The sequence below is a fragment of the Sphaerisporangium sp. B11E5 genome (assembly GCF_039871875.1).
GTDB lineage: Bacteria > Actinomycetota > Actinomycetes > Streptosporangiales > Streptosporangiaceae > Sphaerisporangium.
Genome location: NZ_JBDPMD010000025.1, coordinates 55,491 through 113,161, shown reverse-complemented (window position 1 = coordinate 113,161; position 57,671 = coordinate 55,491). Strand labels below are relative to the sequence as shown.

47 protein-coding genes (2 of these 47 cut by a window edge) are annotated in these 57,671 nt (G+C 72.5%); 31 read left to right on the top strand and 16 right to left on the bottom strand.

From position 1 onward, the window contains the following. Window positions 1-425: part of an RICIN domain-containing protein coding region (locus ABGB17_RS22435; protein ID WP_347632596.1), annotated on the top strand (this coding region is incomplete at its 5' end). The annotated region extends 30 nt beyond the left edge of the window; the window shows 425 of its 455 annotated nt. Window positions 426-477: 52 nt separating this feature from the next. On the opposite strand, the gene ABGB17_RS22430 is transcribed toward ABGB17_RS22435, so the two are convergent. Then, the gene (locus tag ABGB17_RS22430; protein WP_347632594.1) at window positions 478-1,446 is read right to left on the bottom strand and encodes an endonuclease/exonuclease/phosphatase family protein; all 969 of its coding nucleotides are present in this window, start codon (window positions 1,444-1,446) and stop codon (window positions 478-480) included. 327 nt (window positions 1,447-1,773) lie between these two features. On the opposite strand from ABGB17_RS22430, the gene ABGB17_RS22425 reads away from it, so the two are divergent. Beyond that, complete coding sequence (locus ABGB17_RS22425; RefSeq protein WP_347632592.1) at window positions 1,774-2,913, top strand: TIM barrel protein; 1,140 nt, start codon at window positions 1,774-1,776, stop codon at window positions 2,911-2,913. 96 nt (window positions 2,914-3,009) lie between these two features. Next, window positions 3,010-6,321, top strand: a complete 3,312-nt coding sequence (locus ABGB17_RS22420; protein WP_347632590.1) for a PQQ-dependent sugar dehydrogenase — start codon at window positions 3,010-3,012, stop codon at window positions 6,319-6,321. 49 nt (window positions 6,322-6,370) lie between these two features. Here ABGB17_RS22420 and ABGB17_RS22415 read toward each other — a convergent pair whose 3' ends face one another. Together ABGB17_RS22415 and ABGB17_RS22410 are read right to left on the bottom strand one after the other, a co-directional pair. Further along, complete coding sequence (locus ABGB17_RS22415) at window positions 6,371-7,939, bottom strand: choice-of-anchor I family protein (protein ID WP_347632588.1); 1,569 nt, start codon at window positions 7,937-7,939, stop codon at window positions 6,371-6,373. Between the two features lie 90 nt (window positions 7,940-8,029). After that, a complete protein-coding gene (locus tag ABGB17_RS22410; protein WP_347632586.1) occupies window positions 8,030-10,852 on the bottom strand; it encodes a BTAD domain-containing putative transcriptional regulator in 2,823 nt (940 codons plus the stop codon). 71 nt (window positions 10,853-10,923) lie between these two features. Here ABGB17_RS22410 and ABGB17_RS22405 point away from each other — a divergent pair, with 71 nt between their 5' ends. Continuing rightward, a complete protein-coding gene (locus ABGB17_RS22405) occupies window positions 10,924-11,631 on the top strand; it encodes a DUF4386 domain-containing protein (protein ID WP_347632584.1) in 708 nt (235 codons plus the stop codon). Window positions 11,632-11,637: 6 nt separating this feature from the next. On the opposite strand, the gene ABGB17_RS22400 is transcribed toward ABGB17_RS22405, so the two are convergent. Continuing rightward, a complete protein-coding gene (locus ABGB17_RS22400) occupies window positions 11,638-12,729 on the bottom strand; it encodes a protein-glutamine glutaminase family protein (RefSeq protein ID WP_347632582.1) in 1,092 nt (363 codons plus the stop codon). Window positions 12,730-13,178: 449 nt separating this feature from the next. Between ABGB17_RS22400 and ABGB17_RS22395 the strand changes: the two genes are divergently transcribed. Together ABGB17_RS22395 and ABGB17_RS22390 are read left to right on the top strand one after the other, a co-directional pair. After that, window positions 13,179-13,673: a hypothetical protein gene (locus ABGB17_RS22395; protein WP_347632580.1), complete on the top strand. Its 495-nt coding sequence runs from the start codon at window positions 13,179-13,181 to the stop codon at window positions 13,671-13,673. Between the two features lie 162 nt (window positions 13,674-13,835). Further along, entirely contained in the window at window positions 13,836-15,287 is a 1,452-nt protein-coding gene (locus tag ABGB17_RS22390; protein WP_347632578.1) for a PepSY domain-containing protein, read from the top strand. 2 nt (window positions 15,288-15,289) lie between these two features. On the opposite strand, the gene ABGB17_RS22385 is transcribed toward ABGB17_RS22390, so the two are convergent. The 5 genes from ABGB17_RS22385 to ABGB17_RS22365 all read right to left on the bottom strand — a co-directional run bounded on the left by ABGB17_RS22385 (window position 15,290) and on the right by ABGB17_RS22365 (window position 19,551). Continuing rightward, on the bottom strand, window positions 15,290-15,649 hold the full coding sequence (locus ABGB17_RS22385; protein ID WP_347632576.1) for a GntR family transcriptional regulator: 360 nt from the start codon (window positions 15,647-15,649) through the stop codon (window positions 15,290-15,292). Further along, on the bottom strand, window positions 15,643-16,623 hold the full coding sequence (locus ABGB17_RS22380; protein ID WP_347632574.1) for a hypothetical protein: 981 nt from the start codon (window positions 16,621-16,623) through the stop codon (window positions 15,643-15,645). The genes ABGB17_RS22385 and ABGB17_RS22380 overlap by 7 nt, the downstream gene beginning before the upstream one ends. Before the next feature lie 77 nt (window positions 16,624-16,700). Beyond that, entirely contained in the window at window positions 16,701-17,450 is a 750-nt protein-coding gene (locus ABGB17_RS22375; RefSeq protein ID WP_347632572.1) for a hypothetical protein, read from the bottom strand. A gap of 62 nt (window positions 17,451-17,512) precedes the next feature. Beyond that, the gene (locus ABGB17_RS22370) at window positions 17,513-18,250 is read right to left on the bottom strand and encodes an ATP-binding cassette domain-containing protein (RefSeq protein WP_347632570.1); all 738 of its coding nucleotides are present in this window, start codon (window positions 18,248-18,250) and stop codon (window positions 17,513-17,515) included. A 146-nt stretch (window positions 18,251-18,396) separates the two neighbouring features. Then, window positions 18,397-19,551 carry an RtcB family protein gene (locus ABGB17_RS22365; RefSeq protein WP_347632568.1) on the bottom strand — a complete coding sequence of 385 codons (1,155 nt, stop codon included), beginning with the start codon at window positions 19,549-19,551 and terminating at the stop codon, window positions 18,397-18,399. Between the two features lie 111 nt (window positions 19,552-19,662). Here ABGB17_RS22365 and ABGB17_RS22360 point away from each other — a divergent pair, with 111 nt between their 5' ends. Both ABGB17_RS22360 and ABGB17_RS22355 read left to right on the top strand, forming a co-directional pair. Next, window positions 19,663-20,904 (top strand): histidine kinase, encoded by a 1,242-nt coding sequence (locus tag ABGB17_RS22360; protein ID WP_347632566.1) that lies wholly within the window; start codon window positions 19,663-19,665, stop codon window positions 20,902-20,904. A gap of 5 nt (window positions 20,905-20,909) precedes the next feature. Next, window positions 20,910-21,560, top strand: coding sequence for a response regulator transcription factor (locus ABGB17_RS22355; protein WP_347632564.1), 651 nt, complete (start codon window positions 20,910-20,912; stop codon window positions 21,558-21,560). Here the strand turns inward: ABGB17_RS22355 and ABGB17_RS22350 are convergent. Continuing rightward, the gene (locus tag ABGB17_RS22350; protein WP_347632562.1) at window positions 21,550-23,859 is read right to left on the bottom strand and encodes an ATP-binding domain-containing protein; all 2,310 of its coding nucleotides are present in this window, start codon (window positions 23,857-23,859) and stop codon (window positions 21,550-21,552) included. The genes ABGB17_RS22355 and ABGB17_RS22350 overlap by 11 nt on opposite strands. 201 nt (window positions 23,860-24,060) lie before the next feature. Continuing rightward, the gene (locus tag ABGB17_RS22345) at window positions 24,061-24,447 is read right to left on the bottom strand and encodes an STAS domain-containing protein (RefSeq protein WP_347632560.1); all 387 of its coding nucleotides are present in this window, start codon (window positions 24,445-24,447) and stop codon (window positions 24,061-24,063) included. 141 nt (window positions 24,448-24,588) lie between these two features. Between ABGB17_RS22345 and ABGB17_RS22340 the strand changes: the two genes are divergently transcribed. The 9 genes from ABGB17_RS22340 to ABGB17_RS22300 all read left to right on the top strand — a co-directional run bounded on the left by ABGB17_RS22340 (window position 24,589) and on the right by ABGB17_RS22300 (window position 32,504). After that, the gene (locus tag ABGB17_RS22340) at window positions 24,589-26,391 is read left to right on the top strand and encodes a glycosyltransferase family 2 protein (protein WP_347632558.1); all 1,803 of its coding nucleotides are present in this window, start codon (window positions 24,589-24,591) and stop codon (window positions 26,389-26,391) included. A 136-nt stretch (window positions 26,392-26,527) separates the two neighbouring features. Beyond that, on the top strand, window positions 26,528-27,559 hold the full coding sequence (locus tag ABGB17_RS22335) for an energy-coupling factor ABC transporter permease (protein WP_347632556.1): 1,032 nt from the start codon (window positions 26,528-26,530) through the stop codon (window positions 27,557-27,559). Further along, on the top strand, window positions 27,559-28,323 hold the full coding sequence (gene cbiQ, locus ABGB17_RS22330; protein WP_347632554.1) for a cobalt ECF transporter T component CbiQ: 765 nt from the start codon (window positions 27,559-27,561) through the stop codon (window positions 28,321-28,323). Before ABGB17_RS22335 ends, cbiQ begins: the two co-directional genes overlap by 1 nt. After that, complete coding sequence (locus ABGB17_RS22325; protein WP_347632552.1) at window positions 28,320-29,078, top strand: ABC transporter ATP-binding protein; 759 nt, start codon at window positions 28,320-28,322, stop codon at window positions 29,076-29,078. Before cbiQ ends, ABGB17_RS22325 begins: the two co-directional genes overlap by 4 nt. Window positions 29,079-29,192: 114 nt before the next feature. Further along, entirely contained in the window at window positions 29,193-29,534 is a 342-nt protein-coding gene (locus ABGB17_RS22320) for an STAS domain-containing protein (protein ID WP_347632550.1), read from the top strand. A 48-nt stretch (window positions 29,535-29,582) separates the two neighbouring features. Beyond that, the gene (locus ABGB17_RS22315; protein ID WP_347632548.1) at window positions 29,583-30,356 is read left to right on the top strand and encodes an SDR family oxidoreductase; all 774 of its coding nucleotides are present in this window, start codon (window positions 29,583-29,585) and stop codon (window positions 30,354-30,356) included. Window positions 30,357-30,389: 33 nt separating this feature from the next. Further along, a complete protein-coding gene (locus ABGB17_RS22310) occupies window positions 30,390-31,154 on the top strand; it encodes a crotonase/enoyl-CoA hydratase family protein (protein ID WP_347632546.1) in 765 nt (254 codons plus the stop codon). 178 nt (window positions 31,155-31,332) lie between these two features. Next, a complete protein-coding gene (locus ABGB17_RS22305) occupies window positions 31,333-31,974 on the top strand; it encodes a rhomboid family intramembrane serine protease (RefSeq protein WP_347632544.1) in 642 nt (213 codons plus the stop codon). A 113-nt stretch (window positions 31,975-32,087) separates the two neighbouring features. Further along, window positions 32,088-32,504 (top strand): BlaI/MecI/CopY family transcriptional regulator, encoded by a 417-nt coding sequence (locus ABGB17_RS22300; protein ID WP_347632542.1) that lies wholly within the window; start codon window positions 32,088-32,090, stop codon window positions 32,502-32,504. A gap of 42 nt (window positions 32,505-32,546) precedes the next feature. On the opposite strand, the gene serC is transcribed toward ABGB17_RS22300, so the two are convergent. Beyond that, entirely contained in the window at window positions 32,547-33,692 is a 1,146-nt protein-coding gene (gene serC / locus ABGB17_RS22295) for a phosphoserine transaminase (RefSeq protein ID WP_347632540.1), read from the bottom strand. A gap of 181 nt (window positions 33,693-33,873) precedes the next feature. Beyond that, window positions 33,874-34,980, bottom strand: a complete 1,107-nt coding sequence (locus ABGB17_RS22290) for a citrate synthase 2 (protein ID WP_347632538.1) — start codon at window positions 34,978-34,980, stop codon at window positions 33,874-33,876. Between the two features lie 168 nt (window positions 34,981-35,148). Between ABGB17_RS22290 and pdxH the strand changes: the two genes are divergently transcribed. The 5 genes from pdxH to ABGB17_RS22265 all read left to right on the top strand — a co-directional run bounded on the left by pdxH (window position 35,149) and on the right by ABGB17_RS22265 (window position 41,355). Beyond that, window positions 35,149-35,802: a pyridoxamine 5'-phosphate oxidase gene (gene pdxH, locus ABGB17_RS22285; protein WP_347632536.1), complete on the top strand. Its 654-nt coding sequence runs from the start codon at window positions 35,149-35,151 to the stop codon at window positions 35,800-35,802. Between the two features lie 105 nt (window positions 35,803-35,907). Continuing rightward, entirely contained in the window at window positions 35,908-37,161 is a 1,254-nt protein-coding gene (locus tag ABGB17_RS22280) for an MFS transporter (protein WP_347632534.1), read from the top strand. 238 nt (window positions 37,162-37,399) lie between these two features. After that, window positions 37,400-38,104, top strand: a complete 705-nt coding sequence (locus ABGB17_RS22275) for a metal-dependent transcriptional regulator (protein ID WP_347632532.1) — start codon at window positions 37,400-37,402, stop codon at window positions 38,102-38,104. 159 nt (window positions 38,105-38,263) lie between these two features. Next, window positions 38,264-40,489 carry a SpoIIE family protein phosphatase gene (locus ABGB17_RS22270; RefSeq protein WP_347632530.1) on the top strand — a complete coding sequence of 742 codons (2,226 nt, stop codon included), beginning with the start codon at window positions 38,264-38,266 and terminating at the stop codon, window positions 40,487-40,489. 89 nt (window positions 40,490-40,578) lie between these two features. After that, window positions 40,579-41,355 (top strand): alpha/beta fold hydrolase, encoded by a 777-nt coding sequence (locus ABGB17_RS22265; RefSeq protein ID WP_347632528.1) that lies wholly within the window; start codon window positions 40,579-40,581, stop codon window positions 41,353-41,355. 34 nt (window positions 41,356-41,389) lie between these two features. On the opposite strand, the gene ABGB17_RS22260 is transcribed toward ABGB17_RS22265, so the two are convergent. Next, complete coding sequence (locus tag ABGB17_RS22260; RefSeq protein WP_347632526.1) at window positions 41,390-41,554, bottom strand: hypothetical protein; 165 nt, start codon at window positions 41,552-41,554, stop codon at window positions 41,390-41,392. A gap of 177 nt (window positions 41,555-41,731) precedes the next feature. Between ABGB17_RS22260 and ABGB17_RS22255 the strand changes: the two genes are divergently transcribed. From ABGB17_RS22255 to ABGB17_RS22240, 4 genes are read left to right on the top strand one after another with little or no spacing between them, the layout of a single operon-like run. Further along, window positions 41,732-42,664, top strand: coding sequence for an ABC transporter ATP-binding protein (locus tag ABGB17_RS22255; RefSeq protein WP_347632524.1), 933 nt, complete (start codon window positions 41,732-41,734; stop codon window positions 42,662-42,664). After that, a complete protein-coding gene (locus ABGB17_RS22250) occupies window positions 42,661-43,356 on the top strand; it encodes an ABC transporter ATP-binding protein (RefSeq protein ID WP_347632522.1) in 696 nt (231 codons plus the stop codon). Before ABGB17_RS22255 ends, ABGB17_RS22250 begins: the two co-directional genes overlap by 4 nt. A 49-nt stretch (window positions 43,357-43,405) precedes the next feature. Then, complete coding sequence (locus tag ABGB17_RS22245) at window positions 43,406-46,609, top strand: FtsX-like permease family protein (protein WP_347632520.1); 3,204 nt, start codon at window positions 43,406-43,408, stop codon at window positions 46,607-46,609. Then, complete coding sequence (locus ABGB17_RS22240; RefSeq protein WP_347632518.1) at window positions 46,606-49,359, top strand: ABC transporter permease; 2,754 nt, start codon at window positions 46,606-46,608, stop codon at window positions 49,357-49,359. The genes ABGB17_RS22245 and ABGB17_RS22240 overlap by 4 nt, the downstream gene beginning before the upstream one ends. Window positions 49,360-49,374: 15 nt before the next feature. Here ABGB17_RS22240 and ABGB17_RS22235 read toward each other — a convergent pair whose 3' ends face one another. Next, window positions 49,375-50,520: an acyl-CoA dehydrogenase family protein gene (locus ABGB17_RS22235; protein ID WP_347632516.1), complete on the bottom strand. Its 1,146-nt coding sequence runs from the start codon at window positions 50,518-50,520 to the stop codon at window positions 49,375-49,377. Window positions 50,521-50,735: 215 nt separating this feature from the next. On the opposite strand from ABGB17_RS22235, the gene ABGB17_RS22230 reads away from it, so the two are divergent. The 5 genes from ABGB17_RS22230 (at window position 50,736) to ABGB17_RS22210 (ending at window position 56,272) form a co-directional block, all read left to right on the top strand. Next, on the top strand, window positions 50,736-52,058 hold the full coding sequence (locus ABGB17_RS22230) for a hypothetical protein (protein ID WP_347632514.1): 1,323 nt from the start codon (window positions 50,736-50,738) through the stop codon (window positions 52,056-52,058). 45 nt (window positions 52,059-52,103) lie between these two features. Beyond that, the gene (locus ABGB17_RS22225) at window positions 52,104-52,952 is read left to right on the top strand and encodes a class F sortase (RefSeq protein WP_347632512.1); all 849 of its coding nucleotides are present in this window, start codon (window positions 52,104-52,106) and stop codon (window positions 52,950-52,952) included. A gap of 675 nt (window positions 52,953-53,627) precedes the next feature. Beyond that, window positions 53,628-54,098 (top strand): hypothetical protein, encoded by a 471-nt coding sequence (locus tag ABGB17_RS22220; RefSeq protein ID WP_347632510.1) that lies wholly within the window; start codon window positions 53,628-53,630, stop codon window positions 54,096-54,098. A 19-nt stretch (window positions 54,099-54,117) separates the two neighbouring features. After that, window positions 54,118-55,017, top strand: coding sequence for a class F sortase (locus ABGB17_RS22215; RefSeq protein ID WP_347632600.1), 900 nt, complete (start codon window positions 54,118-54,120; stop codon window positions 55,015-55,017). Between the two features lie 109 nt (window positions 55,018-55,126). Further along, window positions 55,127-56,272 (top strand): acetyl-CoA C-acetyltransferase, encoded by a 1,146-nt coding sequence (locus tag ABGB17_RS22210; protein WP_347632508.1) that lies wholly within the window; start codon window positions 55,127-55,129, stop codon window positions 56,270-56,272. Between the two features lie 1,364 nt (window positions 56,273-57,636). Here the strand turns inward: ABGB17_RS22210 and ABGB17_RS22205 are convergent. Next, on the bottom strand, window positions 57,637-57,671 hold the 3' portion of the coding sequence (locus ABGB17_RS22205) for a HAMP domain-containing sensor histidine kinase (RefSeq protein ID WP_347632506.1). It continues 1,309 nt past the right edge of the window; only the last 35 of its 1,344 coding nucleotides appear in the window; its start codon lies off the right edge, out of view; the stop codon is at window positions 57,637-57,639.

Genomic DNA, 57,671 nt, shown 5'->3' with positions numbered 1-57,671 from the left:
CCCCCACAGTGACTCCCACCGTCACGCCGACCGTCACCCCGACGACGGGCACCACGTTCCGGCTGCGTAACGAGGGCGCCGGACGGTGTGTGGATTCGCCGAACAGCGCGACGGCCAACGGCACCCAGCTCCAGATCTACGACTGCCACACCAACGCCAACCAGAGCTTCACCCACGACGGCTCCGGCCGTCTGGTGACGATGAACAAGTGCCTGGACGTGCCGACCGGCGGAGGGTCGGGCACCCGCATCCAGCTCTACGACTGCCACAGCAACGCGAACCAGCGTTGGACGTTCAACTCCAACGGCACCGTGACCAGTGCCGCCAACAACCTGTGCCTGAGCGTCACCGGCACGGGCAACTCCTCCGGCGTGACCGTCGCCAGTTGCAACGGCCAGGCCACCCAGAGGTGGACCAGGGCGTAGCGCGCACCTCACCGCCCGGCCCAGGCGCCCGCCTGGGCCGGGCGGCTTCGTGTCAGGGCAGCACCAGGTGGGCGAAGACGGTGCGGTGGTCGGTCATGGGGACGTGGTGGGTGCTGTAGCCGCGGATCGCGACGCGCGGGTCGGCCAGCACGTGGTCGAGGGTCACCCCGGGGACGGGTTTCCACCCCTTGGCGGGCCAGGTCGGTGACAAGCCCTGCCCGGTGACGTCGGCGGCGTCCCGGTACCCCGTGGCGAGCAGGCGCCGCAGCGCGCCGTGGTCCAGCGTGGCGTTGAAGTCGCCCGCGAGGACGCGCACCATCCCCCGAGGGGCGGCGGAGGGGAGGGCACGCAGGCCCTGGGCCCAGCACGGGACCTTGTAGCCGTAGCGGGGCGCGCACGGATGCACCGACGCGACGTACACCTCCGGGCCGCCGGGTACCTTCACGACGGCCTCGGCCTGGCGGAAGTTCCCGTACTCGATGACGGAACCGGCGCCGAGCGGGAACCGCGCGTAGATGCCCGACCCCCACGGCCCGTTCGCGGGCTTGCCCGCCCGGTGGGGGAGGAGGCCCTCCAGCCCGGCCCGCTTCAGGCCCTCCACCGCGGCGGGCGTGAGTTCCTGGATCGTCAGCACGTCCGGCTTGAGCCGCCGCACGAGGCCCACGACGTCGCGCGCCGGGGCCGCGCCCACGGCCATGTTGGTGGCCATGACGCGGAACTCCCGTCCGGCGGCCGGCGGGTTGCCCTCGGCCAGCGCCCGGGGCAACACGCAGGCGCCCAGCGCCGCCGTCACGAGCACGCTCGCCGCGAGGGCCGGCCACCGGCGCAGCAGCAGGGCGGCCAGGGGCGCGGCGGCCGAGGCGGCGGCGACCAAAGGGGTGAAGGCGACGAGCTGGATCCAGTACAGGCCGAGGTCCCACCCCGTGAGCCGGAGCAGGGTCCACGCCGCGAACGGCCCGAGGAGCAGCCACACCAGGACGGTCACCCAGCGTCGCCGCCCGGGGGCCGGCTTGTCGATCACGAGAGGGATTGTCCCAGGAGTTGGGCGTTTTGGGGGGATTCGCAGGTCAGAGGGATCTTCGCATCCGGCACTTTGTTTACTAAAGTCCGCGATTCCGCATCAACCGTCAAAAGTTCTTCCAAAAACATCAAAAGCCGCGTAACTTCCTCGAAAGGATCCCCGCACAGCGCCGCTGGGGCGGAGTGAGCCGTGCCCGGCTCATGCCCCGCGGCGCCGGTACCACGGCGGTCCAGACGTCGGCGGGACCGAGAAAGGAGTGGACCAGAGGCGACAAGCCCTCGGGGGATCAGCACCTTCACCACCCACGCAAGCCGGGAGCACACGCCAATGAGTGCACACGAACAAGACATCGAGATCGCCGGTGCGCTGCGCCGCGGGCTGGGCCTGAACCGGCGCCAGTTCCTCGCCGCCACCACGGGCATCACCGCCGCGGCGGCCGTCGCCGCGACCGGGGCCACCACGCGGGCCGCCCACGCGGCCACCGGCCCGAACGGCGTCCTCATCCCGCCGCCGAGGCGCGGCATCATCCTCTACACCGTCCGGGACGCCATCTCCCGCGACCCGGGCACCACCACCCTGGCCTCCGGCTTCCGGAAGGTCTTCGAGGAGCTCGGCCGCATCGGCTACAGCCAGGTCGAGTTCGCCGGGTACCGCCAGCACGCCAACGCCGAAGGCGGCGCGAACCTGGAGACCGTCGAGGGTGCCCGGCTGCTGCGGAGCTGGCTCGACGACAACGGCCTGCGGGCGCAGGGCAACCACGGCTTCATCCCGGGCTCGTGGCCGTTCACCCAGGCCGACCTGGACCGCTTCAAGCAGCACCTGGAGATGGCCAACATCCTCGGCATGGACCACATGGGCACCGGCAACGACCCCACCGGCAGCGCGTACAAGGCCGACTGGGACGTGGCCGCCGAGAAGTGGAACGCCCTCGGCGTGATCGCCCAGGAGGCCGGCATCAAGCTGTACACCCACAACCACGACGTGGCGTACAGCTTCCTGCTGGACAGCGGCCCGCTGGACGCCCAGGGCCGCCCCACCCGTTCCTCCGGCGTCCGGCGGCTGGAGTACTTTCTCACGATCAGCGACCCCAAGGTCGTCTACCTGGAGATGGACATCTTCTGGGCGCACGTCGCCCAGTTCAAGCACCGCACCTACACCGCCCCCGACGGCACCGTGCAGACCGACGTGTTCGACCCGCTGGCGGTGGTGCGGCCGAACACCAAGCGCTTCCCGCTGTTCCACGCCAAGGACGGCCGGTCCAACCCCGCGACCGGCAACGGCTACGACATGGTGCCGTTCGGCACCGGCGACATCGATTACGCGGAGTTCTTCCGCGGCGTCGGCGCCAAGGGCTACCACAACCCGATGTACGAGCAGGACAACGCGCCCGGCGGCACCGCCAACCCGGCGCAGTCGCTGCAGTACGCCGACGTGAGCTACGCCAACATGGCCGCCCTGCGCGGCTGAGAAGCCCCTGCTTTCGGCGGACCGCCACGTGTTTCGTTCGCAGCGCCACACGTGGCGGCCCGTCTCCTGCCTGAGCCCCCCGAAGAAGAGGCGCAGTTGTCAAAGCTTATCCGCACCATGCTCGGCGGCGTGCTGGCCGCCACCGCGCTCGTGGTGGTGGCGCCCGCAGGGCCCGCCGCCGCCCATCCCGGGCACGACCCGGCCACAGAGTGGACGAACTACGAGAAGGTCACGCTGAGCAAGTCGGTCGGTGAGCCGATCGACCTCGCGGTGCTGCCGGACCGGCGTGTGCTGCACACGGCGCGGACCGGCGACATCCGGCTGACCGACCCGGCCACCGGCATCACCAAGGTCGTCAACACCGTCCCGGTGTACAACAACTCCGAGGACGGCCTGCAGACCATCGCCATCGACCCCGGGTTCGCCGAGAACAAGTGGGTCTACGTCTACTACGCGCCGAAGACGATGACGGCGCCGTACCCGCCGTCCACGCCCACCGGCTCGGCGCCGAACTCGCTGCCGGCGGGCGCCGACGCGTCGTACTGGGACCAGTGGAAGGGCTACAACCAGCTCTCCCGGTTCAAGTGGACCGGCGACAAGCTGGATCTCTCCACCGAGCAGGTCATCATCAAGGTCGAGACCCAGCGCGGGCAGTGCTGCCACGTCGCCGGCGACCTCGACTGGGACGCCGACGGCAACCTGTACCTGGCGACCGGCGACAACACCCCGGCCAGCGCGCCCGGGGCCAACGGCATGGCGCCCAACAACGACGCCCCCGGCATGAACCCGGGCCTGGACACCCGCCGCGGCTCGGGCAACACCAACGACCTGCGCGGCAAGATCCTGCGGATCAAGGTGGCGGACGACGGCTCCTACACCGTCCCCGAGGGCAACCTCTTCCCCGAGGGCACCGCGAAGACCCGCCCGGAGATCTTCGTGATGGGCGTGCGCAACCCGTTCCGCATGGACGTGGACCCGGACTCCGGCACGGTCTCGTGGGCGGACTACGGCCCGGACGCCGGCGCGCCCGACGCCGCGCGCGGCCCGATGGGGTACGTCGAGTGGAACGTCACGCCGATCGACCGGCCGATGAACAGCGGCTGGCCGTACTGCACCGGGAACAACTTCAACTACAACGACTGGGACTTCGCCGCCGTCAAGCCGCGTGAGTGGTTCGACTGCGCGGCCGGGGCCGCCAACACCTCGCGGTGGAACACCGGCCTCGCGCAGGTGCCGCCCGCGACGCCGGCGGACCTGTACTACGGCGACAACAACACCCAGCAGCCCGCCGAGTGGGCCGGTCTGACCGATTTCGACCCGCAGACCGGCCAGGGCCCGATGGGCGGCCCGGTCTACCAGTACGACGCGGCGAACCCCTCGCCCACCAAGTTCCCCGAGTACTGGGACGGCAAGTTCTTCTTCGCCGAGTTCTCCCAGGACTACCTGGCCGCGTTCACCGTGACCGGGGACGACGGGCCGGTGAGCAAGATCGAGCACTTCCTGCCCAACAGCGCCCTGCGCCAGATGGCCATGCCGATCACCGACAGTCCGATGGACATCGAGTTCGGCCCGGACGGGTCGCTGTACGTGCTCGACTACGGCAACGGTTTCTTCCGGGAGAACCGCGAGGCGGGCCTGTACCGCGTCGACTACACGCCCGGCAACAAGTCCCCGCAGGCGAAGATCGGCGCGGACCGCACCTCCAGCAGCACGGCGCCGCTCACGGTGGCGTTCAGCGGCGCGGCGTCCACCGACACCGAGCCGGGCGAGCTGCGTCACGAGTGGGACTTCGACGGTGACGGCACCTTCGACGCCACCGGGGTGACCGCCACCCACACCTACGACGAGCTCGGGCAGTACGTCGCCCGGCTGCGGGTCACCGACGCGCAGGGCAAGTTCGGGCTGGCCACCGTCGAGGTCACCGTCGGCAACACCGCGCCGAAGGTCACCATCGCCACGCCCGGCAACGGCGGCTTCATCGACTGGGGCAACGCCGTGCCGTTCAAGGTGGAGGTCACCGACGAGGAGGACGGCAACACCCCGGTGTGCGGCAGGGTGCAGTGGACGTTCGGCCTCGGCCACGACACCCACGCGCACCCGCTGAGCCTCGGCACCGGCTGCACCGGCGCCTGGCCGACACCCGCGGACGCCCCCGAGCACGGGGTGACCGAGAACATCTACGGCGTCGTCGTGGTGAGCTACCGCGACAACGGGGCCAACGGCATCCCCGGGGCGTCCGGCGACACGACGCTGATCCTCAACTCCAAGGTGATGCAGGCCGAGCACGCCGACGTCCTCGACGGGGTGACCCGCACGCAGGACGACACGGCGTCCGCGCTCGCCAAGATCACCTCGTTCGACGCCGGCGACTCCATCGCCTACGACCCGGTGAACCTCGCCGGCATCACGGCGGTGAAGACGCAGGCCACCGGCGAGGGCACCCTGTCGCTGCGCTGGAACTCGGCGACCGCCGAGCCCTTCGCGACCGTCGCGGTACCCGCGGGGGCGGGCTGGCAGACGGTGACGACGCCGCTGGCGAACGCGCCCACCGGCAGCGGCCGGCTGTTCGTCACCTCGACCGGCGGGGTGGACGCCGACGCCTTCACCTTCGTGGGTGACGGCGTGGCGGACAAGACGCCGCCCACGGTGACGGCGGCGCTCAACCCGGCGCAGCCCACCGGCGAGAACGGCTGGTACACCGGCAACGTGTCGCTGACGGTCACCGCGACCGACAACGGCACCGTGTCGAGCCGGCAGTACTCGGTGAACGGCGGCACGACCTGGTCGAACGCCAACAACGCGGTCACGTTGAGCGCCGAGGGCACCACCGAGGTGCTCTACCGGGCCACCGACAACGGCGGGAACGTCTCCGAGTTCGGCAGGCTGACCGTGCGCATCGACAAGACCGCGCCCGCCGTCACGGCGAGCGGGGTGGAGGGCCGCCCGTACGGCGACTCCGCGTCGATCACCCCGGTGTTCTCGGCGGCCGACGCGGCCTCCGAGCCGGCGGCCGTCACCGCGGCGATCGGCGACCGGCAGGTCACCTCCGGGACGGCGGTGCCGCTGTGGACGCTGCCGCTCGGCGAGCACACGCTGACCGTCACGGCCCGCGACAAGGCAGGCAACAGCGCGAAGCAGACCGTCACCTTCCAGGTGACGACCTCCTTCGCCGACGTCCGTGCCCTGCTCGCGGCCTTCACGGCGGCAGGCAAGGTGAGGAGCGGTTCGCTGGCCGACCAGCTCGCCGAGGCCGAGAAGCACGCGGCCGGCGGCGAGAACGCCAAGGCCGTCAAGAGTCTGGAGAAGTTCGTGACGTTCGCGAAGGACGGGAAGAAGGTCACCGACCCGGCCGTCCGCGACGTCCTCGTCCGCGACGCCCAGGCGCTGGTCGCCGGCTTGCGCGGCTGACCGGCCCGGTGCGAGGGGAGGGCCCGCGCCCTCCCCTCGCACCCGGTGCTCAGCGCACTTCGTAGATGGCGGTGGTGCCGCTGACCTCGTTGCCGACGATCAGCAGGGGACGGTGGGTGGGGCTGTCCCCGGCGGGCACGAAGAAGACGCCCTCGGGGCCGACGTCGCCCGCGGTGCCGTCCTCCACGGAACCGGCGAAGTCGCGGGTGCCGAGGTAGCCGGCGAGGACGGGACGGCGGGGGTCGGAGACGTCGTAGGCCGCGACGCCGCTGACGCGCTCCAGGCCGACGAACGCGTACGTCCTGCCGCGGACCTCGCCGACGGTGACGCCCTCGGGCTCGGGGCCCTTGTTGTCGCTGCGGCTGTCGAAGGAGCCGTTCTCCTCGTTGTCGGCGTTGAACTGCTCGGGCAGCTCGGCGGCGATCAGCTTCTCGAGGCCGTCACCGGAGTCCCAGACCAGGGCGCCGCTCGTGGAGCGGATGGAGATGGAGCGGCCGCCGAAGACATGCAGCTCGGTGTAGGCGCCGCCGGCGTCCTTCGGGGAGTCGGCGGCCACGGTCAGGCGGCCGAGCTCGGTGTCCTTCTTCAGGTCGGCGGCGTCGGGGAAGGCCGTCGTGGAGAGGGTGAGGCTCTTGACCCGGGCCTCGTCGGTGTAGCAGTCCGAGGAGCGGCTGTCGCCTTCGTTGGCGGTCACCAGGTAGGTCTGGCCCCGCGAGCGGAAGTGGGCGATGCCGTCGGGCATGTACATGCCCTTCACCCCGGCGTGCGGGCGGACGTCGATCTTGCCGTCCTTGTCGGAGGCGTCCAGGCCCACCTTGGCGTGGTCCTTCAGGCCGAGGGGGACGATCCGGCGGACCGTGGCACGGTCCAGGTCCACGACGGCGACGGCGTTGTTCTCCTGGAGGGTCACCCAGGCGGTCCGGCCGGACGTGGTGATGTACTCCGGCTCCAGGTCGCGGGCCACGGTGGCGCCCGGGCCGGAGATCCGCACGCCGGCCGCACGCAGGCGGTCGGCGAGGGGGTTGAAGGCCCTGAAGTCCACGGTGCGGACCTTGCCCCAGGCCAGATCGATGACGCTGACGGTGCCCTCGGGGTCGTCCACCGCGCCCTCGCAGTACGACTCCGGCTCGCCCTCGTTGGCGACGACCAGGCGGCGGCCGTCCTCGGTGAAGGTCAGCATGTCGGGCAGCGACCCGACGGTGTACTCCTTGAGCTTCTTGCCGGTGCGGGTGTCGAAGAGGCTCACCTTGCCAGGGGCGGTCTTGGTCTCCGCCTGCTGTGCCACCGCCACCAGCTTCTTGTGGACGGCGACGCTGTTGGCCCCCGGAGCCGCGAGGGACGTCACGCGCTTGGGGGCGCGGGGGTCGCGCAGGTCGAGGACGTCCACGGTGCCCGCCTGGGCGTTCACCACGAAGGCCCGCTTGGTGGCGGGGTCGAAGGACGTGATCTCGGAGGCGCCCGTGCCGACGGACCCGGTGGAGAAACGCCCGAGGAAGCTCAGCGTGATGCCCTTGTGCTCGGCGCTGCGCGCCTGCGCGGCCGGGACGGTCGCAAGCCCGAGGGAGAGTGCGGCGGCCGCGGTGGCCGCCGTGACGCGGGAGAGGTTGGTGACGTGCATGTTCACGGATCCTGGCGAGGTCCAGTGAACTGTTGATCGCCGCGGGATGGCTCCTCGGTGAACACAGCGCCGCCTCGCCGGCCGCGTCACCTACGGCAGGTCGCGGACGACGGAGCGCATGTATTCGAGGGCCTGGCGGTGGTCGAGGGGCGGGGTCTCGGTGGCAGGCAGGTCGATGGTGCGGAGCGCCTCGGGAAGCTGGGTGGGCCAGACGGGGGAGTCGAGCATGCCGGTGCTTCGGATGTAGCGCAGGATGTGGGTGGCTTCGGGGAGGTGGCCGGTGGTGGCGGTCATGGTGACGAACTCGATCGAGGCGACACAGGTGCCGTACATGTTGTCGGTGCCGAGCAGTTCCTCTATATGGGTGCGCAGGATGGCGAAGGCGCTCACGTGGTCGCCGCGGCGGAAGGCGGTGCGGGCCTCGATGGGGCGGCTGGGGGTGAAGGTGCCCGGGGGGAGCTCGATCAGGGACGCCTCGTGGAACAGGTGGCCGGCGCGGAGGTGGTCGCCCTGGAAGGAGGCGCAGTAGCCCAGCATCATCGTCGCCCAGTTCAGCAGGGTCGGGGGGCCGTGGGGGCTGAGGCGGTCGATCAGGGCGGTGAGCAGCGCGCCGCCTTCCGCGAGGTTTCCCCGGAACACCTCGGCGGCCGCGGCGTCCAGGTCGACGCGGTCGGCCAGGTCGTGCTCGCCGTGCCGCCGCAGGTGGGCGGCGGCCTGGGGCGCCCATTTCACCAGCGCGGGGTGGTCGTCGGAGAGTGCCGCTCTGGCGTGGTGCAGCACGGGGTGGCCGGGCTCGCCGTGGCGGGCGGTCAGGCGGTCGTACGCGGCGGGGTCCCGGGTCAGTTTGTACCGCTGGGCGGCCCAGGTGAGGGCTGGTACGCGCAGGTCCTCGTCGTGCGGGGCGAGGGCGAGGATCTGTTCGGCCCAGTGGCCGATCTCGGTGCGGCCGCGCAGCGCGATCTCGCCGGCGACGGGGGCCACCAGCGCGTGGGCGAGGTGGGCGTCGTTCGCGGCGAGTGCGCGGTGGACGGCGGTGCGGAGGTTGGGCCACAGCTCGTCCAGGCGGACGACGCCTTCGGGTTCGGACGGGCCGGCGAGGAGGTGACGGATCCGGGCGGCCTCGGACAGGCACCAGCGGGTGTGACGTCCGGTGGTGACACCGGCTCGGCCGGACGCGGTCAGGGCCTCGGCGGCGAAATGGCGCATGGTTTCCAGGAGACGGAAGCGGCGGCCCAGGGGGCCGGTCTCGGCGACCACCATCGACCGGCGCACGAGGCCGTCCAGGGTGAGATCGGCGCCGGGGGCCACCGCGCGTACCGCCGGGAGGTCGAAGGGGCCCGTGAAGACGGACAGGTGCTGGAAGAGCAGGCGCTCGGCGGGGACGAGCAGGTCGTAGGACCACTGGATGGTGGCGCGGAGCGTGCGGTGGCGGGCGGCGGCGGTGCGGGGGCCGTCGGCGAGTACGCGGAGGTGGTCGTCGTTCAGCAGGTCGGCCACGGTGCGGGTGGCGGTGCGGGTGGCGGCCAGTTCGATGGCCAGGGGGATGCCGTCCAGGCGGCGGCAGATCTCCTCGATTTCCGGGCGGGTGGCCTCGTCGGCGAACGCGGGGGAGAACGCGGACGCGCGGTCGGTGAACAGGTCCGCGCCCGCGCCGGACGGGTCGAGGGGGCCGACGGTGAGCAGCCGCTCCAGGCCGTGCGCGAGGCCGAGGCCCTCGCGGGACGTGGTGAGCAGCCGTACGTCGGGGCAGCCCTCGGCGACGGCCTGAGCGAGCGCGGCGGCGCCGTCGATGACGTGCTCGCAGTTGTCCAGGACGAGCAGCACGCGGCGGGAGCGCAGGGCCGTGACGACGGAGACTGTGCCCTCGGCGCCCTCCGTGACGCCCAGGGTGCCCGCGACGGCGCGGGCCACGTCGCCGGGGTGGGCGATCTGCGCCAGGTCCACCAGCCAGGCGCCGTCCGCGGGGGCCGCGCGCCGGGCCACCGCGACGGCCAGCCGGGTCTTGCCGATCCCGCCGGGCCCCACCAGGGTCACGACCGGATGCCCGTCCAGTGCCCGCACGACGGCCCCCACGTCGCCGTCCCGTCCGAACAACCGCCCGGGCCGCGAGGGGAGGTTGCCGGCGTCCCGCCGCGGACGGCCGCCCGGGGACGGCGCGGTCCCGGACCGCACCGCGGGCCCGCCGTCCGGGAGCGGTGACGTTCCGGGACGGACGGCGAGGCTCTGCCCGAGGACGGACGCCTCCAGTTCCCGCAGGCGTGGTCCCGGCTCGACCCCGAGGTGCTCGACGAGGGTGCGGCGGGCCGTGCGGTACGCCGCGAGGGCGTCGGCCTGGCGGCCGGTGCGGTACAGCGCGGTCATCAGCAGGGCCCAGAAGCCCTCACGGTAGGGGTGGCGCGACGTCAGTTCCGTCAGGGGGCCGACGGCCGCCGCCGGGGCGGTCGCGACGCGGTGCTCCAGGTCGGCCTCCACCAGGGACGACCACCGTTCGACCATGCCGTCCACGGCCGCGGCCAGGCCGGGTGCCGTGAGGCCGGCGAGCGGGTGGCCGGTCCACTCCGCGAGGGCCGCCCCGGCGTCCCCGGCGTCGGCCAGGCGCTGGAAGCGCACGGCGTCCACCGCGTCGCCGTCCACGTCCAGCCGGTACGCGTCCCCGGTCCGTGTGATCGACCCGGGCCCGAGGGCCCTGCGCAGGCGGGTCACGTACGACTGCAGCGTGCGGCCGGCCGTACGGGGCGGGGCCTCGCCCCAGAGCGACTCCACCAGCCGCCACACCGGGACCGCCGACCCGGGGGACAGGGCGAGCGCGGCGAGCAGCGCCTGGCACTTGGCAGGGCCGACGTCCAGCGGCTCCCCGTCCCGCGTGACGGCGCCGACCCCGCCGAGCAGGTGGACCCGGACCCCGGCTCTCACCGCAACGGCCCTCCTCGCGGGCTCGACGACGGCTCAACCGGCGCTCAACACGTGTCCGGCACGGTCGAGGAATGACGACACCACTCCACGACCATGGAAGCACACACGCGACGGACGGCGGGAGCCCCGCGGCCCGGACCGCTCAGGCCCGCGCGGCCGGAGTCCTGTACCTGGTCATCATCGTGCTCGGCCTCTTCACCGAGGTCGCCGTCCGTGCCGGTCTCGTCGTCCCGGGAGACCCGGGGGCGACCGCCGCCGCCCTCCTGGCCTCCCCGTGGCTGGTGCGCGCCGGGTTCGCCGCGAACCTGACGTACCTGCTGTGCGAGGTCGCGATGACGGTCCTGTTGTACCTCCTCCTCAAGCCCGTGAGCGCGGCCCTGTCCCTCGTCGCCGCGGCCTTCCGCCTCACCAGCCTCGCGGTGTACGCCGTCAGCCTGCTCGCGATGTTCTCCGCCCTGCTGATCCTGGAACGGAACCTCGGCGCGGAGCCCGACGTGCTCGCGGCGACACACCTCGACCTGTCGGCCTACGGCTTCACCCTCGGCTTGATCTTCTTCGGCGTGAACTGCCTGGCCATGGCCCGCCTGCTGGTCAGGTCGCCCCGCGCCCCGAAGCCCATGGGCGTGCTGCTCGGAGTCGCCGGGCTCGGCTACCTGACCAGCGGCGGCCTGTACTTCCTGCTCCCCGGGTACCACGGCTCCCTGACCGTGCCCCTCGTCGCCCCCGCTCTGGTGGCGGAGGTGTGGTTGTGCGTGTGGCTGTTGCGAGGACGGGTGTGACGGGGGTCAGGAGGCGAGGAGTTTCTCCAGGACGGCGAAGTCGTGCTCGACGCCGCTGCCGACGAAGGTGCCGCGCCAGTCCTGGAAGAATTTCGGGAAGCGGGTGCGGATGTAGAGGCGCAACTGGGGGGTCAGCGCCAGGATCATGCCGCGCACCGCGGCGAATTCCGTGGGGTACGCCGGGTAGGGGACGGCCTTGTTCCGGGTCGTCTCGTTGGTGGTCCAGGTGTCGAAGCAGACGCGGAAGAACTGGTCGAGGGCGGCGACCACGTCGTGCGCGGGGACCAGGGCCGCCGTCCTGGCCAGCTCCTGGGGGACGTCGGCCGGCACGGCGACCACCGTGGTGTCCGGGTCGGCGGCGGACGGCGGGGCGTACACGGTGCGGCCGGCCCGGACGACCAGCGTGCGGTCGGTGGGGTAGGCGTGGCTCGCGCGCAGCTCCTTGCGCAGGTCCTCGTAGGCGACCTCCTGCGCCGACGGGCGGGTGCTCATGCGGCCGACCCAGTCCGCGACGGTCACCGGGGTGTCGGCCACCGACGGGTCCATGACCACGGCCTCCGGCTTCGTGGTGGCCGAGGGCTCGTACAGGATCGGGGCGACGTGGTACCACCACTGCACCTGGAGGCGGTCGCCGTAACCGGGCTGATCGCCGCCGTGCGAGGTGTTCAGACGCAGGCCGTTGTCGCCCGCGGCGATGGCGAAGATCTTGTCGGCCTTGTAGCCGGAGTCGGCGAGCATCCTGGCCATGATCTCGGCGCGGGCGAAGCAGCCGTCGGCCGGGTAGCGGTACGGGATCGGCAGGGGCTGGCCCCCCTGCGGGGTGAAGCGGGCGGCGCGCAGGGCGGCGAAGAGCTCGTCCCGTTCCTCCATGGTGCTGAGCACGCCGTCCGTGGTGGAGACGATGCCGCCGTCCTGGACCCAGCCCACGGTCCCGGCGGCCGCGCCCTCCAGCACGCGCACCTGGCGCCAGCCGGGCGCACGGGAGAGGAGGAACACCCGGGCCACGGTGTCGAGCGTCGCGAGCGCGGCTCCGGTGGGGTTGGCGGCGGGATACACCCGCACCGGTGCGGTCGGCTTCCCGTTGATCTCTAAGGCCATGGGCACTTCCCTGGGAGAAGGCGGACTGCGGCCACGACGGCACCACCCCCGGCGGCCCTGCCCCCGAGACCGCGTGTTCGGACGGACACGGAAAGTGTCACAGGTCCCCGAGGGGCATTCAATGCCGCCGCGTGGCCCATGCCGGACATCAACGGATTTCTGGGAGCCGGGAGGCGGCCCACCGGGGCTGAACATTTCACCGGCGTCCCGGCGGGTGGCGCCGAACCGTCCGGGGCCGGGCGCCGTATCTCCGCTCGTGAGGGGACCGTCCCGGGGGCGGTCCCCACCGGGTGTCCCGGTTCTCGCGGAAAGAAAGGTGCCGTGAGGGAATTGCGCCGGGCAGGGGTTATGCCAGCATTGGGGCTGTGAGGATGACCGTCAGCCATCCGGCGATCCGCATTTCGCGGGCCATCGTATTCGCCGTGGTGTGCGTGGCGGTTTCCCTGTGCATGCACGTTCTCGCCGGCGGGGCGTTCGTACGGCCGGAGGTCGTCGTCGCGGCGGCCGTGTTCACCGGGGGCGTGGGATTCGCGCTCACCGGGCGGCAGCGGGGTATCGGCGCGCTGCTGCCGGCGTGTTTCGCGGCGCAGTACGGCATGCACCACCTTTTCGGCGCCGGGGCCGCGCCCACGCCGGGCTTCGGCGGGCACCACTCGGGTGGCCTGGTGCCCGTGCTCGGCATGCTGCTGGCCCACGGGCTGGTCGCCGTGGTGTCGGCCTGGTGGCTCGAACGCGGCGAGTCGGTGCTGGCCACGCTGCTGCGGGTGCTCGGGCACACGCTGCTCGACCTGCGGCGCCTCCTGGGTTTCGCGCTCCTGAGCGAGCCCGTGGCCGGCCGCCGGTGCCCCTCCCGCCCCACACCTCGGGCGGCCACAGGCAAGGAACGTCTGCTCGCATCGGTGTTGTCCGGCAGGGGACCGCCGACGCCTTCGCCGCTGACCTGATCGGGCGTATTCCTTAATTCACGTCCCTCTCTCCGTCATGCGATTGATTCAACCGCCGCCGCGCGGTGATTCCGCCATGCCGTTTTTCGCGGCGTGACGCCTTTCCCTGCCGATTCTCACGCGTGTTCGTTCGCGCGTGTCTCCGAAACGGAGAGCCCTTTCATGACTTCCGTCGACGTACGCCCGGAGAGCGGGCCCGTCACTCCCGCCCCCAGAGGCGCTTCCCGGCGTTATCGCGCCGTGTGGCGCTGGCACTTCTACGCGGGGCTGTTCGTCGCCCCCGTCCTGGTGGTGCTCGCCGTCACCGGATCCGTCTACCTGTTCAAGGAGCCGTTCGAGGAGTGGCGCTACCGGGACGTCCGCACGCTCGCCGCGCCGGTCGCCGCCGCACGGCCGCTGTCGGAACAGGTCGCCGCGGCCCAGAAGACCCGTCCGGGGGCGGCCGTCATGTCGGTGATCCCGCCCGCCGCCCCTGAGCGGTCCACCCGGGTGATCCTCGCGGGTGCCGACTCCGGGCCGTTCGCCCAGGGCATCTCGGTCTACGTCCACCCCGGCACCCTGCGGGTGCTCGGCGAGATCGACGACTCGGCGACCTTCATGCGCGTCGTCCGCACCGTGCACGGCGAGTTGCTCGCCGGCACCGCGGGGGACCGCATCGTGGAGACGGCGGCGTGCTGGGCCCTGATCCTTGCCTCCACCGGCACGTACCTGTGGTGGCGCGGCCCGGCCCGCAGACGCGCCACCCGCCCCGGACGCTCCCGGCTGCGGCGCGTGCACGCCCTCACCGGGATCGGCGCCGGTACGGTGATCGTGTTCCTGATCGTCTCCGGCCTGCCCTGGTCCGGCGTCTGGGGCGACGCCTTCCAGCGCCTCCAGAACGCCACCGGCTCCACCACCCCGAGCGCCGACGCCTACCCGCACACCTCCGCCGTCCCCCCGCTGTCCGGCGACTTGTCCGCCAACCCGGACGCCAAGGTCCCGTGGTCCGCCGAACGCCTCCCGGTCCCCTCCTCCGGCGACCCCGGCGACGGCCACGGCGCCCACACCCCGTCCGCCGGGGTGCTGCACCCCGGCGCCATCCCCGTCGAGCAGGCCCTGGCGTCCGCCCGCCCGGTGCTGCGCGACTGCATGCCCGCCGACTGCGACGTGAAGGTCCTCCTCCCGAAGGACCGTGAGGGCGTCTACACCGTCGTCGCCGACCCCCGCACCGACCCGGCCGCCTCCCGCACCGTCCACGTGGACCAGTACAGCGGCAAGGTCCTCGTCTCCTTCGGCTGGCAGCAATACGGCGTGCTGGCCAAGGCCGTGGAACAAGGCATAGCCCTGCACGAAGGCCGCCGCTACGGCCCCGCCAACATCGCCGTCATGCTCGCCGCCTGCCTCGCCCTGCTCACCTTGGTCGTCACCGGCACATGGATGTGGTGGAAACGCCGCCCCCAAGGCCGCGTCGGCGCCCCCACCCGCACCACCGACCGCCGCACCACCTGGGGCGTCATCGCCATCATGGCCGTACTCGGCGTGCTGTTCCCGCTGGCCGGCCTCACCATGATCGCGGTCCTGCTGCTGGACTGGCTGGTGATCCGCCGCGTCCCCGCCCTGCGCCGCGTCTTCTAGCCTCACGGAGAGGTGAACGCGGCGCGGACGGCCGCCAGGGCCTCCTCGGGGGACACACCCAGATGCCGGGCGGTCCTGGCGTAGTCCTCGGCGGCGCTCGCCAGGCTGGTGCGGGTGGCGTCGGCGGTCTGGCTGATGACGGCGGTGCGCCCCCGGCGCAGTTCCACCAGGCCCTCGTCGCGGAGCTGCTGGTAACCGCGCAGGACCGTGTGCAGGTTGACGCCGAGCGCCGCGGCCACGGTGCGGGCCGACGGCAGGTGGTCCCCGGGGACGGCGGCCCCCCGGGCGACCGCCGCCCGCACCGAGGCGGCCACCTGGTCGGCCAGCGGCACCGCCGACGACGGGTCGATCGTGATCAGCACCCGCCGGTCCCCTGACGTTCGCGCCCGAGGATGCCGTTGACGAGCGCGGCACCGGCGGCGGCGTCCCGCGTGGAGTACACGAGCATCCGCCCGTCGGTGAGGTAGAGGACCAGCACGGGCCCCGGCCCGGCGACGTGACCGAACCCCCAGGACTTGCCGTACAAACCGGGGTTGGCGCCGGCGGGCCGCACATCGGCGAACCAGATGGCGCGGAACGGCACCAGGGCCCGCCGCAGGCCGCCGACCAGCGGCAGGGTGAGTTCCACGCCCTTGCCGTCCACCCGCAGCAGTGTACGGGCAGCCAAGATCGCGGATATTCCTATGACGCCGAACAGCACGACGCCATGCCCCCTCTCCGCTTCAAGGAAGCTGAGCCCCACCGCCAGGGTGAGAAACGCCGCCCCCCAGGCGAGCGCGGGGCGGGACCACGAGCCGGCGGTGAACACGGCACGCGTCCCCGAGGTCAACGCCAGCACAGGCACCCCAGGCGGGGGCGCCGACCTTGCCTGAGGTGGCGTCGGCGACGGCCCTGCCGCCCACCATCCGAGCACTCCGGCCGCCGCGGTGACCGCCACCTCCACCGGGATCGCCCACCCGGGCCCGGTCACCGGCCCGGTCGCGTCCACCAGCGAGGAGATGTCCACCAGGTCCGTCACGGACGCCCAGACGCTGGTCACGATACTGAGCACGGTCAGAAAGCGCTGCATCTCCGTCCAGCGCCAGTTGTACCAGAAGACAGTGAGATAGATCGCTTCCTGGAACACCACCGCGAATGCCCGCGACCGGCCCCAGGTCCCCCAGTCGTCGGCGTATTGGGGATAGATCCCGTCACGACCGATGTAGGCCTTGTCCGGAAGTCGTTCGCCGTACAGCGCGAGCATCACCAGTGGCACGACCAGGACGAGGAGCGGAACCCCCACCGTCAGCGCCAGCCGGCGCACCCGCCCTGGCGCCGCTAAGTCAGCCGTCTCCACGCGACCACCGCCCCCTTGACTGTTTACATTGCACTATAACAGTGTGAACAGCCAGGCGGCAGGCCCGTCAGATCGCGTCAGCGGCGTGAGGTGACGACGTGGCCGGCGAGCAGGGCGGCCGTGGTCCAGGCGGCGAGGATCGCGACGCCGGTCCAGGGGCCGTAGGGGCGGGCGAAGTTGCCGGTGAGGGGGGCGGTGAAGAGGATCAGCATGCCGGCCTGGTCGGGGAGGTACTGGGTGACGATCTTGACGCCGGGGATGTTGCCGAGGCCCTGGGAGCCGAGGAAGAGCAGGGGGAGCAGGACGCCCAGGGAGAGGACGGAGCTGCGCAGGGTCGCGGCGACGCCGGTCGCCAGCAGGGGGATCAGGGTCAGGTACAGGAAGGCGCCTACTGCCGCCCGGGTCATGCCTTCGGTGGTGAGGGTCACGCTGTGCGGGCCGAGGCCCAGTTGGGCGGCGGTGAAGATGGCCGCGGTGCTGAGCAGGGAGACGGGGGCGACGACCAGTGCGGCGGCGAGGACCTTTCCGGCGTAGAACGTGCTCCGCCGCGGCATGGCGGTGAGTGACGGGTTGATGGTGCCGCTCGAGTACTCGGCGCCCACCAGCAGCACGGCGAACACCACCAGGGGGATCTGGCCGAGTGTGATGCCGTAGAAGGTGATGAACCCCGGGTCGAAGGAGCCCGACACGTTCCGCCCGGAGGACAGGCTCGCCTGGGCGGACAGGCCGATCAGGAAACCCAGGGCCGCGCAGACCACCGGTGTGGTCAGCAGGGTCCAGTACGTGGAACGCACCGAGCGGATCTTGACGAGCTCCGCGGCGAGCACGTCGCCGAGGCCCCTCGTCGGCCGGGCTGCGGCTGTGCCCGGTGCTCGGTCGCCGTGGCCCCTCATCGGCCGGGCTCCGGCTGTGCCCGGTGCTCGGTGGCGTCCGCCGTGATGCGCAGGAACGCCTCCTCCAGTGACGTGGCCCGTGACCGTTCGATGAACTCGGCCATGCCGACGTCCGCCAGCAGCCGGCCCCGGCCGATCACGACGAGGTGGTCCGCGGTCAGCGCCATCTCGCTCATCAGATGGCTGGAGACCAGCACGGTCCTGCCCTCGGCGGCGAGCCCCTTCAGCAGGGTGCGCAGCCAGAGCACCCCCTCGGGGTCCAGGCCGTTCACCGGCTCGTCCAGCAGCAGCACCGGCGGGTCGCCGAGGAACGCCGCGGCGATGCCGAGCCGTTGCAGCATGCCGAGCGAGAACGTCCGGCACCGGGCCCGCGCGACACCCTCCAGCCCCACCATCTCCAGCACCGCCTTCACCCGCGCGGACGGGATGCGGTTGCTGCGCGCCAGCCACAACAGGTGGTGGTACGCCGACCGCCCCCGGTGCACGTAGGAGGCGTCGAGCAACGCCCCGACCCGGCGCAGCGGCTCCCCGGTCTCCCGGTACGGCCGCCCGTCGATGAGCGCGTGCCCCGCCGTGGGCCGTTCCAGCCCGAGCATCAGCCGCATCGTCGTCGACTTCCCCGCGCCGTTCGGCCCGAGGAAGCCCGTGACACGCCCCGGCCGCACGGTGAAGGACAGCCGGTCGACCGCGATGGTCTTCCCGAACGTCTTGGTGAGTTCCCGTACTTCGATCACGCCGCCCGACGCTAGACGCGGGCAGGCCCCCGGGGCTGTCCTCGAAAGTCGGCGACTGTGCCGCCGAACGTCGACGATCCCGGGAGCCTTTGCGGTCGAAGACCCCGATAGGCCGTCGCGTCCGCGTCGACAGCCCCGGGGCGGGGTCAGCCCTTGTAGTTGAAGACCTGGTGCAGGGTGTGCTGGACCGTCACCAGGTCGCGCTGGTCCGCCATCACCTGGTCGATGGCCTTGTACGCCTCGGGGTGCTCGTCCACCAGCGCCTCGGCCCGGTCGGCGTTCCACGTGCGCCCGGCCATCGCCGCCGTCAGCGACTCGCCGCTGAGCCGCCGCCGCGCCTCGCCCCGCGACATGCGCCGCCCCGCGCCGTGGGAGCACGAGTTGTACGACGCCGGGTTGCCGAGGCCGCTCACGATGTACGACCGGGTGCCCATCGACCCCGGGATGACGCCCTCGTCGCCCACGCCGGCCTTGATGGCGCCCTTCCGTGTGATCCACAGGTCCTTGCCGTGGTGCTTCTCCAGCTGCGTGAAATTGTGATGACAGTTGACCGTGCGCACCCGTTCGCCGTGCCCCACGACCTCGAACAGGGCGGCGCTCAGCACCCGGTCCATCCGCGCCCGCGACGCCATGGCGTACGCCTGGGACCACAGCATGTCCCTGATGTACGCGGTGAACTCGGGCGTGCCCTGCACGAGGTACGCGAGGTCGGGATCCTGCAGGGGGATGAACCACCGCGTCATCAGGCTCTTGGCGGTCGTGATGTGCTTGGTGGCGAGCTGGTTGCCGATGCCGCGGGAGCCGGAGTGCAGCACGGTCCACACGCGGTCACGCTCGTCCAGGCACACCTCGACGAAGTGGTTGCCGCTGCCGAGAGTGCCGAACTGCGTCGAGACCGTCTTCTCCTGCTTGGAGGACAGGTCGGTGTGCGGGCGGCCGAGCGCGGCGAGCGCGTCGTCCACCGCGGGGTCGGCGTGACCCTGGCCGACGCCCGCGGGGATGCGCCGCTCGACCAGCGGCATCAGGGCGGACAGGTCGTCGGGCAGGTCGCCGGCGGTGAGGGTGGTCTCGGTGGCGATCATGCCGCAGCCGATGTCGACGCCGACGGCGGCCGGGATGACCGCGCCCTTGGTGGGGATGACCGAGCCGACGGTGGCGCCCTTGCCGATGTGGGCGTCCGGCATCAGGGCGACATGACCGGAGACGAACGGCAGGCGTGCGGTGCGGGCGGCTTGCTCGATGGTGCCGGGTTCGATGTCGCTGGCCCAGGACAGCAGGTTGGGGGCGGCCTGGATGGGCATCTTCTCCTCCTTCGGTGGCCCGCTCTCACCGGCAGGTTAGGGCAGGGCGTCCGCGGGGCGGCACCGATTTATTGGGGCTGTGGACGGCGGGGGGCGTTCTAGCCTTGGAGCATGTGGCGGGTTCTGGCGGGTCCTGTGGCGGTCGTCGCCGTGGACGGCTTCGTGCTGTACCGGACGGCCGGGGACGTGCCGTGGTGGGTGACGGTGCTGCGGCTGGTGGCCGTCGGGACGATCGCGGTGGTGGTGCGGCGGGTGCCGCCGGCGGGGTTCCTCGCGGCGCTGGCCGCCGCGGTGACCGGCGGGGCGTACGCGCTGCTCGCCTGGGCGGGGTACCAGGCCGGGGCACGGGTGTCGTCGCGGTGGGGGCTCGCCGTGCTGGGGGCCGGGGCCGTGGCGGCCTTCGGCGCGCAGATGTGGCTCGCGCGGACTCCGGCGGGGCAGCTCGTCGGCCTGTACGTCGTGTTCGCGCTGCTGCCCGTGGTGCTCGGGCGCAGCGTCGCGCAGCGGCGCACCCTGCGGGCCGCGGTGGCGGACAGGGAACTTCGCCTGCGGCGCGAGCGCCGGCTGCTCGCCGAGCGTGAACGGCTGCGCGAGCGGCTGCGCGTCGCGCGGGACGTCCACGACTCGCTCGGCCACCGTCTGGGGCTCATCTCGGTGCAGGCCGCGGCGCTGGAGGTCGCCGAGCTGCCCGCCTCGCACCAGGAGGCCGTACGGCGGCTCGCCGGGGCCGCGCGCACGGCCATGGACGAGCTGCACGAGCTGGTCGGCGCCCTGCGCAGCCCGGACGCCGCCCCCGGCATGGGCGGGCCGCACCCTCCGGGCACCGAGCCCGAGGCGGGCGGTCCGGCCGGCATGGACGAGCTGTTCGCCGGGTTCCGCGCCGCCGGGGTGCCGCTGACGGTGCGCACGTCCGGCGAGCCCGCCGAGGTGCCGTCCGACGTGGCGCGGGCCGCGTACCGGGTGGCCGAGGAGGGGCTGACCAACGCGGCCAAGCACGCCCCCGGGAAGCCGGTCACCGTGAACGTCCACTGGGAGGACGACAGCCTGCTGCTCACCCTGGCCAACCCCCTGCCCGGCGCCCCGGAGGGCACGGGCTACGGCCTCGTCGGGCTGACCGAGCGCGTGAGGCTCGCCGGGGGGATGCTGCACGTCACCCGGGACGGCGGGGAGTTCCGGCTCGTCGCCATGTTGCCCACCGTGCCCGAGCCGGAGCCCGACTCCACCGGGGAGAGCCATCTCGCCGACGTCGCCCGCGCGGGCTCCGCCATGGCCAACCGCATGTGGGTGGCCGGGCTCGCCGTCACCGTCGCCGCACTCGCGCTGCTCTCCGGCCCCATGGGCGGCCTCGGGTGATCCGCGTGGTGGTCGCGGACGACGACGCGCTGATCAGGGCCGGGGTGCGGGCCGTGCTGGAGTCCGTCCCGGACGTCGAGGTGGTGGGGGAGGCAGGCGACGGCCGCGGGGCCGTGGACCTGGTGCTCGCGCGGCGGGTGGACGTGGCGCTGCTGGACATCAGCATGCCGGGCATGGACGGCCTGACCGCGATCGAGCATCTGCGGGGGAAGGGCTCGGCGACGCGGTTCGTGGTGCTGACCGCGTTCGGTGCGCGGGACAACGTGGTGCGGGCCGTCGGCAGCGGTGTCGCGGGGTTCGTGCTGAAGAACTGCGCCCCCGAGGAGCTGATCCGCGCGGTCCGCTCGGCCCACGCCGGGGAGGCGTATCTCTCCCCGGCCGTCACGAGGCTCGTCCTCGGCATGGTGCGCCCCGAGACGGCCCGGCGCCGGGAGGACGCCAGGCGCCGCCTGAGCGTCCTGTCCCCGCGCGAGTCCGAGGTGGCCGCGCTGCTCGCCGAGGGCCTGTCCAACGCCGACGTCGGCACCCGGCTCCACATGAGCGAGACCACCATCAAGACGTACGTCAGCCGCATCCTCACCAAGCTCGGCTGCGCCAACCGCGTCCAGGCCGCCCTGCTGGTCCGGGACGCGGAGGACCCCGGCGTCAGCCCGTGAAGTGCTCCGCGTCCAGCGGGTGCGGGAGCGGCCCGTGGTGCACGACGGTGAGGCTGCGTGTGGGGCGGGTCAGGGCGACGTAGAGGTCCTGGCCGCCCTTGGGGGACTGGGTGAGGATCTCCTCGGGCGCGACGACGACCACCGAGTCGAACTCCAGGCCCTTGGCCTGGGTGACGGTGAGCACGACGGAGGGGGAGTCCAGCGCGTCCGGGGTGAGGGCGGAGGCCGCCCCGGGCAGGAGGGCGGCGATCTCCGCGTGCCGGGCGTCGGGGGTGAGCACGGCGAGACGGCCGTCGCCGACCCGGCCGAGCTCCTCCTCCACCAGGGACGGCAGGACGGCGGGCAGCTCGGCGGCGGGCACGCGCAGGGCACGGGGCGGGACGTCGCCGTCGCGCACCGAGATCGGGGGTTCCTGTGTGGGCGCCACCGCTCGCAGCACGCCGCCGGCGACCGCCATGATCTGCGCGGGCGTGCGGTAGTTGACCAGCAGCCGCGCCTCCCGCCAGCGGCCCTTGACGTAGGGGTCGAGCATCTCGCCCCACGAACGGGCTCCCGCCGCCGCGCCGGTCTGCGCGATGTCGCCCACCACGGTCAGCGACCGCGCGGGGACGCGCCGCATGACCATGCGCCAGGCCATCGCGGACAGCTCCTGCGCCTCGTCCACGATCACGTGCCCGTACGCCCACCGGCGGTCACGGGCGGCCCGGCCGGCCGTGGTCAGCTCCTCGCCGTCGCCGGCGGTGAGGTCGGCCAGCTCGGCGGCGTCCACCAGCTCCGTCTCGGCGACCCCGGTGATGGTCAGCACCTCCGCGGCGTACCGCTCGGCCTCCCGCCGGGCCCGCACGGCGTCCCTGGCCGTCGCCCGGCCCGCCACGTCGTCCTCGCCGAGCAGCTCCGCCGCCTCGTCCAGCAGCGGGACGTCGCCGACGGTCCACGGCGAACCCGGCGGGCGCAGCAGCGCCCTGGCCTCCTCCTCACGCAGACCCGCGGCGCGGGCGGCCGGGTACAACGCGGCCGGGTCGGTGAGCAGGTCGCCGACGAGCCGCTCGGGGGTCAGTTCCGGCCACAGCCCGTTCAGGGCGCGCCGCACGGACGGCTGGGCCCACAGCGCGGCGCGGGAGTGGCGCAGGTCCTCGGCGTCCAGCGGCGGCATGCCGAGCCGGCGGGCCTCGTCGTGGGCGAGGGCGGTGAGGGCCGTGTCGACGAACAGCTTGCGGGCGACGTTGTGGGGGTTGCGCACGGCCCGCGCCCGGTCCCTGGCCCGCACGCAGGTGGCGTGGTCCACCCGCAGGGCCATCCGCTCCACGACCACCTCGACACCGTCGCGCACGGACGTCCGCACGTCGATCAGCACCTCCAGGTCGCCCTCCGGCACCCGCTGCCGGTTCCGCAGCGCCGCGGCGACGAACTTCACCATGCGCAGGCCGCCCTTGACCACGGCCGTCTCCGGGGGGTCCGCCGCGGTGGCCCGCACACCGGGGAACATCTCGCCCACGGTGGTCAGCACCACGTCGGTCTCGCCGAGGGACGGCAGCACCTGGCCGATGTAGCGCAGGAACACGGCGTTCGGGCCGATGACGAGCACACCCCGCCGTGCCAGGGTGTCGCGGTGCGCGTAGAGCAGGTACGCGGCCCGGTGCAGCGCCGCGACGGTCTTGCCGGTGCCGGGCCCGCCCTGCACCACGAGCGCCCCGGCGAGGCCGGAGCGGATCACCTGGTCCTGCTCGGCCTGGATGGTCGCCACCACGTCGCTCATCCGTCCGGTACGGCCGCGCCGCAGCGCCGCCATGAGCGCGGCCTCGCCGACCAGCGTGCGCCGGTCGGGTTCGCTGATCCTCTCCAGGTCGAACACCTCGTCGTCCAGGCCGACGACGGTGCGCCCCCGGGTGTGCAGGTGACGGCGGCGCACCAGCGGGCCGGGGTCGCTCGGCGTCGCGGTGTAGAAGGGGCGGGCCGCGGGGGCGCGCCAGTCGATGAGGACCAGCTCGTTGGCGGCGTCGCGCAGCCCCGTGCGGCCGATGTAATACGTCTCGCCCTCGGCGTCGTCGACGCGGCCGAAGCACAGCCCGCGCTCGACGCCGGTGAGCTGGGAGAACCGCCGGGCGTGCTCGGCCGAGGAGATGTCGCGTTCGAGGCGGGCCTGGTGGGTGCCGCCGGGGGCGCCGCGGCCGTGTTCGGCGCGCAGGGCCGACGCGGCGCGCTCCCGCGCGGCGTCGAGCCGGTCGTACACCATGGAGACGTAGTGCTGCTCGGTGCGCAGCGCTTCGGCGAGGGCGGAGGCGGGTTCACGAGGCGTCATCGGTGTGATATACTCCAATCGGAGAGCTGTACGCATCGCTGAATTTGGACATGGCAACGTCCCAGCGTAACAGCTTCCTTCTCGCCTCGCATCGCCCGTGCGGACCCCGGGCACGGCGCGGCCCCGGCCCCCGGATCCCGCCGTCCGCGACCCTCTCAGGTCATCGGCCCGCGGTGCTCCGGAGAGTCGAGGCGCCGGTTCTCACTCCCTCCCGCCGTTCCGCGACGCTAAGGCCGCCACCGCCTCCTCCGCGGTGGGGAAGGTCTCGAAGTGATGATCGAGATTCGTTATGGCGAGCAGCCGGGAGATCATGCCGTTCGCCACCACCAACGCCAGCCGTCCTCCCGCGTCCCGCACTCGGGTCAGCGTGCCGACCAGCAGCCCGAGGCCCAGGGAGTCGCAGAACGTCGTCTCGGCCAGGTCGAGCACCAGACGAGGCGGCCGTACCTCCTCCATGGCGATGTCCAGTTCGGCGCGCAGCCGGGGGACCGCGGTCATGTCGAGTTCGCCGGCCATGCCGACGACCACGCACGGCCCCTCGCGCCACACGCGGATGTCGATTCCTGTCTCTCGCGCCGGGGTCACCATCCCCATCACCTCCGTTGCGAACTCGTTACCCTCGCAAAAAGGTAATAAGCCCACCAGCAGCGAAGAGGCACGTCCGATGGGGCGTGTCAAGGACGTGATTGACCTCCGGCGTCACGGTCAACGGTCACATAATGAATCGCAATGAAGACGGAAAGTGACCGGCGCGTCGACGTGAGCATCGTGGTGCCCGTCCACAACTGCCGCCCTTACCTCGACCGGTGCCTCACCTCGCTGCTGGCGCAGGCCGTCAGCAAGGAGATCATCGTGGTGGACGACGGGTCCACCGACGGCAGCCGGGAGCTCCTCGCCGAATACGCGGCGAAATTTGCGGAAATACGGGTCCTGTACCAGTCGGCGTCCGGCGGCGCCGGCCGTCCGCGCAACCGGGCGCTGGCCCACGCCACCGGGCGGTACGTCTTCTTCTGCGACGCCGACGACCACCTCGGGCCCGAGGCGCTGTGGCGCATGCTCGCCATGGCCGAGCGCAACGGGTCCGACATCGTGCTCGGCAAGATGGTGGGGCACGGGCGCAAGGTGCCCACGTCCATGTTCCGCGAGAACCGCGACAACGCGCCGCTCGGTGAGACCACCGTCTACAACGCGCTCACCTGCTTCAAGCTGTTCCGCCGCGAGATGCTCACCCGCCACCACATCGTGTTCGACGAGTCGCTGCGGGTGGGTGAGGACATGGTCTTCTCGGTGCACGCCTACTGCCACGCCCGCACGATCTCCGTGGTCGCCGACCACGACTGCTACCACCTGGTCTCCCGGCCGGACGGCACCAGCGTCATGCAGGAGCCGGGCAGCCGCCACCCGCTGTCGTGGCTGCGCATGGTCCACACGCCCATCGAGCTGATGACCCGCCACGTGCCGCCAGGGCCGCTGCGCGACCACCTGCTGCGGCGGCACTTCCGCTTCGACATCCTCGCCCAGCTCGGGGCGCCGTTCCTCGCGGCCGACCCGCCCACCCGGCGGGCCATCGCCCGCGAGGTGGCCGCCATGTGCCAGGCGTGGCTGACCGAGGGCACCCTGGACCTTCTGCGGCCCGTGGACCGGTTGCGGGTGGCGTGCGCCGGGGACGTCGACCGGCTGGTGCGCATCGCGCAGGTGGAGGCGGCGGGGCTGCGGCGGCGGCTCACCGGCGTGGAGTGGGCCGGCGACCGGCTGGAGGTCACCGGGACGGCCTCGCTGGCCGGCGCGTGGAACGGCGTCACGGTCGGGCTGCTGTTACGCGAGCGCTTCACCACCGCCGAGCGCCGGGTGCCGGTCACCTCGGTGGCGGACGTGTTCGCCGGCACCCTGCGGGTGTCCCGGCTGCCGCCCGGGGTGTGGGACGTCTACGTCGTGCTCGCCTGCGAGGGCGTGCGGCGCGTCGCCCGCTTCGGCGCCGACCGCGCCCCCGGCGTGGAGGCCCCCGGCCCCCGGCTGCTGTCCGCCGTCGCCGTCCCCTACTTCACCCGCGCCCACGGCAACCTCAGCATCGACATCGGCGGCCGCCTCGCCCCCGTCCCCGGCACGGTCCGCGTCACCCGCGCGAGCTGGGGCGCCAAAGGCCTGCTGACCATAGAGGGCACCGTCACCGTGGGCCCCGGCTGCCCCGCCGCCCGCCGCGCCCGCCTCCTCATCTGGCGCGAACGCACCTCCGGCCACGAACGCCGCGTCCCCGCCACCTGCCTGGGCGACACCCGCTTCACCGCCGCCGCCCCCCTGGACGCCCCCGGCACCTGGGAAGCCACCCTGGAGCTCAACCTGGGCGGCCCTCCCGTCCGCTACCCCGTCCAGGTCACCGACACCACCCTCACCACCACCACGACCTGGTGGCGCGGCCCCCACCGCTGGACCGCCTCCACCAGGGCCTCGAAGATCCGCCGCAAGCTCATCGTCGCCGTCCTCTCCCGGGGCCCGAGGTCGGTGGTCCGCAATTCCATCCGCCTGGTCCGCTGAGCCCGTCGTGCGGCGAAGCCGGCGCCGATCTTCGGCGGACGGCCGGTGTACGGTGCGGGAACGCTTAATGCCACTTATTTGCAACTACTAGGGCATGGCCTAGAGTGACCAGTGAATCGGTCACCGGAGGATTCTCGTGCACGTACCTGATGGTTTCTTCGACGCGGCGGTCTCCCTCGCCGCGGGTGGTGTGGCGGCGGCGGGGGTCGCCGTCTGCCTGCGGAATGCCAGGCGCGAGCTGGACGACCGCACGGCCCCGATGGCGGGTCTGGTCGCCGCTTTCGTCTTCGCCGTGCAGATGCTGAACTTCCCGGTCGCCGCGGGCACCAGCGGGCACCTTCTCGGCGGCACACTGGCCGCGGTCCTCGTGGGGCCGTACACGGCCGTCCTGTGCGTGGCCGTGGTGCTGCTGGTCCAGGGGTTCTTCTTCGCGGACGGCGGGCTGACGGCGCTCGGCGTCAACATCACCTTGATGGCCATCGTCACGGCCGCGGTCGGCTGGGCGGTGTTCCGGCTGGTCCTGCGCGTCGTCCCCCGCAGGTCCGCCGTCCCGATGGCCGCGTTCGCCGGCGCCGTGGTCTCCGTGCCGGCCGCCGCCCTCGCCTTCACCCTGCTCTTCTGGATCGGCGGCACCGCCCCCATCGACGTCGGCGCCGTGGCCGCGGCCATGGGGGGCGTGCACGTCCTCATCGGCATCGGAGAGGGCCTCATCACCGCCCTCACGGTGAGCAGCGTCCTCGCCGTCCGCCCCGACCTCGTCCACGGCGCACGCGGCCTCACCGCCCCGCTGGTCCTGCGCACCGCGGGCGGCGAGACCGCGGTCGCCGCCACCGAGGAACCGGCCCGGAAGAAGGCCGGCCTGCGTCCCCTCCTCGCCGGCGGCGCCCTGGTCGCCCTGGTCCTCGCGGGCTTCGTCTCCTTCTACGCATCGAGCAGCCCCGACGGCCTGGAGAAGGTCGCCGGCGACAAGGGCCTCAACGCCCAGGAACGCGACCACCCCCTCGGCGGCTCCCCCTTCGCCGACTACGGCGTCAAGGGCGTCGGGAACGAGCGGCTGGCGGTCGGCCTGGCGGGCGTGGCGGGTGTCGCCATCACGGTCGCGGCGGGCGGAGCGATCTTCACGGCGGTGCGGCGGCGCAGCCGGGACGGTGAGCAGGCGAAGGCCTGATGGGCGGGGGGCACCACCACCGGTTGTTCCGGCACGGCGACACGGCCGTCCACCGGCTGCCGCCCCAGTGCAAGCTGGTGGCCGTCGCCGCGTTCGCCGTGGTGGTGGTCGCCACCCCCCGTGAGGCATTCTGGGCGTTCGCCGTCCACGCCGCCCTGCTCGCCGCGGTGGCGGCGGCGGCCCGCGTGCCGGCGGGGTTCGTGCTGCGCCGCATGGCCGTCGAGGTGCCGTTCGTGCTGTTCGCGGTGGCGCTGCCGGTCATCGGCCTCGGGGAGCGGGTGCAGGTGCTCGGCCTGTCCCTGAGCGTGGCGGGCTTGTGGGCCGCGTGGAACATCCTCGCCAAGGCGACCCTCGGCGTGGTGGCCAGCATCCTGCTCGCCGCCACCACCGAGCCCCGCATGCTGCTGCTCGGCGCCCAGCGCCTGCGCCTGCCTTCCCTGCTGGTGCAGATCGCGATGTTCATGCTCCGCTACATGGACGTGATCCTCGACGAGGCCCGCCGCATGCGGGTGGCCAGGGAGTCGCGCGGTTTCGCCGCCCGCGACCTGCGCCAGGCCCCGGTGCTGGCCCGCTCGGCGGGCGCGTTGTTCATCCGCTCCTACGAACGCGGCGAGCGCGTCCACCTGGCCATGCTGAGCCGCGGCTACACCGGCGAGATGCCGGTGATCCACGACCTGCGGGCCACGGCCCGCGACTGGCGCACCGCCGCCGTCCTCCCGGCCGCCGCCCTGGCCGCGGCCGCACTCTCCTGGAGCCTCCTGTGACCCCCGACCCGGCCCCGCCGTCCCTGCGCGTCAGCGAGCTGGCGTACGCCTACCCCGACGGCACGCAGGCGCTGTTCGGCGTGGACCTCAGCATCGCGCGGGGGGAGCGGGTCGCGCTGCTCGGCCCGAACGGCGCCGGCAAGACGACGCTGGTCATGCACCTCAACGGCATCCTCACCGCCGGCCACGGCACGGTGGAGGTGGCGGGCCTGCCGGTGCGGCGGGACACCCTGGCGGAGATCAGGCGGCGGGTGGGCCTGGTGTTCCAGGATCCCGACGACCAGTTGTTCATGCCCACGGTGCGCGAGGACGTCGCGTTCGGCCCGGCCAACCTCGGGCTGCGCGGCGAGGAGCTGGACCGCAGGGTCCGCGCGGCGCTGGACCGCGTCGGGCTGCCGGACGTGATCGACCGCCCGCCGCACCACCTGTCGTTCGGGCAGCGCCGCAGGGTGGCGGTGGCCACGGTGCTGGCGATGGAACCGGAGATCCTCGTGCTGGACGAGCCGTCGTCCAACCTGGACCCGGCCGCACGGCGCGAGCTGGCCGAGATCCTGCGTTCCCTGGACGTCACCGTGCTGATGGTGACGCACGACCTGCCGTACGCGCTGGAGCTGTGCGACCGCTCCCTGGTGCTGTCCGGCGGGGTGATCGCGGCGGACGGCCCGACCCGTGACATCCTGTCCGATGCCGATCTGCTGGCCGCGCACCGCCTGGAGTTGCCGTTCGGCTTCTCGGTGCCCGCCGGCCGTTCTTGACCGTCCACGTCAAACGCCGCGCCGTCGCGCTGTGGTGAGAACCCACGGTCTTGTGGTTGGGTGACCTCTGGCACGGTGTAGGCGAAGTAAAGTGGGCCCGCGAGGAGGTTCCACATGAAGCTGCGGCTCGCGCGGCGTGCGTTCGGGGACGCCGTCGTCGTCGCTGTCGAGGGCGAGCTTGATCTGTTCACCGCGCCGTTCCTGCGCGACGAGGTGCGCGACGCCATCAAGCAGGACAGCAGCAGGCTGGTTCTCGATCTGGGCGAGCTGTCGTTCATGGATTCGAGCGGCCTGTCGGTGCTGATCGAGGCGTGGCGGCTGGCGACGGGTGAGGGCGGCGGCGTCTCGCTGGCCGCGCCACAGGCGCCGGTGGCACGCATCCTGCGCACGACGGGTCTCGACCGCCGCATCAAGGTCTACCCGGACGTGGACGCCGCCATCTCCGCGGAGATTTGAGGCACTCCCAGTAGAACTTCGTTCGGTTGGCACGTTAGGGTCCAGGTTATGGACCTGAACGGAGCAGCAGCAATCATCTCAGGCGCCGCCAGCGGCCTCGGCGAGGCCACGGCGCGCGAGCTGGCGGGCATCGGCGCGACCGTCGTGATCGCCGATCTGAACACCGAGCGCGGCAAGGCTCTGGCCGACGAACTCGGGGGCGTCTTCGTGCACACGGACGTCTCCGACGAGGCCTCGGTGCAGGCGGCCGTGGAGGCCGCCGTGGCGACCGGCAGGCCGCTTCGCGCCGTGGTCAACAGCGCCGGCATCGGGTGGGCGTCCCGCACGGTGGGCCGCGACGGCTCGCCGCACGACCTCGCCAGCTACCGCAAGGTGATCGACGTCAACCTGATCGGCACCTTCAACCTCATGCGCATCGGCGCCGCCGCCATGGCGAAGACCGAGCCCGCCGACGCGGACGGCGCACGCGGCGTCGTCGTCAACACCGCCTCGGTGGCCGGCATCGAGGGGCAGACCGGCCAGGTCGCCTACTCCGCCTCCAAAGGCGGCATCATCGGCATGACCCTGCCCGCGGCCCGCGACCTCGCGGCCATCGGCGTCCGGGTGCTCACCATCTGCCCCGGCATCATCGACACCCCGATCTACGGTTCGGGGCCGCAGGCCGAGGAGTTCAAGGCCAAGCTCTCGGCGCCGGTGCCGTTCCCGAAGCGCATGGGCCGCGCGTCGGAGTTCGGCCACCTGGTGCGGGCGCTGATCGAGAACGACTACATGAACGGCGAGGTCATCCGCTTCGACGGCGGCATCCGCTTCCAGCCCAAGTGAGCCGGCGCGAACGGACCGAACGGAGGTACACGGGTGTCTGACGAGGTACTCGTCGATGTGGAGGGCGGCATCGCCGTCATCACGATCAACCGTCCCCGGGTGCGCAACGCCATCAACGGCGCGGTGGCCCGCGGCGTGGTCGCGGCGCTGGACGAGCTGGAGGAGCGCAAGGACGTCTCGGCGTACGTCCTGACCGGCGCGGGCGGCACGTTCTCCGCCGGCATGGACCTGAAGGCGTTCCTCACCGGCGACTTCCCGCACGTGGAGGGCCGGGGGTTCGGCGGCATCACCGAGAACCCGCCGAAGAAGCCGGTGGTCGCGGCGGTCGAGGGCTACGCCCTGGCGGGCGGCTTCGAGCTGGTGTTGTCCTGCGACATCGTGGTGGCGTCCGAGGAGGCCAAGTTCGGGCTGCCCGAGCCCAAGCGCGGCCTGGTCGCCGCGGCGGGCGGCGTGCTGCGGCTGCCGCGCCGCATCCCGTACCACGTGGCCATGGAGATCGCCCTGACCGGCGACCACTACTCCGCGGCGCGGCTGTACGAGCTCGGGCTGGTGAACAGGGTCACCCCCGCCGGCGAGGCGCTGGCGGCGGCCAAGGAGATCGCGGGGCGGATCGCGGCCAACGCGCCGCTGTCGCTGCTGGCGACCAAGCGGCTGGTCGTGGAGTCGGCGGACTGGTCGCAGGACGAGATGTTCGCCAAGCAGGCCGGCGTCGTCAACCCGGTGTTCGGCTCCAAGGACGCCATGGAGGGCGCGGCGGCGTTCGCCGAGAAGCGCCCGCCGAAGTGGACGGGCGAGTGACGGGGGGCTGAGCCTCTCACCAGGCGCGTGCGGCCGGCGGGCCCGCACGCGCCTTTTCGTCTTTCCGGCCGGGCACAGGTTAAACACCGATCGCGTACGGTAAAGGCAGGGCAAAGCACGTTCCAGGCGGGCCTGCGGAGTGACGTGCGGCCCGGCGCGAAGGGAAACCACGATAACCATGGGCGACTACGCCACGCGGCTGGCGCCGGCCGGCCGATCCTCCGGCGACGCGGTCAAGCGGCGTGTCGTCGGCCTGCTCACAGGGGCGCTCGGCGCGGCGGTCGTCGTCATGATGCTCGTGGCCACCGAGTGGGCACTGGAGATCGCCGACTACGTGTTGTCACTGCGGCTCGACCAGTACGGCATCATCGCCCACGACGTGAACGGCCTGCCGGGCATTCTCGCGGCGCCTTTCCTGCACGCGGGATTCGCCCATCTCATCGCCAACACCGTTCCGCTGGCGATCCTCGGGTTCCTCGCCGCGCTGCGCGGCATCGGCCGGTTCCTGGCGGCGAGCCTGATCGTCATCCTGGTCAGCGGGCTCGGGGTGTGGTTCTTCAGCACGCCGGGGGCGTTGACGGTGGGGGCCAGCGGCCTCGTCTTCGGCTATTTCGGATATGTCGTGACCCGGGGGTTGTTCGACAGGCACCTGCTGGACATCGTGCTCGGACTGGTCGTGGCCGCGGTGTACTACTCGCTGATCGAGGGGGTGCTGCCCGGTCAGGCGGGAATCTCCTGGCAGGGGCACCTTTTCGGGCTCATCGGCGGGGTGCTGGCCGCCTGGACGCTACGCCGCCGGAGGCGGCAGGCGGCGACCTGAAATTCCCCCGATATGGGATATTCGACAGCAGAAGTGATGAATCCTCGGTTACTATCTCAAACCCAGGCGATACGCAACTTAACTAGTCGTGACGGGGACGCCTGAGGGACAATATGAGAGTGCATAATCTGGGATCATTAGAGCGCGCCATCATGGAGGTGCTCTGGGATTCCACGCGTCCGATGCTCGTGCGTGAGCTCCAGGGGGTGCTCAACGCCGACGCCGACAAGCTACTGGCCTACACCACCGTCCAGACCGTGGCCGAGCGCTTGGTCAAGAAGGGGCTGCTCAGCCGTACGGCCGAGCGCAAGGCGTTCCGCTACTCCGCCCGCCTCTCCCGCGACGAGCACGTCACCGCCGTGATGCTGGAGGCCCTGGCCGAGACCACGGACCGCGCCCCGGTGTTGTCGTGCTTCGCGCAGAGCGTCGACCTGGACGACGCCCTGCGCCTGCTGGAGGAGCTGGCCCGCCGCACCGCGGGCCACAAGCACGTCGGGGGCCCCGGCTGGGTGCCCCCGCCCGCGCCCTAGCCGCCCCGTACGCCCTCGCGGGGCCGGGGCCGGCGTCCGTCCCTAGAGCCGCTCCACCACGTGGTCGACGCAGGCCGTCAGCGCCCCGACGTCGGCCGGGTCCACCGCCGGGAACATGGCGACGCGCAACTGGTTGCGGCCGAGCTTGCGGTACGGCTCGGTGTCCACGATGCCGTTGGCCCGCAGGACCTTCGCCACCTCGGCGGCGTCCACCTCGTCGGAGAAGTCGATGGTGCCCACCACGTTGGACCGCTGCGCCGGGTCGGCCACGAACGGCGTGGTGTAGGACGTCTTCTCGGCCCAGGTGTACAGCCGGGACGCCGAGTCCGCCGTGCGGGAGGTGGTCCAGGCCAGGCCGCCGTTGCCGTTCATCCAGTCGAGCTGGTCGGCCAGCAGAAGCAGCGTCGCCACCGCCGGGGTGTTGTAGGTCTGGTCCTTGGCGGAGTTGTCGATCGCCGTCGGCAGGCTGAAGAACTCCGGCACGAACCGCCCGGTCGCCGCGATCTCGGACACCCGCTCCAGGGCGCGCGGCGAGAACAGGCCGAGCCACAGGCCGCCGTCGGAGGCGAAGCTCTTCTGCGGCGCGAAGTAGTAGACGTCGAACTCCGACGCGCGCACCGGCAGGCCGCCCGCGCCGGAGGTGGCGTCCACCAGCACCAGCGCGTCGTCGCCGCCGACCCGCTCGATCGGCATGGCCACGCCGGTGGAGGTCTCGTTGTGCGTCAGCGCGTAGACGTCGACGCCCTCCTCGGCCCGCGGCAGCGGGTGGGTGCCCGGCTCGGACTTGATCACGCTGGGGTCGGCCAGCCACGGGGCCTTGGCGGCGACGGCCGCGAACTTCGAGGAGAACTCACCGAAGCTGAGGTGCTGGGAGCGCTCCTTGATCAGCCCGAAGGCGGCGATGTCCCAGAACGCGGTGGTGCCGCCGTTGCCGAGCACCACCTCGTACCCCTCGGGCAGCGAGAACAGCTCGGTGAGCCCTTCGCGGACCCGGCGCACCAGGGCCCGCACCGGCTTCTGCCGGTGGGAGGTGCCCATCACGCTCGCACCGGTCTCGGCCAGCGCGGCGAGCTGCTCGGGGCGTACCTTCGAAGGCCCGGAACCGAAACGGCCGTCCGCGGGCTTGATTTCAGCGGGAATCACGATGTCAGCCACCCATCCAGCGTAGTGAGGCCCGCCGGTGCTCATGCCTCCGGTCCGGATCCTGAGATGCGCGTCCGGGGTAAAGAAATCGCCGGGTAGGGGCCCTGGAACGCCGGAAGGCCCGCAACCTGGGCTGCGGGCCGTTTGTCGGGGGGCGTGCGCGCAGGCTCGCCTGCGGGGCGGGAGGAGGGGCCGGCCGGTATGCGAGGCACCGGCCGAGGGGACCTCAGAAGGCGCCGACGACCTCGTCGGCGCCGGGCACGTCACTGATCGAGCGCTGCGGAGGGCCGACGTAGCGGGCGCTGGGGCGGACCAGCCTGCCCGTGCGCTTCTGCTCCAGGATGTGCGCGGCCCAGCCCGCGGTGCGGGCGCAGGTGAACATCGAGGTGAACATGTGCGGGGGCACCTCGGCGAAGTCCAGCATGATCGCGGCCCAGAACTCCACGTTGGTGGCGAGCACCCGGTCGGGCTTGCGGGCGTGCAGCTCGGCCAGTGCGGCGTTCTCCAGGGCGACGGCGACCTCGTACCGGGGAGCGCCGAGCTCCTGGGCGGTGCGGCGCAGCACGCGGGCCCGCGGGTCCTCGGCCCGGTACACCCGGTGGCCGAAGCCCATCAGCCGCTCGCCGTTGTCCAGCGCCTGCTTGACGTAGGTCTCGGCGCTGCCGATGCGCTCGACCTCCTCGATCATGTGCAGGACGCGGGCGGGGGCGCCCCCGTGCAGCGGGCCGGACATGGCGCCGACCGCGCCCGACAGCGCCGCGGCGACGTCCGCGCCGGTGGAGGCGATGACCCTGGCGGTGAACGTGGAGGCGTTCATGCCGTGCTCGGCGGCGGAGGTCCAGTAAGCGTCGATGGCCTTGACGTGCTTGGGATCGGGCTCACCGCGCCAGCGGATCATGAACCGCTCGACGATCGTGCGGGCCTCGTCCACACGGGCCTGCGGCACCATGGGCAGGCCGAGGCCGCGGGCGGACTGGGCGACGAACGAGAGCGCGGTCACCGAGGCACGCGCGAGGTCCTCGCGGGCCTGTGCCTCGTCGATGTCGAGAAGCGGCCGGAAGCCGTAGGCCGGGGCCAGCATGGCCAGGGCGCTCTGGACGTCGACGCGGATGTCACCGGAGTGGACGGGGATGGGGTACGGCTCGGCCGGGGGAAGGCCCGGCTGGAACTTGTTGTCGACCAGCAGGCCCCAGACGTGCCCGTAGGACACCCGGCCGACCAGCTCTTCGATGTCGACGCCCCGGTAGCGAAGGGCGCCCCCTTCTTTGTCCGGTTCCGCGATCTCGGTCTCGAACGCTACTACGCCTTCCAGCCCGGGTTTGAAGTCGGACATTCGCGGCCGCCTCCCTTTCCTGAAGTCAAAGCCTTGATGTCGAGATACCGGCGGGTCATATTCAACCCCCTTGACGTGAGTGCTCCGCCCCCGGACCCGCCGGAAGGGGATCGGCGCAGGTGGGGGGTGCTGTCGTGATCCCGGCGGGAGGCGGGAGAATACCGATCTGTGGATGCCGCATCGAGCCCGCCGTACTTCGCCGGGCTTCGCCGTACATATGAGGGCAGGCCGTTGCGTGAGGCCGACCTCGCCCCCGACCCGGTCACGCAGTTCGCGTCCTGGTTCGCCGACGCCGTCGAGGCCGGCCTGCCGGAGCCGAACGCCATGATCCTCGCCACCGCCTCGGCGGGCGGGCGGCCGAGCGCCCGCACCGTCCTGCTCAAGGGGTACGACCAGGAGGGCTTCGTCTTCTACACCAACTACGAGTCCCGCAAGGGGCGCGACCTCGCGGAGAACCCGCGCGCGGGCCTGGTGTTCCCCTGGCACCCGCTCCGCCGCCAGGTGCGCGTGGAGGGGCCGGTGGTACGGCTGCCGCGCGAGGCGTCGGCCGCGTACTTCCACTCACGTCCGTACGGCTCGCGCATCGGCGCGTGGGCGTCGCGGCAGTCCGCGGTGGTGCCCTCGCGCGAGCAGCTCGACGAGCGGTACCGCCAGCTCGAGGAGCGGTGGCCGGAGGAGCCGCCGATGCCGGAGTTCTGGGGCGGCTTCCGGGTGACGCCGGCCGAGGTGGAGTTCTGGCAGGGGCAGGTGGACCGCATGCACGACCGGTTGCGCTACCGCCGTTCCGGTGACTCCTGGGTCGTGGAGCGGCTCGCCCCCTGACGGGGATCACCTCAGGCCGTGTGGGTAAGGTGCCGGAGTTATCCCAGAGTCCGACACGTTGTCCGGAGCGCATGAGGTGGGGGAATGCCGGGGGTCCAGTCACGCTTGAGACGCGTCGCCGTGGACACCCGTCCGCTGCGGATCCCCGCCTACCGGAGGCTGCTGGTCGGGCAGGGCGTCTCGTTCATCGGCTTCCAGCTCACCGCGGTGGCGGTCAGCGCGCAGGTGTACGACATCACCAAGTCATCCCTGTGGGTGGGGCTGCTCGGCCCGGCCAACCTCATCCCCCTGGTGGTGTTCGGGCTGTGGGGCGGCGCGATCGCCGACGCGGTGGACCGGCGCCGGCTGCTGATCACCGGCTCGCTGGTCGCCTGGACGGCCACCCTGGCGCTGCTGCTGCACGCCTGGGCCGGCGTGGACAACGTGCTGTTCATCATCATCGTGATCGCCGTGCAGTCCACCGGCTTCGCGGTCACCTCCCCGACCCGCGGGGCGATCATCCCCCGGCTGGTGCCGCCCGAACGTGTCGCGGCGGCCAACACGCTCAACTTCCTGGTCAGCAGCGCCGGCTCGGTGGCGGGGCCGCTGCTGGCGGGCGTCGTGCTCGCCAAGTCGGGGTACGCCACCGCCTACCTGGTCGACGCCGTGCTGTTCGGCGCCGGCCTCTACGCCGCCCTGCGGCTGCCGCGCCTGCCTCCCATCGGCGACGTGGTGCGCCCCGGCCTGCGCTCGGTGATCGACGGCCTGCGCTACATCGGCGGGCACCCCGTGGTCCTCATGTCGTTCGTCGTGGACATCATCGCCATGGCGTTCGCGCTGCCGAGGGCCCTGTTCCCCGAGCTGACCGCGGAACGGTTCGGCGGGTCCCCCGTGGCGTTCGGCTGGCTCTCCGCCAGCATCGCCATCGGGTCGGTCGCCGCCGGCCTGCTGTCCGGCTGGGTCGGCCGGGTGCGGCGCCAGGGCCTCGCCCTGACCTGGGTGATCGCCCTTTGGGGGCTGACCGTGGCCGCGGCGGCGTTCACCGACCAGCTCTGGCTCGCGGTCGCGCTGCTGGCCGTCGGCGGCGCCCTGGACCTGGTGTCGGCGGTCTGGCGGCAGACCATCCTGCAGACCTACGCCCCCGACGACATGCGCGGGCGCATGCAAGGCGTTTTCATGGTGGTGGTGGCGGGCGGGCCGCGCCTCGGCGACCTGCGCGCCGGGGCGACGGCGAGCGCCTTCGGACTGGTGCCCGCCTGGGCGGGCGGCGGCCTGGTCTGCGCGGTGCTCGTGGTGGTCGTCGGGCTCGCCGTCCCCGCGTTCCGGCGGTACGACGCGCAGGAGCGCCTCACGCGGCGGCTGGATGACGCGGATCAATGATCACGTTCTGGACATACGCGCGACGCCGGCGCCGAAGAGTGAGATGCTAGGCACTGGAATCACGTCCTCCCGGCGCCGCTGCCGCCCGCCTGCTCGACCGGTTCTGTCAGTCGGTCTGCGTAAGCTCTGTTCGGACGTCGAGACCATGTCTCTGGGGAGACCGTCCCTCCGCCTGCTCGCACGCGGCTTTCCACCCCGGAGCTGGACGTAGCATCGGGATATCGGGAGGGGAGGAGCCTTGACCGCACACGGCCTGATCGACACCACGGAGATGTACCTCCGCACGATCTACGAGCTGGAAGAAGAGGGCATCGTGCCTCTGCGGGCGCGCATCGCCGAGCGCCTTCAGCAGAGCGGTCCGACGGTCAGCCAGACGGTCGCTCGCATGGAGCGCGACGGACTCGTCCGGGTCGAGGGTGACCGCCACCTCACCATGACCGATCTCGGACGCACCCTCGCCACCCGGGTGATGCGCAAGCACCGCCTGGCGGAGTGCCTTCTCACCCAGGTGATCGGCCTGCCGTGGGAAGAGGTCCACGTCGAGGCCTGCCGCTGGGAGCACGTCATGTCGGAGTCGGTGGAAAGCCGCCTGGTCAGCCTGCTCGACAGTCCCGTCGTCTGCCCGCACGGCAACCCCATCCCCGGCCTCGACGAGCTCGGCGTCATCGAGCCCGACAAGGCCGAGGGCGAGACCATCGCCGCCATGCTCGATCTCGTGGGCTCCGGCGACCTGCCCGTGGTGGTGCGGCGAATTAGCGAACAAGTGCAAAGTGATCCCACCGTGATGCTTAAACTCAAGCAAGTTGGGATACAACCCGGACGCGAGGTGACGCTCGCGGCGAGCGACGACGGTGTACGGGTGACAGGTGACGATGAAGCGGACAGGACTCCCGCGAACATCCCGCGCGATGTCGCCGCGCACGTCTTCGTGTCGAGGCGCTGACGGCCCACGGCGTTCTTGGTTGATTCCCGCCATGGGTTCCCCCGGTTCCGAGGTGCACCATGAGTGCGGCCCGGCCCGTCCAGGCGTCCCGCACCGTGCCGTCGCAACCGCCGCAGGAGCACACGTGATCGTTCTCGCTTCCCCTAGAGCGGTCGCGCCATGAAGCGATGGGGCGACCTCTCGCAGGACACGGCCGACCACCTCACGGCCGGCACGGTGCTCGACCACGCCGAGATGGCGGTGGTGGTCACCGACCGGTTCAGCAACGTCCTGTACTGGAACCCGTTCGCCGAGCACCTGTTCGGCAGGGCCGAGCGGCCGGCGGGCTCCGAGCAGGCCGCGTTGTCCTTAGGGATCATGGAGAAGGACCACCCCCTCGCCGTCGAGCTCGCCAAGCACGTGCTCAAGGGCGGGGTCTGGGAGGGCACCTTCGACGTCTCCCGCGCGGACGGCACCATCATCTACGTCCGTGCCCAGGCCGTCCCCCTGCGCCACTCCTCCGGGTCGGTCACCGGCGTCGTCATCACCGCCCGTGAGGCGATGCGCAGCAACGAGCGCGAGAAGGACCGCTTCGGGCTGCTGGAGCGCATCGGCGAACGCCTCGCCGGGTCGCTGCACGTCGGCGAGACGCTGAACCGCGTCGCCGAGATGCTGGTGCCGCAGTTCGCCGACCACTGCTTCATCGAGCTCAACGAGGGCGACCGGCTGATCCGCAAGGTCTCCACCCACGTCAAGGGCTGGACACCGCCGCCGGGCACCTGGAAGCCCGTCGGCTCCGACATCCGCTACCCGCCCGGCCACTACGCCGAGATCGCGCTGCGGCGGCAGGAGACCATCCTCGTCGAGGACTTCGCGCAGAGCAGCTACCCCTCGGCCAGCGAGGCGAGCAGCAGGTTGTGCGGCGAGATCGGCATGACGTCCGCCATCGTCGCGCCGCTGTGCGCCCGGGGCGAGACGCTCGGGCTGATGTACCTCGGCCTGTCCAACCTCACCGACCGCCGGTCACCCCACTACGACGCCTTCGACCGCGACTTCGTGGGGGCCATCGCCACCCGCGTCGCCATCGCGATCGACAACGCGCTGCTGTTCGAGGAGGAGCGGCACACCGCCGAGTCCTTCCAGAAGTACCTGCTGCCCCGGGCGCTGCCCCAGCTCGACGGGCTGGAGATCGCCGTCCGGTACGAGCCCGCCGCGCCGCTCGCCTCCCACGGGCAGGGCATCCAGACCCAGGTCGGCGGCGACTGGTACGACGTCATCCCGCTGTCCGCGGGCCGGGTCGGCATCGTCATCGGCGACGTCGAGGGACGCGGCGCCAAGGCCGCCGCCGTCATGGGCCAGTTGCGGGCCGCGCTGCGGGCGTTCGCCCAGGACGACAAGCCGCCCGCCGACATCCTCGCCCGGCTGGACGAGTGGACCCGCATCGTCGCCGCCCCAGAGGACGACGAGTTCGACGTCGGCGTCCCGCCCATCGTCACCTGCCAGTACCTCGTGTACGACGCCTGGTCCCGCCAGCTCTCGTTCGCCAACGCCGGCCACGCGCCGCCGCTGCTGATCGTCGACGGCGGCGTCACCGAGCTCGACATCTCCGAGGTCGGCCAGCCGCTCGGCGTCAGCGCCAAGGGCATGCACGCCGACCTCGTGTACAAGGAGGAGACCCGGGTGCTCCCGCCCGGCGCCGCCCTCCTGCTGTACACCGACGGCCTTCTCGACCGCCGCCCCGCCCGCGAGTCCGGCGACCCGCAGGTCGGCTACGACGAGATGCTGCACGTCCTGCGCGAAGAGGTCGCCAAGGTGTCGACCGACACCGTGGAACGCATCGCCGACGCCGCCACAGAAGCCGTCCCCGGCGTGATCGACGACGACATGGCCATCCTGGTCATCCGCTCCGCCGCCAAGGAGCTCCCCTACGAGGAACGCACCTTCCCCGCCCAGCCCATCATGGTCGGCGAAGCCCGCCGCATGGCCTCAGAGGCCTTCGCCGGCTGGGGCGTCCCCGACGACCGCGCCGAGCTGGCCTGCCTCCTCGTCTCCGAGGTGGTCACCAACGTCGTCCTCCACGCCGCCAGCTCCAGCGCCCCCCGCCGCGAACTCGTCCTGATGGACGGCCCCCCGCTCCCCTTCGACGAGTCCTGGGACGTCCCCGGCCTGGACACCGACATGGTCAACGAGAAGGAGTTCACCCTCCGCCTCCGCCGCGGCGAGGAGTCCATCTGGGTGGAAGTCTTCGACCAGGACCTCCGCCTCCCCAGAATCCGCAGCGCCGGCGAGAACGACGAAGGAGGCCGCGGCCTCTATCTGGTGGACCAGCTGGCCCGCCGCTGGGGCTCCCGCCCCACCAAGGAAGGCAAGGCCGTCTGGTTCGAGATCCCCACCCGCTCCCGCTGACCCCAGCCCTTTTCCGTCCCACCAAGGCATTCGGTCCCGGGTGATCGGGGTCGGTGACACTTGAGGGGGTGGGGTGTTTCACTGAGGGGATGGGGCTGGTTCACGAGAGGCGAGGGGCCGGCGAGCCGCTTGTGCTGTTGCACGGGATCGGGCATCGGTGGCAGGGGTGGGAGCCGGTTCTGGGGAGGGTGGCGGAGGAGCGCGATGTGATCGCGGTGGACTTTCCGGGGTTCGGGGGGTCGCCGGGGTTGGGGGAGGGGGTGAGCTACAACGCGCAGACGTTGGCGGATGCCGTCGAGGGGTTGTGCGCGGAGCTGGGGGTGGTGAGGCCTCATGTGGCGGGGAATTCGCTGGGGGGATATGTGGCGCTCACCCTGGCGGCGCGGGGCACGGTGAGGTCGGCTACGGCGCTGTCGCCCGCGGGGTTCTGGTCGGCGGGAGAGAGTGCTTATGCGCGCGGGGTGCTCAGGGGGCTGCGGTGGGTCAGCCGGGTCGTGCCGGACGGGGTGGTCCGGGTGGCGGCGGGGTCGTCACTCGGGCGGGGCGTCTTGATGGGGATGGTCGTGGCGCGGCCCGGGAACGTGACGGCTGCGGCGATGGCGGGGGACGTGCGGGCGTTGCGGGACGCGGTGGGGTTCGACGAGACGCTGGAGTCGTTCAAGGACGTGGTGCCGCCGGGGCGGGCGAAGGTGCCGGTGACCATCGCGTGGGGGGAGCACGATCGGATATTGCCGCGGCGGCAGGCGGTGCGGGCGGCCAAGTGGGCCGAGCGGCGGGTGGTGCTGCTCAAGGGCTGCGGGCATGTGCCGATGAGTGACGACCCCGCTCTGGTGGCCAGGGTTCTGCTGGACGGTAGCGCGGTCTGACGTCGTCAGGGTGCCGCTGGACGGTGAGCGCGGCTCAGCGGAAGGTCTGGGTGTACACGGCCAGGACCACGACCATGAAGGTGAGCATCACGCCGGTGTAGGCCATCGGGCCGAAGCGCAGCCTGCGGCGGACGCGGTTCAGTCCCCACGCGAACAGGAACGCCAGGAAAATCAGCAGGATAAGACCGCCGTTGTCCACCGCCGAACCTCCTGCCGGAATAGGGCTTACCGCAGACCAGTATGCGGCGCCGGCGCGTCCGGTGCGGGTGCCGCGCGGGCTTGATTCGAAACGGCAAGGAGGAAGCGGGCAAATCCATACATGTTCCCAACAGTGCGCGGTATAGAGTCTGGCGCGACACCGGACCGGAGGAGGGGGATGTCCATCTCGCCGCTGTCCCTTCCGCAGCCTCCACAGAAAGCGCCGGAGTTCGGGCGGGACGCGCTGGTCGTCTGCGAGAGCTTGGTGCGGATCTATCAGTCCGGATCCGTCGAGGTGCAGGCGTTGCAGGGGCTCGATCTGGTCGTCGACAGCGGTGAGATGGTCGCGATCGTGGGGGCCTCGGGGTCCGGCAAGTCGACCCTGTTGTCCATCCTCGCGGGGATCGACGCGCCGACGGCGGGGCGGGCGCGGGTCGACCGGTGGAACCTGCTGGCGATGTCCCGGGCCGATCGTGTGCACTACCGGCGGCACACCGTGGGGTTCGTCCGGCAGCAGACGGCCGGGAACCTGCTGCCCTATCTGACGGCGCGTCAGATGGTCGACCTGCCGATGACGGCGGCCCGCACGCCGGCGGCCGCTCGCCGCACCCGTTCGGGCGAGCTGCTGGAGACGCTCGGTGTCGCCGACTGCGCCGACCGGCGGCCTGGGCAGTTGTCCGGCGGGCAGCAGATGCGTGTGGCCATCGCGGTGGCGCTCGCCAACAAGCCCCGCGTGCTGCTGGCCGACGAGCCGACCGGTGAGCTGGACACCGCCACCTCCGCGGAGGTCTTCTCCGCGTTGCGGGACGTCAACCGGGAGCTCGGGGTCACCGTCGTCATCGTGACGCACGACCCCGAGGTCAGCGGGCAGGTCGAGCGGACCGTGGCGATCCGTGACGGGCGCACCAGCACCGAGGTGCTGCGGCGCACGGCCACCGGCGACGACGGCGGCACGCACGTGATCGCCGAGGAGTACGCCGTGATGGACCGGGCCGGCCGGGTCCAGGTGCCGCGCGACTACCGTGAGGCGCTGGCGCTGACCCGGCGGGTCCGGCTGGCGCTGGAGGCCGACCACGTCACGATCCGCCCCGACGTGGACGGAGGAGCATGAGCGCGGGGCCGCTGCTCACCGTCCGCGGCGTCCACCGGCGTTTCGGCACCGGGCCGACCGCCGTCCACGCCCTCAAGGACGTGACCTTCGACGTCGAGGCCGGCACCATGGTCGCCCTCGTCGGCCGGTCCGGCTCGGGCAAGACCACCCTGCTCAACGTCATCGGGGGCCTCGACCGCCCGGACGCCGGCACCGTCCACGTCGACGGCACCGACGTCACCGCCCTCGACGAGGACGGCCTGTCCCGGCTGCGCCGCGAGAAGGTCTCCTACGTGTTCCAGACGTTCGGCCTGATCCCGGTGTTGTCGGCCGCCGAGAACGTCGGCGCCCCGTTGCGGCTGGCCCGCGTCCAGCCGGAGGAACGCGAGCGCCGCGTCGAGTTGCTGCTGGAGCTGGTGGGCCTCGCCGACCACGCACAGCAACGGCCGGGCGAGTTGTCCGGCGGGCAGCAGCAGCGGGTGGCGATCGCCCGCGCCCTGGCCGCGTCACCCCGCCTGCTCATCGCCGACGAGCCGACCGGCCAGCTCGACGCCGAGACGGGCCTCGCCGTGATGGCGTTGCTGCGCGGGGTGGTGGAGTCCGAGGGCGTCACGGTGCTGGTGTCCACGCACGACCCGGTGATGATCGCCCTGGCGGACCGCATCATCCACATCAGCGACGGGCGCCTGGACGAGCAGAAGGACGACTCATGACGCTCGGCGGCGGCCGGCCGGGGCGTCGCCCGAGGGCCGGGAGCGGCTCGTGCTGAGGGTGCTCGGTCACCGGGCACGGGCGCAGTGGCCGCTGCTCGCGGCACTGCTCGCGGTGGTCATGGTCGGCCCGACCCTGCTCGGCACCTGCGCACTCCTCGTCACCAGGACCGCCGAGCGGGCCCTGGAGACCGCCGCGTCCCGCGCCGCCCCCGGCGATGTCGCCGTGACCGCCTACATCGTCACCGTCCGCGGCCCGGACGCGCGGTCCGTCGCCGACGACACCCGTGGCCTGCTGACCTCGGCGCTCGCCCCGTTCACCGCGACGACGTCCGGGAGCGCGTCGTCCCTGTTGCGGCCGCTTACCCCGCCGGGTGACGCGAGGGGCGGCACACCGGCGGTGGGCTACCTGTCGGGCATGGAGGGGCTGAAGACCCGCGCCCGGCTGACCGGCGGACGCTGGCCCGCGCCCGGCGCCGCTCCGATGGAAGCCGTGGTGCTGGAGTCCACCGCGCGGCAACTGGACCTGCGGCCCGGCAGCCGCGTCCACCTCGGCCCCGAGCTGACCAGAGACCCCGCCCCCGCCCTCGACGTGACCGTCGTCGGCGTCGTGCGCCCGCTGCCCGCCACCGGGTGGGACCGCGACCCTCTCTCCGCCGCCGGCTTCGACCTCGCCTACAACGACGGCCGCTCCGGGCGGCCGGTCCACGCCTACGGGCCCTTCATCGTCGACCTCACGGACCTGCTCGCCGGCGGCTCCAGCATCGACCGGATGGAGGTCAACGCCCATCCCGACCTGTCCGCCCCCCGCCGCCGCGACCTCGACACCGTCGCCGCGGCGGTGGCCGGCGCCGACCGCCGCCTGGAGCGCCTTCTCGGCGACCGGATACGCATCCAGCGCGTCGCCTCCGCGTTGCCCGCGACCCTCGGCGCCGCTCGCGAGCAGCAGCAGGTCACGACCGCCACCGTGCTCGCCGTCGCGCTCCTCGGCAGTGTGCTGACCGCGGCCGCCCTCGCCCTCGCCGGCCGGCTCACCGCCGCCGTGCGGGCCGGCGAGACCGCCCTGCTGTCCGCCCTCGGCGTCAGCCCCAGGCAGCTCGCCGCCGCCGCGACCGTCGAGGCCGCCCTCCTCGGCGTGCTCGCCGCCGCGCTCGCGATCCCCGCGTCGTCCGCCCTGCACGCGCTCCTGACCCACCTGCCGCCGATGGCCGGCGCCGGGCTCGCCGTCCAGCCGGCCGTGACCGGCGTCCAGGTGCTCACCGTCGCCGGCGGGGTGCTGGCGCTCGCGGTGATGCTCGTCGTACTCGCGGTGCGGCCCACCGCCGCGCCAGGTGAACGCCGGGGGCGGCGCGAACTGCTGGCCCGTTCCGGTGCCGACCTGCTGCTCGTGGCGTTCGCCGCCGTCGGGTGGTGGCAGCTCTACGCCCAGCCCGCCGGCTCGAGCTCCCGCACGGACGCCGTCCGCGTGCTCGCTCCCGCGCTGCTCCTCACCGCGGGCCCCGTGGTGGCGCTGCGCGTGGTGACGCCCGCGCTGCGCGGCGCCGACCGGCTGGCGCGCCGCGCCCGCGGCCTGGTGGTGCCGCTGGCCGCGCTCGAGGCGGCCCGCCGGCCGCAGGCGGTCGCCGCGGGCCTGCTGATCGGCCTGGCCTGCGCGGCCGGCACGTTCGGTATCGGCTTCGACGCCACATGGCAGCGCTCGCAGCACGACCAGGCCGCTCTGTCCGTCGGCACCGACCTCGCGCTGTCCCTCGCCGTCCCGCCGGTCGCCGGCCAGGGCGGGGACGTCGCCGCGGCCACCGGGGGAGTGGTGAGCCCCGCCGTCGACCGCGGCATCGCGGTCGGGCAGTGGCTCGGCGACGCCGGCGAGCCGTCACGGCTGGTCGCCGCGGACATGACCCGCGCCGGCGCCCTGTTGCGCGGCCGGCAGGAGGACGGGCGCACCTGGGCGGAGGTGGGCGCCGCCCTCGCGCCTGCGGCCCCCGTCGCCGGCGTCGCCGTCTCGCCCGGCGCCGCGCTCACCATGACCGGGACGGCGACAGGAGAGACCCCGCTGGCCGTGACCCCCCGGCTGGTGGTCCAGGACGCCACCGGCCTGCGGACGCCCTGCACCGGCACCCCTGTCCCCCTGGACGGCGAACCGCACCGGCTGCCGTCGTGCGCGACGGCCCCGGGGCTGCGGCTGGTCGCGGTGTCCCTCCCGGTGGGGCTCGGCGCGCTCCCGTCGGGAAACGGCGGCTTCCCCTCCGCCGGGCCGCTCGGCAGCGGTGAGAGCGACATCGCCGTCACCCTCGACGTCCCGGGGGCCACGACGGCGCCCGGGAAGCCCTGGACCGCGACCACCGTCCAACCCGTCCTCGACCAGCTCATCCGCCCGTCCGCCGCCGTCGCCGCCACATCCGCGGGCACCTCGCTCACGATGACGGCGACCGTCAAGCTCTCCGGCCCCCCGGACGCGGCGCGCACCCTCGTCGCCACCGCGTTCCCCGTGCCGGACGCGGTCCCCGTGGCCGTGTCCTCCCGCTTCGCCGACAAGCTCGGCGTCCGGCCGGGTTCCCAGCTCAGCCTCACCGTCGGCATCGCCCCCGTGCAGGTCAGCGTCGCCGCGACGCTGCCCGACGTCCCGTCCGCCCCCGGCGCCGCCGCCGTCCTCGCCGACCTGGACACCCTTTCCCGCGCGCTGGTCAGCAGCGGGCACCTCGACCCCCCGGTGGACGCCTGGTGGGCCGGCGGCCCCGCCGCGAACGCCGCCACGCGAGCCACCGCGCTCGGCCTCGGCGCCGTCACCACCCGCGAGGGCGAGGCGGCCCGCCTCTCCAGCGGTCCCCTGCGCGCGGGACTGCCCGCCGCGCTCCGGCTGCTCGTCCCCGCCGCGGTCCTGCTGCTGCTGACCGGCGTCATCCTGCACGTGACCTGCGACATGCAGGCCCGCGCACTCGAAGTGGCGCGACTGCGGGGCCTTGGGATGTACCGGCGTGAGATCCGCGCCGTGCTGCTCGGCCAGCACGTCGGCGTCCTGCTGCCCCTGGTCGCGGCGGGCGCCGCGGCCGGCGCGCTCGTCACCTGGGTGGTCGCGCCACTGCTCGTCCGCTCCGACATCGGCGCCGCGCCCATCCCCGCCGCCGTGCCGAGCTGGCCGTGGGCCGCCGAGGCCGGCCTGCTCGCCCTGCTGCTCGCCGGGTGCACGGTCGCGGTGACCGCCGTCGTCACCGTGCAGGCCCGCCGCGCCGACGTCACGCACCTGCGGGTGGCGTCGTGAGACTTCCGCGGCTCCCCGTCCTGCACTGGCCAAGCGTCCGCGGCCGGGCCCGCGCCGACGCCGGGCCTCTGCTGCTGGCCGCCGCCGTCGTCGCGGTCGTCACGCTCCTCGCGGGCGCCGTGCCGCCGCTGATGCGGGACACCGCCGACGCCGCCGTCCAGGACGCGGTCCGCCGCGCCGGCGACGACGCCCTCGTCACGGCGCGCGCCAACTGGGAACGCGACGACGGTCCCTCCGGTGGCCGCGTCCGTGTCCCTCATCTCGCCGAGGACATCGACGGGTTCCGCGGCAGGGCGGTGGACGGGCTCGACCCCGCGCTGCGCGCCGCGCTGCGCGCACCCGTCGCCACCGTCACCAGCCTCCCCTTCAAGATCACCGACGGCAGCGTGCTGCGCACCTTCCGGCTCACCTACCTCGCCGACGAACGCGGCGCCGGGCCCCAGGTGACCTGGATCGCGGGCGGCCCGCCGAAGGCGGCCGTCACCGGCACGGGCCGCGTCGAGCTCCCCTACGGGGCGCCACCCTGGCCGATGCAGGCCGGCCTGTCGGAGGCGGACGCGAGCGCTCTCGGCGTGCGCCCCGGCGACCGCATCCCGCTCATCGACGAGGAGAAGCGCGTCAGGGACGTCCGGGTCAGCGGCATCTTCCGGGCGAAGGACGCCGGCGATCCCGTCTGGCGGCTCGCCCCCTGGCTGCTGCGTCCCGTGCCCGGCGCGGACGGCGTCGGCACCACCCGGTTCGCCGGCCTGCTGTCCGCCGAATCCCTGCCCGACGCCCGTCTCGGCCTCGAACCGGAACAACTGGATCGCGCCGTCCTGTTCCACCCGGATCCGGGTGTGCTCAGCCTGGAGTCCGCCGAGGCGCTCACCAGGTCCGTGGCCGCGCTCAAGGCGAACTCCAGCTCCTCCGCCGTCTTCGACAGCTCCCTGAAGTGGGAGACGCAGCTCGACTCCGTGCTGGTGGACATCCGCACCAAGGTCGCCGCCGCGTTCGCGCAGGCGGCCGTCATGCTCACCGGTGTCATCGCCGCCGCGGTGCTGGTCCTGCTGCTCGCCGCCGACCTGCTGGTCCGCCGCCGCGCCGCCGCGCTGGCCGGGGCCCGGCAGCGGGGTGCGGCGCTGCCGGACCTCGCCGCGGAGCTGCTGCTGGAGTCCACCGTGGTGGCGTTGTCGGCCGCCGCGGCCGGGCTCGCGCTGGCCGGCCTGGTCGCGCCTGGCGGCTCCTTCGAGTGGGTGCTGCCCGTGGTGCTCGCCGCTGTCGTCGCCGGGCCGGCGTTCGGCACGCTCGCCGCCGCCCGGGCCACCCGTGACCGGCGCGTGCCCGCCAACCGGGCCGCGCGCCGCTCGGCCCACCGCACCGTCCAGTTGCGCCGCGCCGCCGCCGAGGCCGCGGCCCTGATCGCCGCGGCCGCCGCGTTCGTCGCGCTGTTCCAGCGGGGCATCGTGCCGGCCGGCTCTCCCGCCGACGTGCCAGGGCCGGACGGCGGCGCGTCGTTGCCCGCCAGCGCGCCCGCCCTCGGCGTCGTCGCCGGCACGCTCGTCCTGCTGCGGCTGCTGCCCGCGGGCACGGGTCTCGCGCTGAGACGGGCGCTGCGCTCGCGCCGCCCGCTGGCGGTGTTCGGCTCCGCGCGTGCGGTCGCGACGTCCGCGCGTGTGCTGCCGCTCCTGATGCTGGTGACGTCCGCCGCGCTGGCCTCGTACGCGTTCACCCTCGACGCCACCACCGGGCAGGGCATGGAGGACGGCGCGTGGCGCACCGTCGGCGCCGACGCCCGCCTCGACGTCGCACCCGTCGCCGTGGCCTCCACCCCCGCGCTCGCCCGGCGCGTCGCCGCCGCCCCGGGAGTCAGGCAGGCCCTCGCCGGGCACGTCAGCGACTTCTCACGCGTCGTCGCGGAGACGGTGTTCGTCAGCCCGCGCCTGGTGGTCGTGGACGCACCGGCGTTCCGGCGGCTGGAGGCCTCCACACCGCTGCCGGACACCCCTGGGCTCGCCCGGCTCGCGGCCACCGGCACCGGCGACGTCCCCGCGCTGGTGCGCTCGGCGGACGGGAGCATGCGGCCCGGCATGCGGCTGCGGCTGCTCCGCGCCGACGCGCCACCCATCCCGCTCATCGCCGTCGGCACGGCGCCGGCCGTCGGCGACGCCCCCGACGTCGTGCTCGTGGACGCCGCGGCCCTCGCCGCCGCCGGCGCGCCCGCCGCCCCGAACACGGTGTGGGTGACCGGCCCCGGAGCGGCGCGGGCGGTCGCGGGGAACGGCGTCGCCGCCGACGCCGTGGTGCGCGCGGACGTGCTGAGCGAGCGGCGCGCGGCGCCGCTGACCTCGGGGCTGCTGCGGCTGGCGTGGGCCTCGGCCGCGATGCTGCTCGTCCTGGGGCTGCTCGGCCTCGCGCTCGGCGCCGCCGCCAGCGCGCCGGAACGGTGGCAGACCCTGTCGCGGCTGCGCACCCTCGGCCTGCGGCCGCGCGACACCCGCTGGGTCGCCACGGGCGAGCTGCTGCCACCGGTGCTGGTCGCCGCCGTGGCGGGCCCTCTGTTCGGCGTGCTGCTCGCCCGTCTGACGCTCGACTCGCTCGCGCTGCGGTTGCTCACCGGGCAGGCCACCGACCCGGTGCCGGTGCCGCCGTGGTGGTGGCTCGGCCTGGTGGCGGTCGCGTTCCTGGCGGCGGTCGCCGTGGTGGTGCCCGTCGAGGCCGCGCTGCGGCGCCGCCGGCGGCTGAGCGAGGTGCTCCGCGTGGGCGGCGCGTAGGCCGGCCGGTAGCCGTCAGAAACCGAAGGACCGGCCGATGATCTCCTTCATGATCTCCGTGGTGCCGCCGTAGATGGTCTGCACGCGGCTGTCCATCCAGGCCTTGGCCACCGGGTACTCGGTCATGTAGCCGTAGCCGCCGTGCAACTGGAGGCAGCGGTCGACGACCTTGTTCTGGAGCTCGGTGGTCCACCACTTGGCCTTGGCGGCGTCCACCACGGTGAGCTCCTTGGCGTTGAGGGCCAGGACGCACTTGTCCAGGTAGTGGCGGGCGATCTCCACCTCGGTGGAGAGCTCGGCGAGGACGAAGCGGGTGTTCTGGAAGGAGCCGATGCTGCGGCCGAACGCCGTGCGGGTCCTGCAGTAGTCGATGGTCGCGTCCAGCACGGTCTCGGCGGCGGCCACGGCGGCCACCGCGATCGACAGCCGCTCCTGGGGCAGGTTGGCCATGAGCTGGAAGAAGCCCTGGCCCTCCTCCTCACCCAGGCGGTTGGCCACCGGCACGTGGACGTTCTCGAAGAACAGCTCCGCCGTGTCCTGCGCGTGCATGCCGATCTTCTCCAGGTTGCGGCCCCGGGTGAAGCCCTCCATGCCCCGCTCCACGACCAGCAGGGTGGTGCCGCGGGCACCCGCGGCGGGATCGGTCTTGGCGACCACGACCACCAGGTCGGAGTTGATGCCGTTGGTGATGAAGGTCTTCTGCCCGTTGACGACGTAGTGGTCGCCCTCACGCAGCGCCGTCGTCCGGATGCCCTGCAGGTCGCTGCCCGCGCCCGGCTCGGTCATGGCGATGGCCGTGATCAGCTCGCCGGAGGCGAAGCCGGGCAGCCAGCGCTGCTTCTGCTCGTCATCGGTGAGGTCCACCAGGTACGGGGCCATGATGTCGTTGTGCAGGCCGAACCCCAGCCCGGTGGCGCCGGCCCTGATGATCTCCTCGACGATCACCGTGTTGAACCGGAAGTCCGTGATGCCCGAGCCGCCGTACTCCTCCGGCACCGAGAAGCCGAACATGCCGAGCTCCCCGGCCTTCTTCCACACCTCGCGCGGCACGATGCCGTCCTTCTCCCACTGGGCGTGGTGCGGGACGACCTCACGGTCCATGAACTCGCGCACGGTGTCACGGAAGAGCAGGTGCTCCTCCTCGAAGAGGTCTCGCCGCATTCGTCTGTCCTCCTTGGGGGAATTCGTGGAACAGAATACGGTTCTGCTGGACGCCGGCCGCCGCGGGCCCGCGTGATGTGACGACTGCGCGGCGACGTCACAAATCCGCTACTTTCCTGGCCCTCAGCTTCCCTTGCCGGTCGCCATGGGCGGCAATCGTCATACGATCTCTCTCCGGTTCGAGATCGGTCAGCGGATGATCGGAGGGCCCTCCCGTGAGCGGTCGGGTCAGGTTCCGAGGGGTGCTCGCGGCGTCGGTACTCGCCGCCTGCGCGGCGGTGGTCCTGCTTCCTCCCGCGGCCGCCGACACCGGCCACTACATCTACGAGTACACCTGCGCGGATGGGGCGCTCCTCCCCGCCGGTGGCCCCAGGACGATCGCCGTGGACGTGACCGTCCCCACCTCGGTGCGGGTCGGCGAGCGCCTGGCCGTGGACTGGACCCTCAGCGAGTCCCCGCTCGCCGCCTCCGCCGCCTTCAAGGCGGGCGGCCGCCTCATCGCCACCGGCACCGCCGACGTGAAGGGCCTGTGGGAAGGCGAACTGGACGCCACGGGCGGCAAGGACCAGGCCGAGCTCGCCAAGGGCGGCCCTCTGGAACTCCCGGCCGCCATCTCCGGCTCGGTCACCACCACCGAAGCGGGCAAACTCACGATCACCCCCGCCGATCTGGTCCTGGACTTCATCCCACCCGCCGACAAGGTCAGGGTCAACGACAACGGCGACCCGGCGGAGGAGCACTCTGGCGCGGAGCCGCACAGGCACGGGCCTATCGCCTACCAGGGGTCTTGGTTCCACGCGCCCAACCGGTCCACGTACGGCGACTACCAGGACGACCTGCACGCCACCACCACGCCGAACGACTCGGCGACGGTGACGTTCGTCGGCACCGGCCTCTCCTACATCGGCGAGCGAGTCGAGACGGTGGGCGAGTTCGAGGTGTATGTGGGCGACGTGCGCATCGCCACGGGGAACGCTCACGACCCGGAGGCGAAGCAGGAGACACCGAAGGCGCAGCAGGTGCTCTGGTCCAAGACAGACTTCCCGTACGGCGAGCACAAGGTCACCTTCAAGAACGTCGCCACGACCGGCACTCACATGGCCGTGGACGCCTTCGACGTGATCACCGGTGAGCTGTCCACCCCGCCGGACTACTTCCGGACCACGTGCACCTACACCGGCACCCCCAAGTCCGTGACCGTCGAGGTGCTTCCGGCGCCGACCGCGAGCGACGATGACGACGACAACGACGGCCAGGTCACCGACGGGGACGACTCGGCGCGTGGGGTGATCGTCCTGTCCGGCGGCGGGCAGGGCCACGGCGCACCCACCGTCACCGCCACCGCGACCGTCACCCGTACGCCCAGTCCGCGCCGGACGCCGCAGGTCAGGGTCACGCCCAAGGGTGGTGCCCAGACCGGGGAGGCGCCGCGGGACGACACGGCGGCGCCGCTGCTCATCGGGTACGGGACGGCGATGGCCGTCGCGGGGATCGCGGGTGGCGTGCTGAGGCGCCACCGGCGTCGTGCCGCCGGGTGACGGCGGGCGAGAGCGGATGACGGCAGGTGACAGCGGTAGTGGCGGATGACGGCGACGCCGGATGACGGCGGCGGGCGGCCGCGGGGACGGGCCCGGGCCGCGTTGCCGTCCGTCCTGCTGACGCTCGGGTCACTGGTGGGGGTCGGCCTGGTGATGGCCGGGCTGCTGATGTACCTCGCGCCCACCCCCCACACCGCCACCCCCCACGCCGCGACCCCGGGGCCCCCGGCGGCGCTCAGCGGGCCGGGAGGGCCGGAGCCGGACGCGTCCGGGGTGGGTGGCGCGCAGGCGGCCGGCGAGGACATCGGGGCGGCGAGGACGGCGACCGCCGGTGCCACCCGGGATGCCGGAACCGGCGGGGGCGGGGCCGCCGGGGGTACGGCCCCCGAGGGAGCCGTGACGGACGGGCCGTCCGTGCCCGACGCACCCTCGTTGCGCAGGTCGGAGCCGACCCGGGTCAAGATCCCGCGGATCGGGGTGGACGCCCCGCTGACCTCCGTCGGCGTGCTCAAGTCCGGGGAGATCCAGGTGCCGCCGCTGGACCGGCCGGGCCTCGCGGGCTGGTACCGCCTCGGCCCCACCCCCGGTGAGCACGGTCCGGCGGTGATCCTGGGCCATGTGAACACCCGGCGCGGCCCGGCGGTGTTCAGCAGGCTGCGTGAGCTGACCCGGGGTGACCAGGTCGCCGTCACCCGGGCGGATGGCTCGACGGCGGTGTTCACCGTGGACGGCACCGAGCAGGCCAGCAAGTCCCGCTTCCCCACCAAGAAGGTGTACGGCCATGTGGACAACGCGGCCCTGCGGCTGATCACCTGCGGTGGGATCTTCAACCCCCGCAGTCACAGCTACACCGACAACATCATCGTTTACGCCACGCTGTCGTCCGGGACCTGAGGGGTGGCGGGCGTGTACGGAGGGTGATATCTCGCCGTACTCCGTCGATCCGACGAATTAATGTTGCAATCAGTAAACCTCGCTGAGCTGCGGTAATGCGAGAAAAATTGGATTCCGACCCCCAAATCACAGCGAGACGGGATCTCAGCTCCGTAGGATCTGTACCGAACTGTGACATGGGTCTGCGATCCTGTTGCGCCTGGCAAACCGGTCATCGCCGCTGAAATGGAGAGATACGTGCTGAAGTCCAAGGCACGGCGTCGCATCGCCACCAGAGCAGCCGTGGCCGGAGCCTTGAGCGCGGGCGTGCTGTTGGGAGGAGTCCCCGCGCTCGCCTCGCTCGCCGCTCCAGCGGACATCACATATAACTGCGCCCCGCCGGGAACAGGGGCGCAGCCGAGTCCGTACAAGCTCAACGTGGAGTTGGCGACACCGCTTGTCACGCCGACCCGTAGCGCGACCGCGACCATTACCTGGTACTTGGAGCAGCCGGAGGCAAACTTCCTCCCTGCTCCGAGTCTGCTGCCGTCGAGCGCTTCCAACAAGATCGTGGCAGAGGGTGACGTCGTTGCATCTGGCGTGCCGGTCTTGCCTGCGCCCGCGACCAAGACGGCCTCAGGCACGGCCACTCCGTTGACCGACGTTTCCGCGGGTAGCCCGGTGCCCTTGCCGACCATGGTGCTCACAATCGTGCCCACGGCCACCGGCACCGTAGGGCTGCGGCCGGACAAGTTCGCCGTGAAGGTCGTGCCGACCGCCGCCGCAGGCGGTGTGGCCGCCACGGCCACCTGGTACACCTGCTTGGTCGCCACGCCCGCCGAGGCGACCTCCGCCGCGATCACCTTCGCGGTGGGCACCGGCAGCCCCACCTCCACCAGCACGAACACCAACACGGCGACGACAACCCCGTCCCCGACACCGACCTCGACCACCCCCACCCCGCGGCAGACCCGGACCGTCTTCGAGACCGTCACGTCGAGCCCGAGCAACCAGGTCACCCGGACTCCGGGTGGCGGTGCGGCGACCGGTGGTGGCGGTGACATCGGGCCGGACGCGCGGGTCTTCCTGGCGGTGGGGTCGATCCTGGTGCTGGGGGCCGGTGTGGGTGGTCTGATGATGCGCCGCCGTCGCCCGCAGCAGGGCTGAACGGGGGGCCGGCGTGACGATGCCGCCCGAGTACCCCGAGGGGTACGGGCAGCCCGGCGAGCATCCCGCGCAGGGACAGCCGGGATACCCGCAGGGCTACAACCAGCCTGTGCACGGGCAGCCGTACATGCCGCAGGTCTACTACGGCTACGGGCAGTGGCAGGAGCCCGAGCCGCGGGCCGACCGCGGGTCGATGTTGCGCGGCATCCTGATCCTGGCCGCCGTGGCGGGTGTCGTCACGGTGGTGATCGGGGTGCTGCTCATGGCCAACTCGCCGGCCGAGTACGGCCTCGCCGGGTCGGGGCGCACGCCGCTCAAGCTGCAGGCCCAGCCGCCGGACGGGTTCGCCCCGTCCGTGGGGCCCGGCGGCCCGGGGCAGCCGCTGACGCAGGCCGCGCCCACGGCCGCGCCGCCCGCGCCGCCGCTGCCCGCGGCGCCCCCCATGCAGCCGTCCACGCCGAAGCGCCTGATCATCAAGAAGCTGGGCGTCAACGCGCCGATCAAGTCGGTCGGGCTGGACAAGCAGGGCGCCATCCAGACGCCGCCCATCAACAACCCCAACCTGGTCGGCTGGTACCGGTTCGGCCCCACCGCGGGCCAGCCGGGCCCCGCGGTGATGCTCGGCCACAAGGACACCACCACCCGCACCGCCGTGTTCAACCGGCTGCACGAGCTGCAGTACGGCGACACCATCGAGGTCACCCGCATGGACGGCACGGTGGCGATCTTCACGGTGGGCGGCATCGAGCAGGCCGACAAGAAGACGTTCCCCACGAACCGGGTGTACGGCAACGCCGACGACGCCGAGCTGCGGCTGATCACGTGCGGCGGCACGTACAACCGGACGACCGGCCACTATCAGGACAACGTCATCGTGTACGCCCGGATGACCGGCACCCGTGAGGCGTCGCGCCGCTGATCGGGGACACCGCGTCCGCCACGGACGATTATTCTGTTATACGCTCGACGGATACCGAACATCGCTCGGTTTCAAGGTGGGCGGGTCCCAGGAGTTCACTGGAGGCACTGTGGCAGAGGCGTACATCGTCGGGGCGGTCCGTACCCCGGTCGGCAAGAAGAAGGGTGGCCTGTCCACCGTCCACCCCACGGATCTCGCGGCGCACACGCTCAAGGCGCTGATCGACCGCACGGGCGTGGACCCGGCCGCTGTCGAGGACGTGATCCTGGGCTGCGTCATGCAGTTCGGCCCGCAGAGCATGGACATCGCGCGCAACGCCTGGCTGTCGGCAGGCCTGCCCGAGTCGGTGCCCGGCGTGACGATCGACCGGCAGTGCGGGTCGTCCCAGCAGTCCATCCACTTCGCCGCGCAGGGCGTGATGTCCGGCACGCAGGACCTGGTGGTCGCCGGCGGGGTCGAGTCGATGAGCATCGTGCCGATGGGGTCGAGCATCACCACGGCCCTGGAGAAGGGCATGCCGTTCCCCTTCGGCGAGAAGTGGGTGGAACGGTACGGCAAGCAGGAGATCTCGCAGTTCCGCGGGGCGGAGCTGATGTGCGACAAGTGGGGCTACAGCCGGGAGGACCTCGAACGGTACGCCTACGAGAGCCACCAGCGGGCGGCGAAGGCCATCGCCAACGGGTACTTCCGTGAGCAGATCGCCCCGATCAACGGGGTCGAGGACGACGAGGGGCCGCGGGCCGACACCACGCTGGAGAAGATGGCCGGCCTGAAGACGCTGCGCGACGGCGGACGCATCACCGCTGCCACGTCCTCCCAGATCTCGGACGGCTCCGGCGCCGTGCTGATCGCCTCCGAGCAGGCGGTGCGGGACCACGGCCTGACGCCGCGGGCGCGGATCGTCACGCTGGCGCTGACCGGGGACGACCCGGTGTACATGCTGACTGCTCCCATTCCCGCCACCCGGAAGGCGCTGGAACGGTCGGGTCTGTCCATCGACGACATCGGCGTCATCGAGATCAATGAGGCCTTCGCGCCGGTGCCGCTGGCGTGGATGGAGGAGATCGGCGCCGACCCGGCGCGGACCAACCCCAACGGGGGGGCGATCGCGCTCGGGCACCCGCTGGGGGGGACCGGGGCGATCCTGATGACCAAGCTGCTGCACGAGGTGGAGCGGACGGGGGCCCGGTACGGGTTGCAAACGATGTGCGAGGGTGGCGGGCAGGCGAACGTCACCATCATCGAGCGGCTTTGATCGTTCACACCATCGAGCCGCTCTGATTCTCATGCTGTCGAGCGGCTCGAATCCTTCACGCCGAGTCGATCCGTTGTGATTCTTGGCGCGAACCGGCTCGCGGAGAATTCCACGGACGGTCCTCGCGGAAGTGAAGGTTCTTGCTGAAGTGACGGCGGTGCCCCGTCCCGGATGAGGGGGCGGGACACCGCCGTCGCCGGTTTCGCCCTAGCGTCCCTTCGGCTGCCGCCGTGGGGGCGGTGTGCGCCGTACGGGCATCGGCGGCGGGGTGATCCGGCGCGGCGCCGATGGCTGCTTCCGCTCGGGGCGCGGCAGCGACGGTGCGGTGTGCTCCGGTAGCGGGAGCGGCACCGCGCGCCCCGGCTGGGGAAGCGGCGGCTTGGGTTCCGGCAGGGGGGACGGTTTGGGGGCCTTGCGGCCCTTCTTCGCAGCGCGGGTACGCATATATGAATCTCCTTACGGATCACGACGCGGCAGGAAACATGCCGGTCGGGAGCCTCAGCCACCGCGTCTGGTTCGGACGGGTCAGAAAGCCGAAGCGAGCCTTGGATCGGCCTGGCCGGCCGATCAGCGCTCTCAGTAAGGGAAAATCCGCATGTCCACGACGCTACGGTCCCCCTTCCGCAGCGGCAACCGATTTTCCGGCGCCTCACCGCACGGCGGCGCCGAATTCGCCGTAGGTGGTTCGCACCGCGTCGGCGCCGGTGGGGGGCCGTAGGAGACGGGGGCGGATGACCCGCCGTACGGTGGCGCCGGGTTCGCCGTAGGTGGTTCGCGCCGTGTCGGCGCCGGTGGGGAGGGGTTTGTGGGGGATGGGGGTGGGTGGCTCGCCGTATGGTGGCGCCGGGTTCGCCGTAGGTGGTTCGCACCGTGTCGGCGCCGGAGAGCTTGATGCTCAGGATGGCGCCCCGTCACGTCCCCGGCCCGTCACGTCCCCGGCCCGTCACGTCCCCGGCCCGTCACGTCCCCGGCCCGTCACGTCCCCGCGCCGGCTCACCCCGCGCCGGCTCACCCCGCGGGCAGAAGCGAGGCGGGACGGGGCGGGGCAGAGGGGGGACGGGGTGGCTGAGGCGGCGCGCCGCTTCGCTCATCCCCGTCCTGGCCCGCCTCGCTCACCTCCGTCCCACCTGGTCCCGTCCCACCTGGTCCCGTCCCACCTGGTCCCGTCCCACCTGGTCCCGTCCCACCTGGTCCCGTCCCACCTGGTCCCGTCCCACCTGGTCCCGTCCCACCTGGTCCGGTCCCGACCTTGTCCGCCGACCCTGTCCCGTCCCCTGGCCGTACTGCCCTGTCTGCTGGCCCCTGTTTCGTGCCGCCCTGTTTCGTGCCGCGGTCCCCGTCGCCTCGTGTGCCTCTGGTGGGGGTCAGAGGTGGGTGGGGAGGGTTACTTGGATTGTGG

Excerpts from the sequence above, each read along its gene's own strand:
- ABGB17_RS22425 (WP_347632592.1), top strand. The coding sequence starts at position 1,774 with ATGAGTGCACACGAACAAGACATCGAGATCGCCGGTGCGCTGCGCCGC.
- ABGB17_RS22415 (WP_347632588.1), bottom strand. The coding sequence starts at position 7,939 with ATGCACGTCACCAACCTCTCCCGCGTCACGGCGGCCACCGCGGCCGCC.
- ABGB17_RS22405 (WP_347632584.1), top strand. The coding sequence starts at position 10,924 with ATGACGACACCACTCCACGACCATGGAAGCACACACGCGACGGACGGC.
- ABGB17_RS22400 (WP_347632582.1), bottom strand. The coding sequence starts at position 12,729 with ATGGCCTTAGAGATCAACGGGAAGCCGACCGCACCGGTGCGGGTGTAT.
- ABGB17_RS22395 (WP_347632580.1), top strand. The coding sequence starts at position 13,179 with ATGCACGTTCTCGCCGGCGGGGCGTTCGTACGGCCGGAGGTCGTCGTC.
- ABGB17_RS22390 (WP_347632578.1), top strand. The coding sequence starts at position 13,836 with ATGACTTCCGTCGACGTACGCCCGGAGAGCGGGCCCGTCACTCCCGCC.
- ABGB17_RS22365 (WP_347632568.1), bottom strand. The coding sequence starts at position 19,551 with ATGCCCATCCAGGCCGCCCCCAACCTGCTGTCCTGGGCCAGCGACATC.
- ABGB17_RS22360 (WP_347632566.1), top strand. The coding sequence starts at position 19,663 with ATGTGGCGGGTTCTGGCGGGTCCTGTGGCGGTCGTCGCCGTGGACGGC.
- ABGB17_RS22350 (WP_347632562.1), bottom strand. The coding sequence starts at position 23,859 with ATGACGCCTCGTGAACCCGCCTCCGCCCTCGCCGAAGCGCTGCGCACC.
- ABGB17_RS22345 (WP_347632560.1), bottom strand. The coding sequence starts at position 24,447 with ATGGTGACCCCGGCGCGAGAGACAGGAATCGACATCCGCGTGTGGCGC.
- ABGB17_RS22340 (WP_347632558.1), top strand. The coding sequence starts at position 24,589 with ATGAAGACGGAAAGTGACCGGCGCGTCGACGTGAGCATCGTGGTGCCC.
- cbiQ (WP_347632554.1), top strand. The coding sequence starts at position 27,559 with ATGGGCGGGGGGCACCACCACCGGTTGTTCCGGCACGGCGACACGGCC.
- ABGB17_RS22320 (WP_347632550.1), top strand. The coding sequence starts at position 29,193 with ATGAAGCTGCGGCTCGCGCGGCGTGCGTTCGGGGACGCCGTCGTCGTC.
- ABGB17_RS22315 (WP_347632548.1), top strand. The coding sequence starts at position 29,583 with ATGGACCTGAACGGAGCAGCAGCAATCATCTCAGGCGCCGCCAGCGGC.
- ABGB17_RS22305 (WP_347632544.1), top strand. The coding sequence starts at position 31,333 with ATGGGCGACTACGCCACGCGGCTGGCGCCGGCCGGCCGATCCTCCGGC.
- ABGB17_RS22300 (WP_347632542.1), top strand. The coding sequence starts at position 32,088 with ATGAGAGTGCATAATCTGGGATCATTAGAGCGCGCCATCATGGAGGTG.
- serC (WP_347632540.1), bottom strand. The coding sequence starts at position 33,692 with ATGAGCACCGGCGGGCCTCACTACGCTGGATGGGTGGCTGACATCGTG.
- ABGB17_RS22290 (WP_347632538.1), bottom strand. The coding sequence starts at position 34,980 with ATGTCCGACTTCAAACCCGGGCTGGAAGGCGTAGTAGCGTTCGAGACC.
- ABGB17_RS22270 (WP_347632530.1), top strand. The coding sequence starts at position 38,264 with ATGAAGCGATGGGGCGACCTCTCGCAGGACACGGCCGACCACCTCACG.
- ABGB17_RS22265 (WP_347632528.1), top strand. The coding sequence starts at position 40,579 with ATGGGGCTGGTTCACGAGAGGCGAGGGGCCGGCGAGCCGCTTGTGCTG.
- ABGB17_RS22255 (WP_347632524.1), top strand. The coding sequence starts at position 41,732 with ATGTCCATCTCGCCGCTGTCCCTTCCGCAGCCTCCACAGAAAGCGCCG.
- ABGB17_RS22250 (WP_347632522.1), top strand. The coding sequence starts at position 42,661 with ATGAGCGCGGGGCCGCTGCTCACCGTCCGCGGCGTCCACCGGCGTTTC.
- ABGB17_RS22235 (WP_347632516.1), bottom strand. The coding sequence starts at position 50,520 with ATGCGGCGAGACCTCTTCGAGGAGGAGCACCTGCTCTTCCGTGACACC.
- ABGB17_RS22225 (WP_347632512.1), top strand. The coding sequence starts at position 52,104 with ATGACGGCGACGCCGGATGACGGCGGCGGGCGGCCGCGGGGACGGGCC.
- ABGB17_RS22220 (WP_347632510.1), top strand. The coding sequence starts at position 53,628 with ATGGTGCTCACAATCGTGCCCACGGCCACCGGCACCGTAGGGCTGCGG.
- ABGB17_RS22215 (WP_347632600.1), top strand. The coding sequence starts at position 54,118 with ATGCCGCCCGAGTACCCCGAGGGGTACGGGCAGCCCGGCGAGCATCCC.